Here is a 57,164-nt window from a genome sequence, read left to right as displayed (position 1 = left end):
CTGTCCTACCTCATGGCCCTTGCCGACGACGATGACAGCATCACCCGGCTGCGCCCACGTCACGACCTCATCGATGGCCTCGGCGCGGGAGCCAACTTCTCGAATATCGGCCGACGGGTTCGCCTCGCGGGCTCCCGCCAGCACGGCGGCGCGGATGGCGGCCGGGTCTTCGGTTCGGGGATTGTCGTCGGTGACGACGACAAGGTCGGCGCCCTTCGCGGCCGCCGCGCCCATAAGCGGACGCTTGGAAGAGTCACGGTCGCCACCTGCGCCAACGACGATGCCGATGCGGCCCGCGCTGCCGTCCGACTGCGTACGCAGGGTGTCCAGCACGGCCGCGATTGCAGCCGGCTTGTGTGCGTAGTCAACCACGGCGACAAAGTCTTGGCCGCGGTCGATGCGCTCCATGCGGCCTGGGACCGCCACCTTTTCGACTCCTTCGAGGAAAACTCGTGGCTCGACTCCCACAGCGGCGGCCATTCCCGTCGCGAGTGCCGCATTGGCAATGTTGAAGGTGCCCGGCATGGGCAGGCGGAATTCATAAGTACCGGCCTGCTCACCAGAGGCGACCTTGAGTTCCACCTGCTGTGCACCGGTGACCTCGGTGCTGAGCTGGCGGCCAGTGATATCAGCCTCGCGAGCCTCCGAACCCGTCGACACCTGAATCACCGGGCGTGCAGCTGCTCGCTGCGCCATGCGACGCCCCCATTCGTCATCGATGCAAATCACTGAGCGGTCGGCGGCTTGGGGGCCGTCGAAAAGCATGGCCTTGGCCTCGAAATAGTCCTCCATTGTCGGGTGGAAGTCCAGGTGGTCCTGGCTCAGGTTGGTAAATCCGCCCACGTTGAAGTGTGTGCCTTGAACTCGCCCCAAGGAAAGCGCGTGGGAGGACACCTCCATCACGACGTGCGTGACCCCCTCGGAAACCATTCGTGCAAAAAGCTCTTGCAAGGTCGGCGCTTCCGGAGTGGTCAAGGACGTAGGTACCGGCTCACGGTTGATGCGAGTGCCCGTCGTGCCGATGAGGCCGACCGAATAGCCCGCATGCAACAGCCCCGCCTCAAGGAGGTAACTCGTCGTAGTTTTACCGGAGGTGCCTGTCACGCCGAGGATGGTGAGCTTCTGCGTGGGATGACCATAAATCTCGGCAGAGACGGTACCGAGGATGGCGCGGATATCCTCCACCACGAGAATCGGCCGCGACTCCCCTGCTTCGACGAGAATGCGCTGGCCTTCGGCATCCGTAAGAATGGCAGCCGCCGCGGTATCTGCGGCAAACTTCGCGCCATGGACGCGTGTTCCAGGAAGCGCCGCGAACAGGCCGCCGGGCGGCAGCGTCGCAGAATTCAATCCACAGGCCCCCACAGTGATCGAGGTATCCCCGATCACCGTGCCCCCAGAAATCTCTGCTAGGCGCTCAAGGCTGGTGCTGCTTGTCACGATGCTTCCTCTTCTCTGTTGTTCTGTGCTCTAGGTGTATTTATCGGCGCTGTTGCTTTTACTCGGCACGCAAGGTCAGTTTCGGTGCTGGCGGAGAGGGCGGGATATTGTCGCGGTCTAGCAACCAGGATGCAATATCGCTGAATACGGGGGCCGCGGATTGACCGCCGGATCCGTCGTCGTTGACACCGGATTCAGGTTCATCAAGCATGACGGCGACGACGAAGCGGGGGTCGTCGGCAGGCGCAATGCCCGCGAACGTGATCCAGTACTTGGAGTTGGAATAGGCCCCAGTTTCCTCATCGACTTTCTGCGCGGTACCGGTCTTGCCGGAGAGCTGATAGCCCTCGATATTGGCGTTTCCGGCGGTACCGTTGTTAATGCCCTGCGGGTCATCCTGGAAAACGGCGCGGAACATATCCACGACTGTGCGCGCGGTTTCGGCGCTGACCACGCGGGTGGTCTCGGGCTCCTCCAGTTCTTCCTTCGTCCCGTCCGGCGCTGTAATCGAGTCAATGATGCGCGGCTCGATGCGCTCACCATCATTGGCCAGGGCCTGGTAAATAGATGCCAATTGCAAGGCTGTCCATGATTGGCCTTGGCCAATGGGCAGGTTAGCGAACGTTCCGCCCGACCACTGCGAGCGATCGGGAACAAGTCCCGGGGACTCGTTGGGCAGCTCGATGCCGGTAGTCTGGCCGAGGCCGAACTTCTTCAGGTAGTCGGCATACTTATCTTGGCCGAGTCGATCTGCCAACATCAGCGTTCCCACGTTCGATGACTTACCGAAGACGCCGGTCGTGGTGTAGGGCTCGACGCCGTGCGGCCAGGCATCGTTCACAGTCACGCCGGCCATGTCGATGGAACCGGGCACCTGCAGAACCTCATTAGGGTCAGTAAGCCCCTCTTCAATGGCTGCTGCGGCGGTGATGATCTTTGCCACCGAGCCTGGCTCGAAGGGGTGCGAGACAGCGAGGTTGTCGAAGGTCTTATCCTTGTCCAGCTGCTTTTCGATGTCCTTGTTCGGATCAACCGTTCCAGTATTTGCCATCGCCAAAACCTGGCCGGTAGCTGCGTCCAAGACGACTGCCTCGGCGCTCTTCGCCTTCGAGTTGGCCTTCGCCTTCTCCAGCTTTTGTTGCACGTAAGTCTGCAAGTCGAGGTCCAGCGTCAGCGTCACGTTCTTGCCGTCGGTGGTGGGCACCTGATCGCGGAGAGTACCTGGGATGACCTGGCCGCTGGCGGAAACGTCTTCCGTCGAGCTGCCATCGATTCCCGTGAGGGTGGTGTCTCCGGAAGCTTCGAAACCGAATTGTCCCTGGCCATCCATGGATACCTTGCCAATGACGTTCTCAGCGATCGATCCGTTGGGGTACTGGCGGATTTGCTGTTCATCGGCAGCCAGGCCGTGGTATTCCTCAGCGATGGCTACCGCGACATCCGGGTCGACGTTGCGCACGAGAACCTCGTACTGGGTATCGGCACGGAGCTTATCCATGATCTGATCCGAATCCACGTCGCCAGCGTCGATGCCCGCTTCCTTCAGCTTGTCCGGGATTCCCTTCGACATGTCGGTGAGCCTCTCTGTCACCTTGTCGTCGAGGTAGGTCTTCTTTGCGTCGGGCGCTAGGGACGCAAACTCGGCCTCGTCGGAGGCCTTCTGCTCTTCCTGTTCACGAAGCTCATCGCGCAGGCGGGTCGGTGACACAGTCAAGGACCGAGCGCGCATGGTGTAGGCCAAACGCTGGCCATCGCGAGCAAGAATCTCGCCACGCCCAGCGGTATCCACATAAACACGAGTTCGCTGTTCTGCGGCCTTCGCTGCCAAGTCTGGGCCCCACACGATCTGCACCCATGCGAGGCGCCCCATCCACGCCAGCATGACGACGAGTAGTACCGCCGCAATGACATGAACGCGACGGTGCATCGTCTTTTGCTGGCTCATAAACGGCTTGCCGGTACGCGGGTTTCGGGAACGGGTCGCGGGAACGACGCGGTCGGCGTCGTAACGCTGCCGTGGTTGGTGAGAGGTACCGCGCGGTTGGGCGGCACGGGCGGCGGAAACGCGCCTCGGGCGCCGGCCACCTGAGTGTGGTGGGGTCACACGTCACCTTTCTATCTGCAGCGAGGATGGTATTTGAACAGCTAAACATCGTGCCCCCACTGGTGCGGGGGTGGAGATGAACTCATCCCGAATTGTGCCCTATGATCGCCGCCCGTCCACGCAGGCACGCGCGGAGCGGGAAGGGATTCTACCCCCGAGCGGCGTAAGGAGCCTGAGCTGGGATGTCCGGCAGCTCTACGTTTCCTTCACCCGACTGACCTCCCTCGGAGTTGTCTCCCGAACGTGAATCATTCGGGGAAGAGCTCTCACGCTCGCCCTGCCTTCCGTTGAGATTCGGGCGGGCGTTCAGGTTGTCGGACATGTTGGCGGTCGCGTTCGGGTCACTGGAAGCCTGTCCCGGGCGGACCGGCTCGCCGTTGACATCGATGACCGATTCCATATCCGGAGTTGCCTCACGCTTTTGTTCCACGTTGCCGTCCGGACCGACTTCCACAACGCCCGGCTGGACCGGGATACCCATCTTGGCTTCGTGGGCACGGCGGGCAACATCGGAGGCGGAGCGAACATTTTCCAAGTCTCGGTTGAGAGTTTCTATCTGGTTATCCAGCGTGGATTCCTGGGCGGTAAGCTCCTGAATCTTGAAAGTCTGGGACGTCGACAAGCCCGAAAGCCACATGGCCGCAGCCACACCAGCGATAAGTAGGCCGATGGCAATGAAGGACAGGCGGGCGAAAAGACCAGTGACCCGAGTGGGCTGCACAACACGGCGCCCACGATTACTCACTACCTGCTTCGACCCAAGGCGGTTTCCCCGCAGGCTGGTTGCACCCCGTCGTGAGGGCACTGTGCCGCGATGCGGAGTGCGGCTGGGCAGCGGCGTGGTACGGCGACCCCGCTCAAGCAGTGCGGTCCCCTGCCCCGAGACGTCGGCTCCAGTAGTGAAATCGCGGCTAGCGCCCATGGTGTGGGTCCTCTCGTGGTCGCGGCGGTCGGTTGCCTGTGCAGTGCGGTCTCTCAACGTCATGGCCTACCTCCCGGTTCATGAAAAGACGGGGTCCCTTCAAGACGCTCGAGAGCGCGCACCCGGACGGATGCCGCCCGCGGGTTCTCCGCAATCTCTTCCTTGCTCGCCTTCTCGGCCCCACGCGTCACAATGGAGTAGTGCGCCGCGGTGCCCGGGAGATCCATGGGCAGGCCCGCCGGTGTGGTCGAGGTGCTGAGTTTGGTGAAGGCATGCTTGACGATGCGATCTTCGAGCGACTGGTAGCTCATAAACACCGCGCGCCCACCAACGGACAGGGCATCCGTGATTACGGGGATAACCTGCTCAATCGCTTCAAGCTCGCGGTTGACCTCGACGCGCAAAGCCTGGAAGGTTCGCTTCGCAGGGTGGCCGCCGGTGCGGCGAGTTGCCGCCGGGATAGCGGCGTACAACAGCTCAACTAATCGCGCGGAATTGCTGAAAGGTTCCTTTTCCCTTTCCCTGAGCACAGCGGACGCAATCTTGCCGGCGAAGCGCTCATCACCATAAGTCTTGAGGATGCGGGCAAGCTCGCCGTGACTATACGTATTCAGAATGTCGGCGGCCGTCATTTCCTGGCGTGGGTCCATGCGCATATCCAGCGGCGCGTCGGTCTTGTACGCAAATCCGCGGTCGATCTGATCGAGCTGCATGGATGACACACCAAGATCAAACAGCGCCCCGGCAATGCCGTGCTCCCGCGCGATAGAAAAAATTTCGTGCTCGCCCTGCGCAATGGCGCTGCCCACCTCGTCGAAGCGCGCGTTGACGGCGACGAAGCGGTCAGCGAAGGGACTGAGACGGCGAGAAGCATTGCTCAAGGAGGCGGAGTCACGATCCACACCAATGATGCGTGCGGCGGGAAAGCAGTTGAGGAAGTACTCACTGTGGCCGCCGGCGCCGAGGGTGCCGTCGACAATCACTGCGTTCTCCCCTGCCGCTTCAACCGCTGGGGCAAGCAGCTGAGCCATGCGCGCACGCATGACGGGGACATGGCCATGGTTGTCATTCACGTCGTAGGTAATAGTGCCATTGCGGTCCACAGCTGCTGTCCCCCTTTCCGTTCAGGCGCCTGAGGCTGCTGTCTGATGTGGTCGATAAAAAATCGAGTGCGTATAGGGCCCTGTCCGAGGAAGGGTTCTGATGTCGGGGAAGTACACCAGCTCATCCTCCTCGGGCAGAGTCCGTACACGCACTCTCGGTGCACCGGGCTAGCCCTAAAGCAGTCCGGCAAGTACGTCATCGGCGTCTGCCGCCGAGTAAGCGTCTTCAGTTTGCGCCTGGTATTCAGCCCATGCGGCTGCGTCCCAGATTTCGAGGAAGTCGACCGAGCCCACAACCACGCATTCCTTCGTCAGGTTTGCGTACTCACGGTGGCCTGCAGACAGCGTGATACGCCCGTGCCCATCGGGACGCTGCTCGTCCGCACTCGCTGCCAAGTTACGGATGAACGCACGTGCGTCCGGGTTGGTACGAGACACAGCCGCAGCCTTCCTGGCTCGTGCCGCGAACTCCTCGCGCGGGTACACCGCAAGCGAGTGATCCTGCCCCTTGGTGACCATGAGGCCACCGGCCAGTTCTTCGCGAAACTTCGCTGGAAGCGTAAGCCGCCCTTTGTCATCGAGCTTGGGAGTGTAGGTGCCGAGAAACATCCCCGGGTCCACCTTCCTGTCACTCGAAAACTCCGGATTCCTCTCGCGACAAGAGAACAACTCTCCTCCGCTGCGCCCCACTCTACCCCACTTTCCCCCACCACCAACACCTTTAGCACCCCACCCTCCCGCGTGTCACAATAAATCCCCAGATAAAAGGATGTTTTTCCGGTGGGAAGTTTTCCCGGCGCCCCCTTGACATACCGCTAAAGTAGGGACCCTCCCCGGGCAATCACCCACGCAACTTCCACCCCTTAGAAACTAAATCTCCTCACCAGCCCCAGAATCCTGCAACTTTGCCCGCCCCACCCCCAACAAAACCGCCAGCGGCACCCAGGCTCCAGCCCCCAGCCCACACGAGTGGGTGAAAGTGGGGAATTGAGGGAAAGCGACCAAAAGCGCCGCCACCACCGCCTCCCTTTTTTAGAAACGCCGCGTTCCTATGATAGAAACAGTGTGTTGCCATCTTGAGAACCACGGGATGGCGCTCCATTAGTTTTCTTCACCCACTAGGAAGATCCCCTATGTATCTAGCTTGGCGCGAGATGCTCTTCGCGCGTACCCGATTCATCCTCATGGGCGTTGTCCTTGCCCTCATGTCCATGCTCGTCGTCATCATCTCCGGCCTCACAGCAGGTTTGGTCAACGACGGCGTCTCCGGACTAAAAGCAATGGATGCCGACGTCGTCGCTTTCGCCGACGGCACCCAGAAAGACTCAGCTTTCACCCGCTCGGTTGTCGATGCCTCTGATAGCGAGTCCTTCGCTCAGCACGACGGCGTGGAAGAAGCCGCTCCTCTTGGCCTGACCATCGCCAATGCCCATAACCAAAACGGCACGGCAGTGGACCTGACCCTGCTGGGAGTAGAACCGGACTCCTTCGTGGCACCGGCAGGTTTGCCCGCACTTGACACCAACCGGGTCGACGGCCAGCCCAGCAACACCAAGCACGACATCATCGTCTCCTCCACCCTGCACGATGAAGGCATCGAGGTCGGCGACACCATCACGCTCGATCGCTTGGATATCCCGCTGAATGTCGTTGGGTTTACCGATAACCAACGCACCTTCGGACACGTGGACGTGGCCTACCTTCCGCTCGACATCTGGCAAGAGATCCACGCTGGCGGTCGCCACGGCGAAGCCGTGAACCCAGACGCTTATGACGAAGCCTCCGTCATCGTCGCCCGCACGTCAGACAAGCCGGACACCGAGGCCCTCTCGGAACAGTCCGGCCTGGATGTTCGAACCCTCAAGGAAAGCTTCGACTCCTCCCCCGGCTACACCGCCGAGATGATGACCTTATCCATGATCACGTGGTTCCTGTACGTCATCGCCGCACTCGTGACCGGCGCCTTCTTCCTCGTGTGGACCATTCAGCGGGCCGGCAATATCGCCACCCTCCGCGCGATGGGCGCGACCAAGGGTTTCTTGTTGCGCGATAGCCTCGGCCAGGCAGTCGTCATCCTTGTCTTGTCCATCCTGGCGGGTGCGCTTGTCGCCGTCGGCCTGGGCAGCCTCCTGGAGCAGACTGCCATGCCTTATGCCACCGAATTCAGTTCCGTCATCAGTGGCGGACTCATCCTCTTCGTCGCTGGTCTGCTCGGCGCTTTCATCGCCGTTGTCCGTGTCACCCGAACCAACCCCCTCGCAGCCCTAGGAGAAAACCGATGAGCCCAGCTTTGGAACTAAAAGACGTCACCGTCAGCTACACCGATGGCGATTCGCAGGTTAAGGCACTCGATTCCGTCAACCTCAGCATCAATCCCGGCGAATTCGTTGCCGTGGTCGGACCATCAGGTTCCGGCAAGTCCACGCTGCTCGCTGTTGCGGGCGCATTGACGACGCCCGATTCCGGCCAGGTCCTCGTTGCGGGCGAGGACATCGTGCAGCTTGGCGACGCCCAACTGGCACAGATCCGCCGCAACCACATCGGCTTCGTCTTCCAGTCCACCGGAAACCTTCCTTCCGCGTTGACTGCGGAGGAACAGCTCGAGCTGGCCAGCAAAGTCATTGGTAAGACTGGGCGCTATTCCAGCACTCAACTCCTCGACAAGGTTGGCATGAAACATCGCGCCAAGCACCGCCCGGGCGGCTTGTCCGGCGGTGAACGGCAGCGCGTTGGCATCGCGCGTGCACTCGTTGGCAACCCCCAGGTGCTGCTTGTCGACGAACCCACCGCAGCCCTAGATCGTGCACGCTCCCAGGAGATCGTTGCGCTCTTGGCAAAGGAATGCCACGACTTTAACGTCGCGGGCGTCATGGTCACTCACGACTACGAGGTTCTCGATCACTGCGACAAGGTCTATGAGATGGTCGACGGCCGCTTAACACCGGCCACCGCATCCGCCCAGCGATAAGCAAAGAATGCGCAGCTTAACGTAGACTCACACGCATGCCAAAGATCACTGAAACGACAGTAGCCGAGCACCGCGCCGTCCAGCACCGTGCGGTGCTCGAGGCTGCCGAAAAGCTGATCATCACTAGCCATGGTGCAGTCCCCACCTTGGCCGAAGTTGCCGCAGAAGTCGGGCTTGCCCGCCCCAGCATCTATCGATACGTATCATCCCAGCACGATCTACTGGTACAGCTGCTTATTCAGGCGACCCAATCGTGGAATGAGCAACTCGAGGCCGCCATGAAGGTAGCCTCCCCGGAGCCTAAGAAGCGCATCCACGCCTATGTCGACGCCACGCTCGATCTCTTCATTCATAGTGCACACGGCCATTTAATGACCGCCGCACAGCACTTCCCCCAGGCCTTTGCTGACGAGGCAGTACAGAAGTCTCATGGCGGCTTCGCCTCCATCGTTGACGAGTTCTGCCCCGGCGTTTCCCCAGTAGATATCTCGTTGCTCAATGCGGCCATCGTCCGCGCCTCTGAGCTGGCGGACGGCTCACCGGAAAAGCTCAACAGCGCAACGCAAACCCTCTACGCAATGGCCGAAGCCATCCTACCCTAGGCCACCACATCAAAAGAGCCCTCCGCGGATTAAAGCGGAGGGCTATTCGGGACCAGCTTTGGGACCGGTTCTAGACGCTTAGCGACCTTCGAAACGACGACGGAAATTGTCTTCGAGGCGGTTTCCAACGTCGCTACCGCCCTTCTTGGATTGCTTGCCGCGACCCCGAGTGGACGACTGCGCACCGACTGCAACCAGAGAATCCTCCGAGTTCCCGCGCAGCATCCAGACGCCGGATCCAAACATGACTAGGAAGCCGAGGACCGAGAGGCTCACAAACCACAGGGATTGCTGGGCCAGCGCAATACCGCCCACCATCATGCAGAGACCGACAACAATCAGGGCAACTCCGCGGAGGGTGATAACGCCCGAGTTTGCGCCGAAAGAAGTTTCACCGGACACCGACGCACCAAAACCAGGATCATTGGCCAGCAACGACTGCTCAATTTCACGCAGCGCTTGCTGTTCGTGCTCAGAAAGGGCCACAGCGTCCTCCGTAGTGGGTTGGGTTTAGGTAGTGGAACTGGGAAATAGGATTACTACCTCTATAACGTCAAGGATAGCGAGATAGTTCCCGCAAAGACAGTCCACACGTTTTAAACGCACTACGCCCCACTACTGTGGCCCCGCGCTCCGCATTAAGCCGCGAGACCACCGAAGCCCAGCTCAGACTCAGTCGCATCCACATAGCGGGCGGCAAGCGCCACATAGCGATAGACCGTATCAGGATCAGGGACCGGATCCAGTCCGGATGCCACTCGCGAACGCACAAGCGAGTAGTCCTTAAACTCCGCTGCCCACTGCGCATCAGCCTGGCCGATGAGCGCCACTTGCTCCCAAGCGGAGGTGGGCAAGCGCCGACGACGTGACACCGTGGACGCCGCCACCCGAGCACCGGCAGCGCGCAGCGAGGCGCGATAGGCCATTTCCAAAGCGTCCGCGAAACGCCCCTCCGCCGCGCTCTGGCGCGCCTCCACCAACAAATCCAACGCTTGACCCACGAAACGATCGCGGCGTACGCACTGCAACGCCTCCCGGTTACGGCTCCGCGCCGCTGCTGTTGCTGAGATTACCTGTGCCATGACCTCTCCCCCTTGGGCTTCTTCCTGAGCTTGTCAATAGAGACTGTGTTGTTGATTTCCTGACGTTGTTTGTTGACGCGATTCACCTTAAAGCCACCTTCCTACATCCACCCCCAATTTTAGTCCACATGTTCGAATTTGACAATAGTTTTACCGAACTTCTCCACGTTTTTCGAACAGGCACATCAACTTTGCCTGCGAAGGGTTCGCCGCCTGCTTTCACATACCGCAAGAATCTGTTGTTATTAGACATGTGAGTTACACGCTGCGCCGCCTAAGCCCCCAAGAGTTCGCCATTGCCCTCCCGCACTTGGTGGATATCTACATTGCAGCGATGAACTACGACCCCTCAGTACGCAACAGCTCCATCATGCGGTGGCGCGGGGATCTCATACGCCCGGGGTTTTCCTGCGTGGCGGCCACCTCCGAAGACGGCATCACCGGATTTGCCTACGGCTTTCTAGGCTCTCCTGATACCTGGTGGGACAAGCAACTCCGCCGAGCGCTTTCCAACAGCGGCGGCGCAACCCCAGAGCAAGAAGAGGTTCTCCACAACTATTTTGAGTTGGCGGAAATCCACGTAGTGCCCGAGGCACAGGGCCACGGTCTGGGCCGTGCGCTGCTTGAAGCACTGGCCTGGAACCTCCCCGCCCGCTACATCCTGCTCTCCACACCTGAGGTTCCCAATGAAGCCAACTCCGCCTTCGGCCTCTACCGCACAATGGGCTTTAGTGACTTCCTTCGCCAGCTCCATTACCCCGCCGATTCACGCCCCTTCGCCATCCTGCAATCAGCTGTGCCGCTAGCACCAGCCGGTACCGCTTAACCTGGCGTCTAATCCGTGAGCCTGCCCAGGTAGAGTGGCAGGCGTGACTACTCCGCAAATACCTTCCCTGGACGATATCCCCGTAGCCGTACGCGAGGAGCTCGAGCTTTTCCTAGATAGTCAGCGCGACGCCATCGCGTCCATCGGTTCCCCGGTGACTAACGCGATCTCCTTTTTGGAATCCTTCGTGCTGGACGGCGGAAAACGTATCCGCCCTCTCTACGCGTGGGCAGGTTTTATCGGCGCACATGGGCTCGAGGGCACGGAGTCCCCGCAGGCGATGCTCCGCGCAGCTTCTTCCCTAGAATTCATCCAGGCTTGCGCCCTCATCCACGATGACATCGTGGATGCTTCCGATACCCGGCGCGGCAATCCCACCGTCCACCGTGGCGTAGCCGCTCGCCATCGGGAGCTCGGGCTAAGCGGTGACGCTGACTTCTTCGGGCAGTCTCTCGCCATCCTTGTGGGCGACATGGCCTTGGTCTGGGCCGAGGACATGCTCCAGGATTCCGGCCTGAGCCCCGAGGCGCTCGCGCGCGCTCGGGCGCCGTGGCGGGCGATGCGCCGCGAGGTTATTGGCGGGCAAATGCTGGATATTTGCCTCGAAGCGGAAGGCTCCGAGGATGCAACGTTGGCGGACTCAGTAAACCGTTTCAAGACCGCTGCGTACACCATCGAGCGCCCGTTGCATTTGGGCGCAGCCGTAGCGGGAGCACCCGAAAAGCTTGTTGCCGCTTTCCGCGGCTATGGACAAGACATCGGGGTCGCATTCCAGCTCCGCGATGATTTGTTGGGGGTCTTTGGTGACCCAGCAATTACTGGCAAGCCCGCCGGTGATGATCTGCGCGAGGGCAAGCGCACGGTCCTCTTGTCATTGGCTCTGCAACGTGCGGATGCCACTGATCCCGCTGCTGCCGCGGAGCTTCGCCGCCTCATCGGCCAAACGGAGGATCCCGCAGATATCGCCCGCATGGCCCAGATCATTGCCGATTCCGGGGCACCGGATGTCGTCGAGCAGCGCATCAGCGATCTCACGCGCTCGGGCCTTGCCCACCTTCATAATGCCCAGGTCGCCCCCGAAGTCACGGCAACGCTGGAAGAGCTCGCCCACAAATCCACCGCACGCCGGATGTAGCATGGCCCGCTCCGCATCCGCGCGCGTATCCCTGCGCATTCCCAACCCGCTTCCTCTGGGCATCGTCTCCGCGGTGATCCTTGCTCTCGCCTCCTTCTCTGGTGGCGCAACCCGGAACCGAGGGGGCTTTCTTGAGGCACTCAACATCGGATTTCTCGCGTATGGCCACGGCCGCAACATCGGCATAGTCCTCTATTGGGTTGGCCTCTTTGGATTGGTCGCCGCGTGGGTCCTGGCTGGGCGTTATCTCATCGCCCCACAGCTCAAGAACCCGCAACCCGACGGCGCGCTGTCTGACATCCGCCGAATGCTGATGTGCTGGGTTGCCCCGCTGTTGTGCGCGGCCCCACTGGCTTCGCGGGACGTGTACTCCTATCTCATGCAGGGAGCCATGGTGCGCGATGGTTTCGATCCTTATGTCGAAGGCGCGGCTGTTAACCCCGGCCCCTTCCTGCTGGAAGTCTCACACGACTGGCGAAACACCACTACGCCTTATGGTCCGCTGCACTTGTGGATGGGCAACGGGGTAACCAACCTCGTGGGGGACAATGTCGCCGCGGGCATCATCGTCTATAAGGCGATATCGGTCCTCGGCTTTGCCGCCATCGCTTGGTCGATTCCACGCCTTGCACGCAGCATCGGGGGCGATCCGGCGCTAGCACTGTGGTTGGGTCTAGCGAATCCAGTGATTCTATTGCACCTCATCGGCGGCATGCACAATGAATCGGTCATGGTGGGCTTGGTATCGCTGGGATTGCTCGCCGCGGTTCACAACAAGTTTCATCTCAGCCTCCTTCTTGTCGGCGTAGCGGTGTCGCTCAAAGCCACAGCTGTATTCGCCGCACCGTTTATCGTGTGGCTCATGCTGCACCACTGGGCGCCGAAAGGCACCACGCCACTCAAGCGCTTCGGGGTCTTTCTCCTGTCCGGCGTCGTTGCCGTAGCGGAGGTCGCGCTGGCGGTGGCGGTGATTACGTGGGCGTCGGGAAGCTCGTGGGGCTGGTTGTCACAAATCAGCGGCAATTCCAAGGTGATCAATCCCCTGGCCGGCCCTACCTTGCTCGCCGACATTCTGGTACCGCTCATCCAGGTCTTCTCCCCCGATACCACCTATAACGGGGTGCTCAGCGTGTTGCGTTCAATTGCGATGATCCTCATGCTCCTCGGCCTCGTCGTCGTGTGGTGGTGGGGGCGAACAGGCGTGCGCCGCGCGATTGCCGCTACGGCTGCGGCCTACCAGGTGGCGTTCGTCTTCAACTCTGTGACGCTTCCCTGGTATTACGCCTCCGTGCTCACGCTCATGGGAACCTTCCGTCCACCGCTGCCTTTGATCAAACTAACCACCGGCGTGGCCCTCTTTATCGGAGTGGCCTTCGCTGGCGACGGAAACCACCAGCTCTATAACTGGTTCTGGGACATCGCCATGGTGGTCGTGGCGTGGTCAGCAACGCAGTGGATTTTCGATGGCGTTCCACGCACCACCGCGGCCATGGATGAGGCTGATACTCCTAAAACGCCGAAGCCTGCGCGCGCCGAATAACCTCGCGCGCAAGGTGCCCGTGGAGCGCGTCAATGGGGCGGCCTGGCAAGGACTCATCTTCGGTAAACAGGTGTGCCAAAATTTCATTGTCGCCCCAGCCGTTATCGGAGAGGACCGTAATCACTCCGGACACGTGCTTGGAAATGACGCCCTTGGAATTGAAGAATGCCTCTGGAACGAGGCGCTCCCCCTCGGCGTTTCGCCACACGATGAATTTACGCGCGTTGAGCAGGTCGAAGACGCGAGTGATGGGGAGATCGAGCTTTTCAGCAACCTCAGCAAGCGTCAGCAGCTTTTCCCCGGCGAGGAGCTGCGGTAGTTCCGGGTGGGGATTCTCGAAGTTGTTTTCAGAATTAGTCACGGACACAACTGTAGCCGGATCACACTTTGGGGCGCTGATCGGCCATACTGGAATCCATGACAAGGCTGAACGTGGGCGATATTCTTGAAGGACGCTACCGCATCGATCAGCCGATCGCTCGCGGCGGCATGTCCACTGTGTATCGCTGTGTCGACATGCGCTTGGGCCGCGCAGTGGCCGCCAAGGTCATGGATGAGCGATATCACGATGACCCTGTCTTCGTCACCCGCTTCGAGCGCGAGGCCCGCGCCATGGCACAGCTCAGCCACCCCAACCTCGTCGCCGTGCATGATTTCTCCGCGGATGGGTTGCCCATCTATCTCATCATGGAGCTCATCACCGGCGGCACCTTGCGCGAGCTCCTTGCTGAACGCGGCCCCATGCCGCCGCATGCCGCAGCCGGCGTCATGCACTCCGTGCTGGCCGGGCTCACCGAGGTCCACCACGCCGGCCTCGTGCACCGAGATATCAAGCCGGACAACGTTCTCATCACGGACAACCACCGCGTTAAGGTCGGCGATTTCGGCTTGGTGCGCTCCGCCAAAGCGGAGCACGATAGCTCGGGTCAAATCGTCGGCACCGTCAGCTACCTCTCCCCCGAGCAGGTTACGGGTGCGGATATCACCCCGGCTTCCGATGTCTACTCGGCCGGAATTGTCCTGTTTGAGCTCCTTACCGGCACGGTCCCCTTCCACGGCGAGACCCCACTGGCCCACGCCACAGCGCGCGTGCACGCGGATGTGGTGGCGCCGTCCTCACGCATCGAGGGGGTGCCCATGCTTTTCGACGCCCTCGTGGCCACCGCCACCGCGCGCCAGCCGGCCGAAAGGTTTGCGGATGCCGGCGAATTCCTCGATGCGCTGGATGATGTATCCCGTGAACTGCAGCTCCCGCAATTCACCGTCCCCGTCCCGCGGAACTCGGCTGCTGCACGAACAGCCGCTGTGCCCACGGATTTTTCGGGGGCAGGCAATACCCGGGTCTTCGAAGCTACGTCCACGATCCCGGCGCCTCAAGCGCCCACGCGGGAAACCCGTGTAGAGCCTCGAAACGATGTTTTTCTCCCGCCGGCCGCACCGGTAAATCCTCCGGCACCGTCCCCTGCGGTAGCAGAACCTTCTGCGCCGCTTCCCCCGGCCGGTGCCGAGGAGGAGCCAGAAGAGCGCCCCTTGAGCAACCGCAGCGCGATTGCCCTCGTTGGCTTCCTCGTCCTCGTCGGCCTCGCCACCTTGGCTGTCGCCGTGGCGGCCTGGTGGTTTGGCTCCGGAGAATACGGCACGTGGCCGATTCTCTGGAGGCCATATTAGCCTGCGCAACTTCTAGTTGCGCAGCATCTCCGCGATAAGGAAGGACAGCTCCAGCGATTGCTGCGTGTTCAGGCGCGGATCCACGGCGGACTCGTAGCGGCCCGGCAGATCCACGTCCGTGATGTCCTCAGCGCCGCCGAGGCACTCGGTGACGTCCTCGCCGGTGAACTCTAGGTGGACACCACCAGGGTGAGTACCCAGTTCACGGTGCACCTCGAAGAAGCCCTGGACCTCGTCGACGATCTTGTCGAAGTGGCGGGTCTTGTAGCCATTCGATGCCGTGAAGGTATTCCCGTGCATCGGATCGGACTGCCACACAACCTTGTGGCCGGAGTCCTCCACGGCCTTGATGATCGGCGGCAGGACGGAACGCACCTTATCGTGGCCCATGCGGGCGATCATGGTTAGGCGGCCAGGCTCACGGTTCGGATCCAGACGCTCTGCGTACTGCACAGCCTGCTCCGGAGTTACTCCTGGGCCAAGCTTGATGCCCACGGGGTTGCCGATGATGGAGGCGAAAGCGACGTGGAAATCGTCGAGGCCGCGGGTGCGCTCGCCGATCCACAGCTGGTGAGCGGACAGGTCGTAGAGCTTGGTCTCGCCGTTAGTGTCCAAGCCCAAGCGCAGCATGGAACGCTCATAGTCACGCAGCAGGGCTTCATGGGAGCAGTAGATCTGTGCCGAACGCAGGGTCTCGTCTGAGACTCCGCAGGCGTTCATGAAGGCCAGGCCGTTCTCAATTTCATTCGCCAGGGCCTGGTAGCGAGCGCCTGCCGGAGAGTTGGCCACAAACTCGCGATTCCACTCGTGGAGTCGGTAAAGGTCAGCAGTACCGGATTGGGTCAGTGCGCGGACCAGGTTCATGGCCGCCGAGGAGTTCGCATAGGCACGGATCATGCGGGCGGGATCGTGGCGGCGGGATTCCTCGTTGGCTTCTACGCCGTTGACGATGTCACCGCGGTAGTTGTACAAGCCGTTTGCGTCCAGATCAGAGGAGCGCGGCTTCGCGTACTGGCCGGCGATGCGACCGAGCTTAACCACCGGGGTGGACGCGCCATACGTCAAAACTACGGCCATTTGAAGCAGCGTCTTGATGTTGCCGCGGATGTGCGGCTCCGTATTGGACTCGAAGGTTTCCGCGCAGTCGCCTCCCTGGAGGAGGAAGGCGTTGCCCAGGGCGACGTCGGCAAGCTTGCGCTTGAGGTCCTCAATCTCTGGAGCCACGACGATAGGTGGGACGGATTCCAGGATCTTGCGCACGTTATCGGCTTGCAGCTGATCCCAGCTGGGTTGCTGCTTTGCCTCGCGGGCAATCGCATCTTGAAACTTCTCGTTGATCCCCTCCGGCAGCGGTGGCAGATCAGGGAGCACTTCTTTGGGAATATCTACTGTCCAACTCACACCCAGTATTTAACCATCTTGGGTCTATCGCGCGTTAGTTAATGGCATTTCGGCCACGGTATTAATTCACGCTTTATTAACGCGGTTGCCCCTAGTCAACGGCAAGTGCTGTTCACAAACCCGAAATTTGGCCAGATTATGGCGGGCGTCGACCAACGCGTCATGGTTGCCGTTCGGGACTGGAGGCAGCTTGGGGCGGCCGGCGAATTCCCAATACTGCTTAAGCTCCCGGGTATAGCGCGGCAGGCCCTTGGGCAGACTCGCCATATCGCCCCAGAGTTGCGCAACAACCACGTGGTCATAAGCGCCCACCCAGGCCCACAACTCGATGGGAGTGGAGTGCCGGCCGAGGAATTTCAGGAGATCTTCGCGGATGGTTTCGCGCGATTTCCAGACCGGATCTGCTGGACTCGGCAGCTTATCCAAAACATTCTCACGCACCCATGCGTTTGCCTTGGCCGGATCAAAATCTGTCGATACCGCGTAGTATTCGCTACCGTCTTCCCCGACAATTCCGATGGAGACCAATTCAATGGTCGATCCGTCCTCGATAAATTCGGTGTCGTAGAAGTAGCGCACGCCCCGTATCCTAGTCTCCCGCCCACATAGGCCTGCCCACTGGGGTCTATACTCAACTGCGTGAAGAAAGCTCTCTCCTCCCCTCTTCTCCCCTTGTTCATAGCAGGGCTGGCCTCCCTAGCGTGGATTATCCAGCTTCCGGCATTATTCAGCAGCGGCAGCATTGCACCTTATTACCACATTGACCTCGATGTCTATCGCGAGGGAGGACGCGCGCTTCTACGCGGAGAGAATCTTTACGCACAGAGCTATGTGCTCGACAACGGTTTTTCGCTGCCTTTTACCTACCCGCCTTTTGCTGCAGCGCTTTTCGCCATGGTGTCATGGCTCCCGTTGTGGCCGCTGTCCGTTCTTCTTACCGCAGCATCGCTCGGGGCGCTGTGGGTTTGCCTGTATGCCGTGATTTCTCGGAGCTGTGCTACTGAGCGACCTGGTTGGTGGTCCTCGTGGGCATTGTGCGCCTGCATGCTGATGGAACCGGTTACTGAGACGCTCAGCTTCGGCCAAGTGAACCTTTTGTTGACCGCGGCGGTCGTTGTAGATTGCTTACTGCTGAGCCCACGAAGCTCGTGGCGTGGTGTGCTTACGGGCATTGCAATAGCCATCAAGCTCACCCCAGCGGTGTTCCTCGCCGTGTTTTTCGTTCGCCGCGACTGGCGCGCTCTTGCCACGGCGTTGGTCTCCTTTGTCGCATGTGGTGTAGTGGGGCACCTCGCCTCCCCAGCGAGCTCCGCGGTGTATTGGACCGATACCCTTCGTGATTCCTCGCGCATCGGCGGGCTGGCCTACTCCGGCAACCAATCACTCCGCGGCCTGCTAAGCCGCATTGTCCCCGAGCAAGCATCGGCTCTTTGGATTCTCGGATGCATCGCCATCGTCGCGCTTCTGTGGTGGCTTATGGAGCATACATCATCGCAGGTCGAGCTCGTGCTGCTCGCTTCCTCGGCGGCGCTGCTGTGCTCCCCGGTCTCGTGGTCTCACCATTTCACGTGGCTCTGCTTGGCAGCGGTATATCTGACCGCCCGCCGACACTGGTTCCTAGCTGCCCTCACATGGCTGACGTTGCTGGCCCGCGGCCACTGGCTCGTCCCGCACAATGAGCAGCTGGAGCTGACGTGGTCGTGGTGGCAGCAGATTCCGGGCAACGACTATTTCTTGCTCGTCGTGTTTCTTGTCGCGGTGAGCTGCTGGCTCAGGCTCGTGCCTACAGACGACGGTTCCGTTTTTCGCCGACCCGCACCGATTGGCGGCGGTTTAAGCGTCCAGCCCACGACGGGCACCTTGCCCAAAGCCCACAGTGCTAGCGACGCGACTGCGCAATAAAGAACGCACATGCTAAGCCAGAACCACGTGTTTTCCAGCGGCCACTGGCCCGCCAGGCTAACCTCCCGAGGATGGAGCGCCATGGGGTAGCCATAAAGAACGGTGAGACCGATGGGATGCCCTAGATAGATAGGCAGCGTGTGGGCACCGATGAAACGCAGACCAGTGGACAAGGCCGGAATATAGGACACCGCCACCGCCACCGCGATTCCCACTGGCACCTCGAAGAACTGCTCTACCATGCGAACGAGGATGTGAACGTCATCCCGCACCAGCGCCTCCGTACCAGGCAACAACCACGTGACGTCAACTTCTCCGGAGAAGTTATCCCACGCGCGGCGAGTAAAAAAGCCGATGGCGTAGGCCACTGTCATCCCGGAATACGCCCAAAAACTGCGGTGATCCCATATGCCCTTAAACGGTGCCTCGATAGCTGCAGCGAAGTCGGAAATGGCATCACGGAAATAGGCAGCGCCAACAAAGACCGGGAGAAACATGATGGCCTTCGCAATCGAGGTGTATTGCGCCTGCCAAGCGATGAACAGAATCGGACTAAAGCTCAGCGCCATCGCTGCCCACCCGGGGAGCTTGCGTACGCACCACAAGAAGATGTTGAACAGAATCAGCGAATGCAAAAACCATGCCATGGAATGGCCCACGAGCAGGCTAGCTGTCATTTGGTCAACATCGAAGATGGGATCTCCAAAGACCCAGTGGTACTCCACGCGTTTGGTTTGTTGCTCAACGAGCATCCAGACCACATAGGGAACGAGGAAGTACCACAGGCGGCGTGTGAAAAGCTCCGCGAAGCTAAAGCGAAAAACCTTCTGGGCAAAAAAGCCGCTCACCAAGAAGAACAGAGGTAAGCGAAGCGGATCCAGCCAGACGTTAAAGGCCGCCAGCCACGTCTCCCCTGATTCAGGAACGGTGAGCGTGATGTGCAGTAGCACGACGCCCAGGATGGAGATTCCTTTCGCTACATCGGGCCACGCCAGGCGTTTGGTTAAAGAAGAAGACACTGACTACCGTGCCTCCGAACCGGGCTCGGCCCCTTCCGGGTAGCCGTGTCCAGCTTGCAGGGATGCCTTCACATCGGAGGCGTACACGTCGACATAGGGTTTACCTGCCAACTCAGCCAGCTGCTTCATCACGTAGTCCGTGAAGGCGCGCACGGTAGCGTGGTCCTGTGGATCAAGGTTGCGCTCGGCAGCCCACGCCTGGGGATCGATGGGCTCCCCCACGCGCATGCCGACGCGAACCGGGCGCGGGATCCATGAACCGATCGGGTTTGCCTTCCGGGTATTAATCATGGCGATGGGAATTACCTGCTCACCAGTAGTCAACGCGATGCGCGCCATGCCGGTGCGCCCCTTGTAAATGCGTCCATCGGGCGAACGAGTTCCCTCCGGGTAGATTCCAAAGAGATCCCCGCGGCCGATAATGCGTTGCGCGCTCGCTAGCATGGCGTCGCTCGCGTCTTTATTGACGCGGTCAATCGGTACCTGCCCCACGGAGCTAAAGAACCACTTTTGCAGGCCGCCAACGAAACCGGGGGTGGTGAAATACTCGCTCTTAGCCAGAAAAGTAATCTGCCGCGGGCATAACAGGGGGAAGTAGAAAGAATCCATGACGGCTTGGTGAGAGGATGCCAAGATAGCCGAACCGGATTCCGGGATGCGATCCATTCCTTCGGACCATGGGCGGTTCCATACTCGAAGGGCCGGGCCAAAAAAAATGTGCTTAAAGGCCCAGTACCACTTGTTTCGCATCGCTTATAGTCCTATCTGTTTATGCCGAACAGGCCACGCTGTCCGGTGAAAGAAAAATGTGCGGTGTTAACCTCGGTGCTCCTGGCCGGCGAGATCAGCGACACCAATCATACCCGCCGCGGAACCCAGTTTCGCGGTTGCGACTCGGGCCAGAGGCCTGTGACCGGCCCCGACAATCTGGCTAGCCATGGCTTCCCGTGCCCGATCTAGGTACAGATCCGCGTCCTTGGATACCCCACCGCCGATGACGATCAGCTCGGGGTCAAGGACATCCGCCACCATGGATAGTCCCTGCCCCAACCACTGTCCGAAGTTATCCATGACAGCCAAACCTAGGGGATCTCCCCGGCGAGCGGCCGCGGTGATCTCCTCGCCGGAGGGATTCTCCGGGAGGGTTGTTTCAAAGTCACCGCGCAGATCCGCGCAGGTGTCCGGCAGAGCGGTTCCGGACGCGTAGCGTTCGAGGCAGCCGCGCTTTCCGCACGAGCATTGGCGTCCGCCCGGTGAAACAACGAGGTGCCCAAACTCAGGGGCAGTGCCGAAAGCTCCGCGGTAGATCGTGCCGTCATTAAATAGCGTAGCTCCAATGCCGGTACCGACGGCAAAGAAAACCCATTCCTTCGCCCCGCGTCCTGCACCAAAGCGCCACTCCCCCCACGCGGCCGAGTTGGCGTCGTGCTCAAGCCGGACAGGAACGTCCAAGCGCTTGCTCAAGATTTCACGCACTGGGGCGTCCCGCCACGGCAAATGCGGAGCAAAACGCACAATTTCGCATTCGGGATCCAAGAACCCTGCGAGGGCAAGCCCAACGGCATCAATGTCATGAGAAGCTGCGAGGCTGTCGACGCAACGCACGATGTCATCTTCGAGCTCTCGCGCTTCCACGGCCGTAGGCACGCTCATCGAATCCACAATCTCTCCGGCGGGATCAATCACCGCGGCGCGCAGGTTTGTTCCACCAATATCGAACCCGATGGTGAGGCCACTGCGGCCGCCTTCAGCGGAGGGAGTGTGTTCAAGCATGACTAGTAGGATATACCCCGGCTTGCCCTCGATCACATTCGAGAATCTCGCGCAATCGTGCGCCCATGATTTCCCACGTCCAGCGCTCCTCCACGTGGCGGCGCCCGGCTGCCCCCATACGGTGGGCCCGGGGGGCATCGCCAAGCAACGTGCACAGCGCCTCCTCAAGCTCCGGCACCGAAGACCCGCGCACAACGAGCCCTGTCTCCGGAGTCACCGTCTCCGGCGCTCCGCCGGAATCTCCAGCAACCACTGGCAGCCCCGCCGCCTGCGCCTCAAGGTAAACAATGCCGAGTCCCTCGACGTCGAGTCCGCCACCTCGTGTGCGTGCAGGCATGGCGAATACATCGGCCGCATGGAGGGCCAAACGCAATTCCGCCGTATCCCGCGCCTCCTGAATCACGGCGTCTGGGCAGTACAGATGCGCAAGTTCACGCAAGGTCGGCTCGTAGCGGCCGCGTCCGATAATGAGTAATTGCGCATCTGGAATTCGCCCACGCACCGCTGGCATAGCGCGCAAGAGTTGATCCTGACCTTTACGCGGGACCAGACGGGAGATGCAGACAATTACTGGGCCGGGGCCCAACCCGAAATGCGCACGGGCCGCCTGCTTCTCTGCTGCGGTAGCTGGCGTGAAATCCTCCAGGTTGACCGCCGAGGGCAAATGAACCCACCGCGCACCCGAGCCGAACGCGGGCTCCAACCTGTTGCGCGTGTAGTCCGAGATATACGTGAGGACATCCGAAGACTTGCCGATCCTGCGCAAGGCTTGCCGTGCCCCAGGAAGCATGGACCACCCCACCTCATGCCCGTGCGTTGTGGCTACGATGCGGCGCGCGCCCGCTGCACGCGCTGCCGGCGCCATGAGCGCGAGTGGGGCCGCAGCACCAAACCACACGGCCTTGATATCGTGTTCTCGGATGAGGCGCTGCATCTGGCGGGCCGTAGCAGGCGTTGGCAGCATGATGGAGCGCGGCCAGCGGACCACGGTATAGGGCAGCGTCGAGTCATACTCCGCAGCGGCGTCCCCGTCTTGAGTCGAGGCGAAAACCACGACATCCTGCGGGTTGAGGGTCGCCAGAAAATCTCGAAGATAGGACTGGATCCCGCCGATGGTGGGCGGGAAGTCATTGGTGACGAGGAGTGTGCGCGCCATGTCCTAATAGCGTACGGCACCTTCCACCGGCATGGAATTCAGCGGCACCACGGCCACGGGGACGCCATAGGTGGAGGCATGAACAATCTGGCCATCACCGATATACATTCCCACGTGGGTAACGCCGGGGTAATAGCCCACAATATCGCCGGGCTGGAGTTGGTCCAGCGGCACCGGCGTACCACCGGCGAGCTGCGCCTGCGAGGTGCGCGGAATGCTCTTGCCCATCTGCTGATAGCTCCACACCATCAGGCCAGAACAGTCAAAAACATCAGGACCCGTTGCGCCCCAGCCATACGGGGCGCCAATACGGCTGAGAGCGGCTTCCACAGCGGCAGACCCGGAGCCATCGGCCAGCGCAGCCAAGTCAAGGTCGGAGGATCCACCGAAGTGCTGGACCCATGCCTCACGCGCTTCTGGGCTTAAGCCATCAACGGTGGCCTCAAGTTCCTTCTGTTGTTCTTCCAGCTCGGCCTTTTCTTTCAGCACCGAGTCACGCTTTACCTGCAGCTCGTCACGCTTATGGCGTGCCTCCTCGGCGGCATCAACCGCCTCTTGATGCGCGTTGTCGGCCGCTGCGGAAGCCGCGACCATTGCGTCTTCCTCACGCTTCGCGGCCTTGGATAGGGCACCTAGATAGCCCATCCGTTCTACCGCACTGGCCACGTCATTTGCATTGAGGGCGGCGGAGACCGACGTTGCAGCGGCATTCCTACGATAGCGCTTCTGCGCTAGAGCATCGATGCGTTCCTGTTGTTCGGCCACAGCGGCTGAGGCATCTTCGGAAGTACGCTGCGCTTCCTCGGCCTTTAATTCCAGCTCGCCGATCTCTTTCTCCGACTCAGCGAGCTCATCCTCGAGCCCCTTGACTTCCTCACCCTTGGCAGACACGCGCTGGGCGACGTCCGCCATGCGCTCAATGAGGCCGGGCAGGTCTTCAGGATCCTCCGCTTGCGGAGCGCCTTCCTGCTGCTGCTCCGGAGAAACCTCCTGGGACACAGCCGACGGTGAAAGGACGGCAACTGGAACCGTGCTCAAGGCAAGTGCAGCGACCGCACACGCAAGGCCACGACGCGACATGGATACCCCCGAAACTTAGAGAAGGTTAATAGATAACTGAATTATACCCTCAGTCGAGCAAAAACATAACGTCTACAAGAATAGCCGAACCCCTTCCCCACCCTCACCATCAACATGGCAAGAGCGGCGGAAGGGGTTAGGACGATTACCGAGTGCGCTTAGAAGCGAACTGCGGAGTGAATCGGCATGTAGTTCAGGGAACGCTCACCCACCGGGGTACCGGAGTTCAGAGCGTCAATGATGGTGCCATGGCCGGTGTAGATGCCAACGTGAGATGCACCAGAGTAGTACACGATGATGTCACCCGGCTGCAGCGCATCGAGGGACACCGGGGTGCCGGCAGATGCCTGCGCCTGGGACGTACGCGGGATGGACACGCCAGCCTGCTGGTAAGCCCAGGAGGTCAGGCCAGAGCAATCGAAGGCGCTCGGGCCGTTAGCGCCGTAGACGTACGGGGAACCGATGGCGGAACGAGCGGCTTCAAGAACCTTCTCGCCCACGGACTGGGTCGGCGCCGGGGCCGGTGTCGCCGGGGACTCAACAGCAGCGGCGTAGCCGCCACCCTGGTTTGCCTTGAAGGCAGGGATGTAGCGATCAACGTTGGGCAGCTGCTGAATGTTAGGAACATTCTCCAGGCCGGCGACCTCAAAGCGGATGTCGGTGTCCGGAACAACGACCTCGGCAGCGTTGGCGGCAGCCGGTACGGTAACAGCTGCGGTTGCTGCGATAGCAGCGGTAGATGCGATGCGACGGGTGTTCACGTTGCCCTGACGACGGTGCTTAGCCACGAATTTAAACTCCAAATCTTCCTATGCGCCTACTTCGCCCGCCAAGACGGCGAATCATTCATTCACCTTCTTGATGACGCGGGCAAAAGCTCTGACCCAAGGGGCGGGCCTAGCGTTCGACGATGACCCATTCCTGTAGAGCCATCTCCGCTCGGCCCCCGGTTTTAGGAGGGGCCAGACGCGGCGCTTAAATCTTCAGTTCGTATTGAGCACCGGTGATGTGTACACCGTGTCGGTAACTCAATGTCTCGAATAGGTTACGAAATCATCACAAGCGATGTCGAGTCAGAAACGCAAAACCGGCTTCGTTACCGTCCTGTTATCAAACGGAAACCTAAAAGACATCCCCCGCGCAGCCCCGACTCCAATACACACTACCCGCCAGAAGATACGGGCAACAACCTGCCACAACAGGGTCGCCAGCCAACGCGAGACCGCTAGACCAATAGCGCATGACCGGAATCAGAATCCGCCATAAAATTAGTGATGTAACCTTCGTCACACACCGGTAATGCCGGGCATCAAATGCCCCAACCTACCCACAGTGCACTCCTAAAACACCACCAAAGAATCAAGAAATGCTGTGGATTTTTAGCAGATTCCTCCACCGACCCCCAGTACTATTCCTCACCCCACCAGAGATCAGCCACCTTGCGTGACATTAAGGAGCAAAGTTGACTCACCGTTAACGGAAAGTTAACTGCAGCCGCTCTACCCAACCATGGCAGAGCCATGAAGCGCTTATCCGAGTCAGGGCCCACCAGTGCGCCCTGAAGCCCGCCACAGCGCTACGAAGCGGATACAGAAACGCTGAGAGCCCGTGCTCCTTTCCTCGTATTGGGAAGGAACACGGGCTCTTGTGAGCGTGTTTCAGCGAGTGAAGGCGCTAGATGCGGCCGTTCTCCTCGTCTTCGCGGCGATTAGCCTCGTTGAGCTGACGGAACATCTCCGCTTCCTCAGCGTGGTTCTCGTGGCGAATCTCATTGACGCGGGAGACGATGGACGGGTCATCGGAAGAGAAGATGCCCTGCGTCTCGGAGTCAGCCAGACCAAGCTGGTTGAGCTGCTTCGGAACCGCGGCACCGGAGTACTCGAGCGGAATCGGGTGGCCATGGTCATCCACCGGGCCAAGCGGCTGGTGGACCTCAATGAAGGCACCATTCGGCAGCTGCTTAATAACGCCAGTCTCAATACCGTGCTCCAGGACCTCACGGTCGGAGCGCTGCAGACCAACGCAGATGCGGTAGGTCATGAAGTAAGCGATCGGCGGCAGGACGATGAGGCCGATACGGCCAACCCAGGTCATCGCGTTCAGGGAGATCTGGAAGAAGTGAGCCACGTGGTCGTTACCACCGGACAGCGTCACCAGAAGGAAGAACGTGATGGCAGCCGCGCCGATAGCGGAGCGAACCGGGACATCGCGCGGGCGCTGCAAGAGATTGTGGTGGGCGTCGTCACCAGTCAGCTTCTTTTCGATGAACGGGTAAGCAAACAGCAACACAACCATCAAGCCACAGAGCAGTGCAACCCAGAAGGCGGACGGAATCGTGTAGTTGCCGATGTAAAGCTCCCATGCCGGCATGACACGAGCAACACCGTCAGTCCACAGCATGTAAATATCCGGCTGGGAACCAGCGGAAACCTGAGACGGGTTGTACGGGCCAAGGTTCCAGATGGAGTTAATCGTCATCAGACCGGAGATGAGTGCCAGCACGCCGGCAACCATCATGCCCATGCCAATGGCCTTGGTGGCGAAGACCGGCATAATGCGGACGCCAACAACATTGTTCTCAGCGCGGCCCGGTCCAGGGAACTGGGTGTGCTTCTGGAACCAGACCATGATGAGGTGAGCTGCAATCAGGCCCAGAATGATGCCCGGGATAACCAGCACGTGCAGGATGTAGAAACGATCCAGCATCAGGTCGGACGGGAAGTCGCCACCGAAGATGGCCCAGTGCAGCCAGGTGCCGATGATCGGCAGGCCCAGGATAATGGCGGACATGATTCGCAGACCGACACCGGAGAGGAGGTCGTCCGGAAGGGAGTAACCGAGGAAGCCCTCGATCATGCCCAAGAGAATCAAGGCGCAACCGATAATCCAGTTAGCCTCACGCGGGCGACGGAACGCACCGGTGAAGAAGATGCGAAGCATGTGGGCAATCATGGACATCATGAACATGAGTGCTGCCCAGTGGTGCATCTGGCGCACGAACAGACCACCGCGGACCTCGAAGGAGAGGTCAAGCGCAGTTGCATAGGCGCGCGACATCTCCACACCGTTGAGCGGGGTGTAAGCGCCGTCGTAAATGACCTTCGTAATGGAAGGATCGAAGAACAGCGCCAAGTAGATGCCGGTCAGCACCAAGATGATGAAGCTGTACAGTGCCATCTCACCGAGCATGAAGGACCAGTGAGTGGGAAAGACTTTGTTGAGCTGGGTACGCAGGACGCCGGCAGCGGAGTACCGCTCGTCCATGTTGTTACCCATCTGTGCAAGTTTGTTACTCATTATGACTTACGCTCCCAGAATGCAGGTCCGACGGGCTCGATGAAGTTGCCCTTAGCAATGAGGTAGCCCTCTTCGTCCACGTCAATCGGCAGCTGCGGAAGTGCACGGGCGGCAGGACCGAAGACCGGCTTGCCGTAGTGCAGAGCGTCGAACTGCGACTGGTGGCACGGGCAGAGAATGCGGTTGGTCTGAGCCTCGTACAACGAGGTCGGGCAACCAATGTGGGTACAAATCTTGGAGTAGGCGTAGTAATCGCCGTAGTGGAAGTCCTCCTGGCCCTTGCGCTCGATGGCCTTCTTGGCGTCATCGTTGCGCAGGCGGATGAGCATCACGGCGTTACGGTTGCCATGGATGGAGTGCATGTGGTTCTCGTAGACGTCCTTGTCCTCGGAGTACTCAGCACCATCGTTGACATCCTCAGCAGCCAGCGGGAAAACGGTCTCCATGCCGCCGGCCGCAAGGTCCTCCGGACGTACACGAACCAGGCGGGTAACACCGCGGGTGGTGTAGTGAGTGCCGGATTCGCCTTCATGCTTCTCGGCAATAGTACCGGTGTCGCGAGCAAGGTAGAGCTTGACGCCCTTTTCATGCATGGTCCAACCGGAGGTCCACAACGTGCCGTCGCCGGCATAGTTCAGATCGTGGCGCTTCTTCCACGGGTTATTGATGGCGCCACCCAGCGGCGCAATAACCGTCAGGCCGAACAGAACGCCGGCGCCGCCGAGCAGACCCTTGATGGTGGAACGGCGACCCAGCGTCGACGTGTTCCAAGAATCATTAAGCAGCGCGGTCAGCGTGCGGCGGTCAACCTCTTCGGAAGGACCGTCGTGGCGACGCTGGACTGAGATCTCCTCCGGGAGAATCTTCTTGACGTACTGAACAATGGCGAAGCCCAGGCCCAGAATGCACAGGCCGGAAGTCAGGCCCAGCAGCGGGGTGTAGAGGGTGTGCCACCACAGGCCGTCCTCTCCCAGCATCTTGTACTGCCACGGCCAGAAAAGGTAAACGCCAAGGAAGGCGATGCCCATCAGTACAGAAACGATGAGCCAGAAGGTGACATTGCCGGCGGCGCGCTTCTCAGCGGGGTCGCCCTCGACCGGGAAGCGTTCCTTGCGGAATGCGACGGTGACGTCGTCAAGCTCGGTGCCGAGTGCTGCGAGCTCGTCGTTGCTCATAGCATCGAGCTCTTTGCGAGAGTAATTCTTCTTTACGTTGCTCATGAGCGAGATCCAATCCACATAGCGGCAACGCACAGAAGGCTGATGCCGATGATCCACATTGCCAGGCCCTCAGCCACTGGGCCGAGACCGCCGAGCGACCAGCCGGCCGGGGACGGGGTTTCCTTTGCAGACTTGAGGTAGGCGATGATGTCCTTCTTCTCGTCTGCGGTCAGCTGACGGTCAGAGAACTTCGGCATGTTCTGCGGGCCGGTCAGCATTGCCTGGTAGATCTCCTGCTCGTTGGCCGGAGCCAGCGGCGGGGCAAACTTACCGGAGGACAGCGCGCCGCCCTTGCCGGTGAAGTTGTGGCAGGACGCGCAGTTCATGCGGAAGAGCTCAGAACCCTTAGCTACGTCCTCTGCCTGAATCTGCCCGTTGTAGTTAGCGCCGCGCAGGGATTCCTGCGCAACGGAGCCGTCCTCGTTGTAGACGATATCGGCACCGCCACCGTTGGCAGCAACATAAGCGGCAAGCGCCAGGGTTTGCTGCTCGGTGTAGCGCGGAGTCTTGCGCTCAGCCTGAGCGTCGTTAGACATCATCGGCATGCGGCCGGAGTGAACCTGGAAGTACACGGAGCCGGCACCAATGCCAACGAGGGACGGGCCGCGGTCCTGGATGCCCTGCAGGTTAGCGCCGTGGCAGGTAATACAAGCGACTTCGTAGATGTCCTTGCCCTCTTGAACGAGTGCCTGGTCATCCTTTGCGGCGGTAGCCACCTGCGCGTCAGGGGTCAAGGCAGAAGCCAAGACGCCAGCGCCGGTAAGGCCGATGCTCAGCGCAAAGACGCCAGCCAGCGTGCGCTTCGCCTTGCGGCGACGGCGGGTCTTCTTAGCCGCGGCAGTGGTGTCTTCCACTGCGGCGGGCTGCTGGATGTTATCCATCATTTTCCTTTAGATAACTCGTACATGGAAATGAATGGCTGTAGGCCGGTTGCTCCCCGGCGACTACGGCCTACTGAACTAGGTAGATGACTACGAACACGCCGATCCACACAACGTCAACGAAGTGCCAGTAGTAGGACACTGCCATTGCCGCGGTGGCCTGTGCAGGCGTGAACTTGGAGCGGGCGATGCGCGCCAAGATGATTCCGAAGGAAATCAGACCCGCAGTCACGTGAGCCGCGTGGAAGCCGGTCAGAATGTAGAAGACCGAACCGAACACGCTGGACTGAACAGTGACACCAGCCATGATCAACTCTGTCCACTCGAACGCCATGATGCCTAGGAAGACAACACCCAACGCGATGGTCACCGAGTACCAGAGTCGGAGCTTGTATACGTCACCCCTTTCTGCTGCAAACACGCCGAACTGAGAGGTCACGGAGGAAAGAACCAGGACTGTCGTAATGATGAAGCCCATCGGCACGTTGATGTGCGCGGTGTGCTCAGCCCAGTCACCCTCCTGGCCGTTCGCACGCGAGGTGAACCACATCGCGAACAGTCCAGCAAAGAACATCAATTCCTGAGACAGGAACACGATGGTGCCAACGCTGACCATGTTGGGTCGGTTCAGCGCGGCAACACGTGGTGCTGCCATACCTTGGTTAGAAACTACGCTCGTCACGCATAACAGTATGGCTGGTCTAGCCGCATAAGTCATCTCATTTCCCCCCGATTTTTTTGAGGCCAGAGCATAGACCTTCACTATCTTCAGCTCGTCCGGAGCCCCCAAATCATTCAGGAAATAGTTGGGAACTTTTCACCGCGCTTTACGACGCCCCATCCCTGCAGGTAGTGCAACGTACTAACGAAGACGGCAAGCATTCAAAGCACGTCAACTACCCGGAGCCCGTCCGCCAGAGCTACTTCCCCATGACGTGCCCTAATGAGATAAATCACACCCCCGCTCGGCCGCGTAAGTGCAGGACTGCAACTTTCGGATGACCCCCGTAAAAACGCACGTTAACGTGCTGGAATTCCTGCGGTCGCCCTGCCCTCAGCACTCCTGGTGCCCCAACCCCTCCCCCAGCCCGCCGACCTACACGAAGTTTTTTGGGGCCTCCGGGAACTTTTTGCAACGCTTCGCGACGCCTTGAAGATCGACAAGGCCCCCGCCACGTTGCGTGGCAGGGGCGTGAGAAGTCGTGGCGCTAAATCGCGCGGCAGATGTGGCTTTAGCCTTAGTGCTTTTCCTTCGGAATACCGTACTGCAGGGACAGGCCGGTAACGGACGTCACGAGCAGGACAGCACCCAGAATGATCATCCAGAAGTAGAGGTAGATGATACCAAGACCCAGCACCGCAATGGAGCCGGTCATGCACAGCGGCCAAATGGAGCTCGGAGAGAAGAAGCCGAGGATACCGGCTCCATCTTCAGTCTCCGCCTCCTCCCAATCTTCCGGAGTGACGTCAACGCGGTTATCGGTGAAGTGGAGGTAGCCGCCCAGCATGATGCAGAGCAGCATGGCAAGAACCATGCCGACGATGCCGACCCACTCGGTGCCGTATAGGTAGCCATCATCCTTGACGTAGTTAACACCAATGATGTAGACGATGAGCGACACGAAGAGGTAGGTCGCAATTGCGTAAAAGACCTTAGATGTTGCACGCATTGTGTATCAGTTCCTTTTCTTATGCCGCAGACGTGGTGTCAACGAAGTTGTCGGCATCGCGGGTATCGCGCAGCGAGTTGAACGGAGTGGTGGTAACTGCGTAAGGCTCTTCACCAATGTGCTCAAGGGCCTCGGCGTTGGTTGCCTGCGGATTCTCCTCGCGGAACTTGAGGTACTCGTTGAAGTCCGCGCGGTCAACGGTGCGGATCTCGAAGTTCATCATGGAGTGGTAGGTACCGCACATCTCAGCACAGCGGCCGACGAAGGCACCCTTTTCCTCAATCTTCTCAACCTGGAAGCGACGCTCCTGGGAGTTCTTCTCCGGGTGTGCGTAGGCATCGCGCTTAAACAGGAACTCCGGAACCCAGAATGCGTGGGAAACGTCGCCGGAGGCAAGACGGAACTCAATCGGAGTGTCTACCGGGAGAACCAGAACCGGAACCTCTTCGGTGGTACCGACGGTCTCAATCTTGTTGAAGTTGAGGTAGGAAATGTCACCCATGGACTTACCGTGAATCGGGTTGGGGTTCGCAGTACCCTCTGGATCCACAGCAGATTCCTCAGCGAGCTTCTGGCGCTCAGTATCGGCGCCATTGTAATTCTCGCCATCAACCTTGTTCTCGGCGTAACCAAACTTCCAGTTCCACTGGAAGGCAGTCACGTCAACGGTGACCTCAGGGTTCTTATCCAAGGCCGTAACCTTCTGCTGTGCCTGAACGGTGAAGAAGAACAGGCCCATAATGATAAGGATCGGAATGATGGTCAATGCCATCTCCAGCGGCACGTTGTACTGCAGCTGCTTCGGGAACTCGCCCTTGCCAGCCTTCTCGGCCTTCTTCGCGCTCCAACGGAAGATGGCAGTGAGGAAGAGACCCCACATAATAAAGCCGATAATCCATGCAGCAACCCAGACCCAGATCCAGAAGTTGTACATCGAGTGAGCCTCAGGGGTAACACCCTTCGGCCAACCCATACCTAGGAGATTTTCAACGGCCGTCGGCGCTGCGACGTCACAACCTGCCAGAGCTAGACCGCCCAGAGCGATAACGCCCGCCAGGCCTGCCTTACGGCCGAGGTTGCGTTGCTTACGCTGTCCCACGTGTGTTCTGCCTTTCTGTGCACACAAACTTCTCGAATACTCACAGAGCATTCCTACCCAATCAGGATAGAGGATCATGCCTGAATTTCAGACCTTTTCGCTGGACTGATCAGGTGCTAGTTCCGCTCTATAAATAGTGAACGTACGGGATGTTACCGGCCCACCTGCGCAAGGTCACACCAGCTACCCCACCCTCCCCCTTCCGCCTATGACTCAATTCACAAGGCATACTGCTGTACATCATCCGAAAGTTCGCACCCTAACGGGGAACGCGGCGCGGGGTTCGCAGATCGCCCAACTCCAGCCGTAAAGTGTGTCGAGGATAGACCTTGATATATAAGGAGAAGCAAGTTTATGTGCGGACTCTGCGCGCTGCTCAGCGCCGATCGCAACGCCGCCCAACACGTGGAGGCACTCGAGCAGTCCCTCCAGTGCATGCGCCATCGCGGCCCCGACGCTGCTGGTACTTGGCATGACGATGATGCGGCTTTTGGTTTTAACCGCCTGTCCATCATCGACCTCGAGCACTCCCACCAGCCGCTGCGTTGGGGTCCCGAAGACAACCCGCAGCGCTACGCTCTCACCTTCAACGGCGAGATTTATAACTACGTCGAGCTGCGCGAAGAGCTCATCGCCGCCGGCTACACCTTTAACACCGAGGGCGATGGTGAGCCCATCGTCGTCGGCTACCACCACTGGGGCAAGGACGTAGTAGAGCACCTACGCGGCATGTTTGGTTTCGTCATCTGGGACACCGAAACGCGCACGATGTTTGCCGCTCGAGACCAGTTCGGCATCAAGCCCCTCTATTACGCCACCACGGCTGCCGGCACGGTGTTCGCCTCCGAGATGAAGTGCATCCTCTCGATGGCCAATTCGCTAGGTCTAGATCTCAGCCTTGATAAGCACGCCATCGAGCACTACACCGACCTGCAGTACGTGCCGGAACCGGAATCCCTCCACGCCAATATTCGCCGCGTCGAGTCGGGTTGCACCGTCACTCTTCGTCCCGGCGAAAAAGTCGTGTCCGAGCGCTACTTCAAGCCTCGCTTCCCCATTCAGCCCGTTAAGCAGGGCGAAGAGCAAAAGCTCTTCGACAAGATTGCACGGGCGTTGGAGGATAGCGTCGAGAAGCACATGCGTGCCGATGTAACCGTAGGTTCCTTCCTGTCCGGCGGCATTGACTCCACTGCCATTGCGGCCTTGGCCAAGCGCCACAATCCGAACCTGCTCACCTTCACTACCGGCTTCGAGCGGGAAGGCTATTCCGAGGTGGATGTCGCCGCCGAGTCTGCCGAGGCAATCGGTGTGGAGCACATCGTCAAAATTGTCTCCCCCGAGGAGTACGCCGACGCCGTCCCAAAGATCATGTGGTACCTGGACAATCCCGTTGCGGATCCTTCCCTCGTGCCGCTGTACTTCGTTGCCCAGGAGGCCCGCAAACACGTCAAGGTGGTACTTTCCGGCGAAGGCGCAGACGAGCTCTTTGGTGGCTACACCATTTACAAGGAACCGCTCTCGCTGGCTCCGTTTGAGAAGATTCCTTCCCCACTGCGCCGCGGCTTGGGCAAGCTCTCGCAGGTGCTCCCCGAAGGAATGAAGGGCAAGTCCCTGCTCAACCGCGGTTCCATGACCATGGAGGAGCGCTACTACGGAAATGCTCGTTCCTTCAACTTCGAGCAGCTCCAGCGCGTCCTGCCCTGGGCTAAACAGGAATGGGACCACCGCGAGGTCACCGCGCCGATTTATGCGCAGTCTCAAGACTTCGACCCCGTAGCCCGCATGCAGCACCTCGACCTGTTTACGTGGATGCGCGGCGATATCCTGGTCAAGGCCGACAAGATGAACATGGCCAACTCGCTCGAGCTGCGCGTCCCCTTCCTTGACAAGGAAGTGTTTAAGGTCGCGGAGACCATCCCCTATGACCTCAAGATTTCGCACGGCACCACCAAGTACGCGCTGCGCAAGGCCATGGAGCAGATCGTCCCGCCGCACGTGCTGCACCGCAAGAAGCTGGGCTTCCCGGTTCCCATGCGCCACTGGCTGGCAGGCGATGAACTCTACGGTTGGGCCCAGGATCAGATCACGGAATCTCAGACCGAGGACATCTTCAACAAGAAGGAAGTCCTGGAGATGCTCAAGGAGCATCGCGACGGAGTATCCGATCACTCGCGCCGCCTGTGGACGGTTCTGTCCTTCATGATCTGGCACGGCATCTTCGTGGAAGAGCGCATCGACCCCAAGATTGAGCAGCGCGATTATCCCGTGAAGCTCTAGAGTCACCCACCCTCTTCTGTCCAACTTCCAGAAGTAGGAAACGGTACCGGGAACCCGGTACCGAGAAGATTGAAGAATAAAAAGCGAAGCCCTCGCCACGTGGCGAGGGCTTCGGCATATCGTCTATGTGACTTTAATTGAAGGAGTCACCGCAAGCGCAGGAACCGCCAGCGTTGGGGTTATCGATGGTAAAACCTTGTGCCTCAATGGTGTCGGAGAAGTCAATCTTGGCACCGGTGAGGTACGGGATGGACATCTTGTCTACGACGAGGTTGACGCCGCCGATGGTGTCTACCTTGTCACCATCCAGAGTGCGGTCATCGAAGTAGAGCTGGTAGCGCAGGCCAGCACAGCCACCCGGCTGGACGGCGATGCGCAGCGAGAGATCATCGCGGCCTTCCTGCTCAAGCAAAGACTTTGCCTTGGCAGCAGCGGCCTCGGTCAGGATAACTCCGGTTGCAGACGCGGGAGCGGTCATGGTTTCTCCTCTTATATATACGGAATTTTCTGGAGCCCACCCTACCCCCTCACAGGAGAGGAAGAAAGGATGCCTCGCAGTCGAACAGTGTCGTGCTCTCTTTCCTCAACGCCGGCTCCCGCGGGCCTATTCCCAGTATGTCCGTGCGACCTTGTACGCTAAACAGCGTGAAACTTCCGTGGCAAAAAGATGACAAGACCTCTTCACCCGCCGAACAAACCCCGGCGCCGGAAGAGCAACCCGCCGCCGAGAAACCGCACCGCAAGGGCTACACGCCGCCGAAGGGCCGCCCTACGCCCAAGCGCGATGCGCAGGAAATCGCCCGCGGCGTCAAGCGCGATCCCCGAGGAATGTCGGAGGCGCAGCGCTACCAGCACCGCAAGGAGCTCAAGGCTTCCATGTCCAAGCAGGAGTGGAAGGAATACAAGCGCAAAGAGCGCCAAGAGTCCCGCGAGCGCAACAAGGTGGCACAGGAGCGCATGGCCGCTGGCGACGAACGCTACCTGCTCGCCCGCGATAAGGGCGAGGTCCGCCGCTACGTGCGTGATTGGGTAGATTCCCGCCGCTTCATCAACGAGTGGGTCATGCCCTTTATGATCGTGCTGCTGGTGCTTATGTTCGTCAGCAGCCGGGACCCGCGCCTGTCCCAGATCGTTTCTATCGGCGCCATGGCGGTCATCGTGGTCTTCGCGGTCGAGGGCTTCTGGCTCGCGCGCAAGTGCAATAACGCCGTACGTCTCAAGTTCCCCGGCACCACCGAGGCCGGTTTTGGCCTAGGCTTCTACGCGTACTCCCGCGCCTCCCAGCCGCGTAAGTGGCGCACCCCGCGCCCGCAGGTGGAGCGCGGAGCCACCGTCTAGACCGGAGGACACATGCCTGAATTCACCGCCGTTCCCCAGCTGCGCCCTGCAACCGCAGCACAACCAAACCGCGTGGCAGAGATTGCCGCGTGGTTGGCGGCAGCCCAGGATTCTCAGCAGGCTAAGCCACTTCAGCGCCCTCGCGCCATTGTCTTTCTCAGCAATCCCGCTATCGCGGTGGACACGACCGATGCCGGCGCGCTCACGCAACACTCCCCTGCTGATGAGGAACGGTGGCGCGAGAACCTCTTCAGCGCTGCGCAGCGCGCAGGGGCAGGCATAGACTTCGTCGAGTGCACCAGCGCAGAGTCCGCCAGCGCTAAGCCTGGCGCCACTTCCGCCGCCATGACCCCTGTGGAGTTCGAATCCTTCATCGATGTGGGCATGGCCACCGCAGATCGCGAGATCGATTCCGGTTCGGATCTACTCATAGCGTCGGCTCGTGGCATCGATGACGCGACCGTCGCCGCAAGCCTTATGGGCCGGATTACCCACACCGAACCGGTGGCCATCGTGGGGACGAATACGCTCGCAAGCGGTATTACGGATGCGCAGTGGAAGACCCGCGTGAGCATTGTGCGGGACTCCATGTTCCGCGCCCGCAACCTGGAGGGCTGGGAAGTTGTGCAGACCATCGGCACCCCGAGTGTGGCAGCACTAGTGGGTTTCATCGCCCAAGCCACGGCGCGGCGGACGCCGGTGCTTATCGACGGCCCCCTGGCCGCCACCGCCGCCGTCCTCGCCGAGCGCAGTGCCCCCGGCGTGAAAGGCTGGCTGCGCGCGGGAAGCACGACCCCCGAACCGGCGTATGCCCTCGCCCTCAAGGAGCTCGGGATTGAACCGCTGCTCGATTTAAACCTGAGCGAAGGTTTCCCCCTCGGCGCGCTCGCGGCCCTGCCGCTGGTGCAGCTGGCCGCCGAGCTTGCCTAAGCGAATTGCGCTCTAAGCCTCCACCAGCGTGTGCAGCCAGCCGTGGGTATCCTCAACGGACCCGCGCTGGATGCCGGTGAGGCGCTCACGCAAAGCCATCGTCGTGGCCCCTGCCTCATCGTTGTTGATGTGGAAGTCAGTATCGGTGCCCATGACGTGGCCCACCGGGGTAATGACGGCAGCGGTACCGCAGGCAAAGGCCTCCACCATCGCACCGGAGGCAACGTCGTGCTCCCACTCCTTGTAGGTGATGCGACGCTCTTCGACCTTCAAGCCCATATCTTCGGCCACCTGCAGCAGGGACTTGCGGGTAATGCCCGGAAGCAGCGATCCCGACAACGCCGGGGTTACCAGAGTCTGGTTGCCCTCTTCGCCGTAGACGAAGGCCAAGTTCATGCCGCCCATCTCCTCGATGTAGGTGCGGTCGATGGCATCCAACCACACCACCTGGTCGCAGCCCTTTTCCGCTGCCTGCGCCTGAGCGAGCAGGGAGGCCGCGTAGTTGCCGGCGAACTTGGCCGCACCCGTGCCGCCGGGGGCGGCGCGAACATAGTCGGTGGACAGCCAGACGGACACCGGCTTGATACCACCGGAGAAGTACGCGCCGGCCGGGGAGGCGATGACAACATAGCGGTAGGAGTGCGCCGGGTGCACGCCCAGGGACACATCGGTAGCGATCATGAAGGGGCGGAAGTACAGAGCTGCTTCGCCACCGGCTTCGGGGACCCAGGCCTGGTCGACGTCGACAAGCTGGCGCAGGGACTCAATGAACTCTTCTTCCGGGAGCTGCGGCATGGCCATGCGCTCCGCGGAAGCTTGCAGACGCTGCGCGTTCTGCTCCGGGCGGAAAGTGGCGATGCTGCCATCGGGCTGGCGGTAGGCCTTGATGCCCTCGAAGATAGCCTGGCCGTAATGGAAGACGGTGGACGCCGGATCCATACTGAACGGCGCGTAGGGGCGCACCTGCGCGTCATGCCATCCTTTGTCCTCGGTCCAGTCAATCGTCACCATATGGTCGGTGAAATATTTGCCAAAGCCCGGTTTCGCCAAAATCTCCTGCAGGCGCTCCGGGGAGGTGGGGTTTTCAGTTCGCGTCACGGTGTAATTCAACATGTTTCATAGCGTACTCCCCCAACACCTATAGATATGCAGAAATGCCCTGGCGGCGTAGTCACCCCTTGAGCGCATCGCCCCTGACGCGTTCCACATCATGGACACGGGTAGGGTGTGAGGAGTATCCCATTGTCACTTTTCTCAAGGAGGACATCGTGGCTTCTACCACGTTCGAATTGCCCGCACGCGGCTCTTTCCCCACCGTTGAGCTGGCCAAGAAGGCCCCCAAGCAGGCGGACGCCCTGTTGATCGCAACCTTTGCTGGCGAGGATGGGCTCGAGGTGCCGGGTACCTCCCTGCTCGGCTCCTCGGCGCTGCGCTCAACGTATGAGGCGCTCACCGCAGTGGGGGCGACGGGCAAGGCTGGGGAAATCGTGAAGGTCCCCGCCCCGCAGAAGGCGGGCGCTGCACAGGTCATCGCGTTGGGTTTGGGCGGCGTCGAGGAACTCGACGATGAAGCATTGCGCCGCGCCGCGGGCAGCGCCGCCCGTGCCACCACTGGCGTCGGCACCATCGTGACCACCCTCGCGGACTTCGGTGTGAGCGCCGCCGTCGAAGGCCTCATCCTTGGCGGCTACGCCTACCGCGGCATCCGCTCCACCGAGCTCACGGAAAAGGAACAGCCGGCAACCTTCGTCGTTGTGGCTGATAAGTCCGCCTCCGAGGAGTTCGAGGCCGCTCGCACCGTGGCAGAGTCTGTTTTGTTCACCCGTGACTTGGTGAATACCCCGGCGAACGAGCTCTACCCGGAGTCCTACGCCGCCATCATTTCCAGCCAGGCCAAGGAAGCCGGGCTTGACGTCGAGGTGCTCGATGAAAAGCAGCTGGCAAAGCAGGGCTTCGGTGGCATCTTGGCTGTGGGTAAGGGCTCGGCCCGCCCGCCGCGCCTGGTGCGCCTGAGCTGGAAGCCCAAGAAGGCCAAGAAGCACGTGGCTCTTGTGGGCAAGGGCATCACCTTCGATACCGGCGGTATTTCCTTGAAGCCGGGCAACGGTATGTGGGACATGATCTCGGACATGGGTGGCTCGGCTGCCATGGCTGCCACCATTATCGCGGCTGCCAAGTTAAAGCTGCCGGTCCAGATCACCGCTACCCTGCCGCTGGCTGAGAACATGCCGGGCTCTGGCGCCACCCGCCCGGGCGATGTCATTACCCACTACGGTGGCCTGACCTCCGAAGTTCTCAACACCGACGCCGAGGGCCGCCTCGTGCTTTCCGACGCCATTGCGCGCGCCAGCGAGGACAAGCCCGACTACCTCATCGAGACCGCTACTCTTACCGGCGCACAGATCGTGGCGCTGGGCTCTCGCACCGCGGGCGTTATGGGCTCCGAGGTCTTCCGCGATCGCATCGCCGAAATCGGCCGCGAGGTGGGCGAAAACGCGTGGGCCATGCCGCTGCTGGAGGAGCACGACGAGGAGATTAAGTCCCAGGCCGCGGACATCCGCAACATCAACGCCAAGCGTGAAGGCGGCATGGAGTTCGCCGGCACCTACCTCAAGCAGTTCGTAGGCGAAGGCATCGAGTGGGCGCACATCGATATCGCCGGCCCCTCTTGGAACGGTTCCGCTCCGCGCGGCTACACCCCGAAGCGCGCCACCGGTGTGCCGGTGCGCACCGTGGTGGCAACCCTGCGCGAGATTGCCGAAGCCTAGATCAGAGCGGCTTCGACTAGGCCCGTCGTGTGAGCGGCTTCAGGCCGCTCACACCTCTTCGCCGGCGATGACGTAGTCCTCCTTGTCCGCCAGCGGGAGGACGGTGCCGTCGGACATCGCGCGGTCGGTGACGACCCCGTTATCGTCGACAAGCGCCACCTCGTTGCCGCCCTCACGCAGCCGGCGCAGGCCTTCCTTGAGCATGCGCCGGCCCACCGTGTGCAGGCCGGAAACCTGTGAGAAGTCCAGCGCTAGGCGCTTGCCAGAGAATTGGCGCTCCTCCAGCTCGTGGAGGATGGCTTCCGTAGCGGTGAAATTGATGTGGCCCTGCAGTCGGATGATGGCCGTCTCATCATCTTCATCAACACTGCGTACCGGATGCACGCCGAAGCGGTTCTCCGTGGACATCAGGTGCAGGCCCATGTCCGAGGAAAGCTCGCGGAAAATCGCGGTGCCACGCACGCTATTTCCCTGCTCGTCGAGGCGCGGCGAGAACGTCGCCACACCGATCTGCCCCGGCAGCGTACCAATGAGCCCGCCGGCCACACCCGACTTAGCGGGGATTCCCACTTCCGCCATCCACCGCCCCGCGCCGTCATACATGCCACACGAACTCATCACTGCCAAGGTCATGCGGCACACATCGGCGTCCAGAATCTTCTCCCCCGTCACCGGCTGGCGCCCACCATTGGCCAAAGTCGCGGTCATGACGGCGAGGTCGCGCACGTCGACCGACAGCGCGCACTGCGAGGTGTAGGACAGAACTGCGTCGTGGGCATCGTCCTGAATGATTTCATAGGAGCGCAGCATGTGCGCGAGCGAAAGGTTTCGTTCGGCGTGCTCGAGCTCGGAGTCACACAGGCGCTTATCGACGTCTACCTCGCGCCCCGCCAGCTTTGAAATGAAAGAACGAATCTTCTCCACGCGGTCCTCCACGCTGGAGTCCACACCGTTGATGAGCTGGTTGACCACAATGGCACCGGCGTTGATCATCGGGTTCACTGGGCGGTGATCCTTTGCCAGGGAGAGCTCGTTAAAGGCCTGGCCGGAGGGCTCTAGGCCGACGACCTCACGAACCTCATCGAGCCCCAGTTCCTGCAGCGCCAGCGCGTAGACGAAGGGCTTGGAGATGGACTGGATGGTAAAGCGGTTCTCCGCATCGCCAGCACTGTACAGGTGCCCCGTCACAGAGCACAGGGCTACGCCGAGTTGGTCAGGGTTTGCACTGGCCAGCTCTGGGATATAGTCCGCGACCTCGCCAGAATCGTGGTCGTGAACACGGTCGAGGATTTTTTGTAGATAAAAAGGAATCGGTGATTTCATCGGTATCCAGCCTATAGAATTACCGCGTATGAAGCCTGCACTCATCATCGTTGACGTCCAACATGACTTCTGCCCTGGCGGCGCACTTGCCACCGAAAAAGGCAACGAGGTGGCCGACCGCATCGGCGCCCTTCAGCCTAGCTATGACACCGTCGTGGCTACCCAGGACTGGCACATCGATCCGGGCAGCCACTTTTCCGAATCGCCCGACTTCGTCGATTCCTGGCCAGTGCACTGCGTTGCTGATTCCTTTGGTGCCGCCATGCACGAATCCATCGGCGCCGCCCAAGCCTACTTCCGCAAAGGCGAATACACCGCTGCTTATTCCGGGTTCGAAGGCGCGGCCGATGGTGTGTCATTGGCAGACTGGTTGCGCGAGCGCAACATCACCGCCGTGGACATCGTTGGCATCGCCACCGATCACTGCGTGCGGGCCACGGCGCTCGACGCAGTTAAGGAAGGCTTCGCCGTCCGCGTTCTGGCACACTACTGCGCGCCTGTCGATGAGTCCCGTGGCGCCGCCGCGCTTGCCGAGCTCGCGGATGCGGGCGCAACCATCGTGAAGGACTAGTCCTTATTCTGCTGCTGGCGCTGCTCAAAGCGCTCGCGACGTTCACGTTGCTCTTCCCTCTTGCGCAGGATGCGTTCGCGTTCAATGCGCTCGCGCATGCGCTGCGGATAGCCGGTCTCCTCGACGTCATAGACATCGCATCGAAGCAGCTTGGCTACCGCATCGATCCCTTTCGGCCCGCCGATACGGCGGCGGATGAAGGCGCCGTTCTCATCAACTACGACCACGGACATCTCGTTGACCACGGTTTCCGGCTCAACGAAGGCCTCGATATATGCGCGTCCCTGTGCCCAGGTTTGAAGCTCCCGGGCGTCTTCTGCGCGAATCGTCTCCCCCGGTGCGCGGGGCGGGCGCAGCTGGGACTTAGAGCTGTTGCGGCGGAAGGGGTTGAACATGGCTCTTTAGCCTACCGGAGGCATCCTTGAGCCCCTTCGTGCGGAGGATGCCCTAATTCACCCCACCCGTGCGCGCCTTTTATAAACACGCTGTAGAATCGAACACTAGCGTTTCAATAATTCCAACTTTCGAGGAGTCTTAATACTTATGGCACACTCTGTTGTGATGCCCGAACTGGGCGAATCTGTAACCGAAGGCACGATTACCCAGTGGCTGAAGTCCGTCGGCGACACCGTTGAGGTCGACGAGCCTTTGCTCGAGGTCTCCACCGACAAGGTCGACACCGAAATCCCGTCCCCGGTCGCCGGCACCATCCTCGAAATCAAGGCAGAGGAAGATGACACCGTAGACGTGGGCGAGGTCATCGCCATCATCGGTGACGAAGGCGAATCCGCACCGGCTGCTGAGGAGTCTGAGGATTCCTCCGAGAAGGCTGATGAGACTCCGGACAAGCCTGCTGAGGACGCTGAGTCCGAGGCCTCTGCTGCTTCTGGTGACGCCACCGACGTAGAGATGCCGGAACTCGGTGAGTCCGTCACCGAGGGCACCATCACCCAGTGGCTGAAGTCCGTCGGCGACACCGTCGAGGTCGACGAACCACTCCTCGAGGTCTCCACCGATAAGGTCGACACCGAAATCCCGTCCCCAGTCGCCGGCACCCTCGTTGAAATCCTCGCCGAGGAAGACGACACCGTCGACGTCGGCGCCGTCATCGCCCGCATCGGCGACGGCTCCGCCGCCGCTTCCGAGAAGCCTGCCGCCAAGGAAGAAAAGGCAGAGCCGAAGGCAGAAGAAAAGAAGGAAGAGCCCAAGGCAGAAGAAAAGTCCGAGACTCCTGCTGCTTCTGGTGACGCCACCGACGTAGAGATGCCGGAACTCGGTGAGTCCGTCACCGAGGGCACCATCACCCAGTGGCTGAAGTCCGTCGGCGACACCGTCGAGGTCGACGAACCACTCCTCGAGGTCTCCACCGATAAGGTCGACACCGAAATCCCGTCCCCAGTCGCCGGCACCCTCGTTGAAATCCTCGCCGAGGAAGACGACACCGTCGACGTCGGCGCCGTCATCGCCCGCATCGGCGACGGCTCCGCCGCCCCGGCCAAGGAAGAAAAGGCCGAGAAGAAGGAAGAGCCGAAGGCAGAGGAAAAGGCCGACAAGAAGTCCGAGGCCAAGGCTGAGAAGAAGGACGAGAAGCCGGCCGCGTCCGCTGAGCCGAAGGCTTCCGAGACCTCCACCAAGGTCAACAACGGTGACAACGTCCCGTACGTCACCCCGCTGGTACGCAAGCTGGCTGAGAAGCACGGCGTGGATCTCTCCACCGTCTCTGGCACCGGTGTTGGCGGCCGCATCCGCAAGCAGGATGTGCTGGCCGCTGCTGGCGAGGGTGAGGCACCGGCTTCCTCCGCTAAGGCAGCTTCCAGCAGCCCGCGTGCTCGCTGGTCCACCAAGTCCGTGGATCCGGAGAAGCAGGAGCTCATCGGCACCACCAAGAAGGTCAACCGTATCCGCGAGATCACGGCGTCCAAGATGGTTGAGGCCCTCCAGATCTCCGCTCAGCTGACCCACGTCCAGGAAGTCGATATGACCGCCATCTGGGATATGCGCAAGCAGTCCAAGCAGGCGTTCATTGACAAGTACGAGGCCAACCTCTCCTTCCTGCCGTTCATCGTGAAGGCAACCGTTGAGGCACTGGTGTCCCACCCGAACGTCAACGCTTCCTACAACCCGGAGACCAAGGAGATGACCTACCACGCTGACGTCAACGTGGCCATCGCCGTAGACACCCCGAAGGGCCTGCTCACCCCGGTCATCCACAAGGCTCAGGAGCTGACGCTGCCGGAGATCGCTCAGAAGATCGCCGAGCTGGCTGACAAGGCACGCAACAACAAGCTCAAGCCGAATGATCTGACCGGTGCAACCTTCACCGTGACCAACATTGGCTCCGAGGGCGCCCTGCTGGATACCCCGATTCTGGTTCCGCCGCAGGCCGGCATCCTGGGTACCGCCGCTATTACCAAGCGTGCGGTTGTCGTGACCGAGGACGGCCAGGACGCCATCGCTATCCGCCAGATGTGCTACCTGCCGTTCACCTACGACCACCAGGTGGTCGACGGTGCCGACGCTGGTCGCTTCATCACGACCATCAAGGACCGCCTCGAAACCGCGGACTTCGAAGCTGACCTTGACCTTTAAGCCTTAGAGCTAAGCCCTAGGCTTGCTCCCCCGCCACTGCGGCCGGGGGAGCTTCGTCGTTTTCGCCCTGCTTTCCTCCATCCCACAAACACAGCTCGGTGACATCGCTCAGAGGAACCGCTACCCCTCCAAAACTGACGAAGTTTCCTTCAGATCCTCAGAGATCGGCGCCAACTTTGTCAGTTAGGCGCGTTTTCTTTATCCGTCTTGCCACCAAGACCCGACAACTGTGACTCAGCACACTAGACTGAGCCGCATGGTTTCTCAGAAGTGGTTTCGCGTCGCACTCGGTATGTTCCTCGTCGCCTGCGGCGCCAATCTCTTCGCTCCCATGGTCGTGGTCTACCAAACCACCACCTCCCTCGGGGTTCTGCAAACAACCTTCCTTTTTGGCATCTACGCCCTCGGCATCATGGTCGCCCTATTCATCGGTGGTCCGCTTTCGGATTCGCTAGGGCGCCGCGCCATCATGCGCCCAGCTGTCCTCACCACCACCGCCGGTTCCCTCGTTTTCCTCACCGGCGCAGGCGGCGCCTTCCTCCCCTTGTTGATCGGCCGCCTGTGCGCCGGTGCCGCCGTGGGCCTCGCCATGTCTTCCGGCGCGGCCTGGATCAAGGAGCTCAGCACACATCTGAGCGTTGGAGCCAAGCGTTCCTCCATAGCCCTGTCGGCCGGTTTCGCATCAGCACCCGGCGTGGCTGGTATCGCCGCCGAGTTCCTCCCCTGGCCCACCGTTGTTCCTTATCTTTTGCACATCGGCCTAGCACTCATCGTGGTCCCACTCGTGTGGACGGTGCCGGAACAGCAATCTGCACAGTCAGCTTCGAGGCGCCGTTCATTTGTCCCGACCAGCCTGATTACTCCCCACTACTTACCGGTGGTGGCCTACGCACCATGGGTCTTCGGCTCCGCCACCACCGCCTTTGTGTTCCTGCCCGCGCAGCTCAGCGAGCACCTACGCCACCCCGTTCTTGTCGCCGGCCTGTGCGCGCTTCTCACCATGGGCAGCGGCGTGGTTATCCAGCAACTGGCTGGCCGCATCCGCGTGACCTCGTTCCACGGCATGGCGCTGGCCGCAGTAGGAATGGCACTGTGCCTCGCTGTCCTCGCTGCGGCTCATCATGGTTGGGCAGTTTTTCTCCTGCTTATCGCGGCCATCATCATGGGCAGCTCCTATGGAATCGGCATGCTCAGCGGACTCGCGGAGACCCAAGCCATCGCCGACGCAGAGGAGCTCGGTGCAGCGACGGGGGTGTTTTATTCACTGACCTATCTGGGTTTCTTTGCCCCCTTCATCCTGTCACTTTTGGGCCCTGCTGTTGGCTATTCCACGGCCTTCGTCATCGGCCTCACCGTCGCGGTAGCGACCGCCGTAGCGCTGCGCCTCCATGTCAGGGGTAACCGGGGCTAATGTCATGGCCTACGCCTTATACTTGGGGGCAGTTTAGGTCACACAATCTAACGCCACAAAGGAGATAAAACACATGGATTTCATCTCTCGCCACCTCGGGCCTGATGCGGCCGAGCGTGAGACGATGCTCAAGGCAGTGGGCTACGACAGCGTGGAGGCACTCGTCGACGCCGCCCTGCCCACCTCCATCCGCGCCACCGAGGCGCTGAACCTCCCGGAGGCTTTGAGCGAAGATGACGCGCAGGCGAAGCTGCGCGAGTACGCCTCCCAGAACGTCGTGCTGAAGTCCTTTTACGGCCAGGGTTATTCCGATACCCTCACCCCGGCGGTCATCCGCCGCGGGCTGCTGGAGGATGCCGGCTGGTACACCGCATACACGCCCTACCAGCCGGAGATTTCGCAGGGCCGTCTCGAAGCCTTGCTCAATTTCCAGACCATGATTGAGTCCCTGACCGGTCTTCCCATCGCGAACGCCTCGCTTCTCGACGAAGCCTCCGCCACCGCCGAAGCCGTCGGCCTCATGGCCCGCGCGGTGAAGAAGGGCCGCCGCGTGCTGCTCGATTCCCGCCTGCACCCGCAGGTTCTCGCCGTCGCTGCCGAGCGCGCCCGAGCCATCGAGCTCGAGGTCGAGATTGCTGATGTCCGCGATGGCATCGTCGGCGAAGACCTCGTCGGCGCCGTTCTGGCCTACACCGGAACCGAGGGCGATATCGTCGACCCCCGCGCCGCCATCGAAGAGCTCCACACCCGCGGCGCTCTTGCCGCCGTCGTGGCTGACCCCCTGTCGCTGCTTCTCTTGGAAGCCCCCGGTGAGATGGGCGCGGACGTGGTCCTCGGCTCCTCGCAGCGCTTCGGCGTGCCGCTCTTCTTCGGCGGCCCGCACGCGGCCTTCATGTCCGTCACGGACAAGCTCAAGCGCCAGCTGCCGGGCCGCATCGTGGGTGTGTCGAAGGACGCCGCCGGCCGCCCCGCCTACCGCCTCGCATTGCAGACTCGTGAGCAGCACATCCGCCGCGAGCGCGCGACCTCCAACATCTGCACCGCCCAGGCTCTGTTAGCCAACGTGGCCTCCATGTACGCGGTGTACCACGGTCCTGAGGGCCTCAAGGCCATCGCGCAACGCGTCCACGACCGCGCTTCTGCTTTCGCTGCGGCCGTCACCGACGCGGGCAAGGAGATTGTCTCCCGCGACTTCTTCGACACCGTGACCGTGACCGGCGTGGATGCCGCCGCCATCAAGACCCAGCTTCAGGAGCAGGGTTACCTGGTGCGCGCCATCGGCTCGGACAAAGTCTCGGTCTCCTTCGGCGAGTCCGCCACCAGCGAGGATGTCAACATCCTCGCCGCCGCCTTCGGCGCCGAGTCCTCCGCTAACTCCGAGCCAGCCGCGTCTGGCTCCTTCGAGATTCCGTCCTCCGTCCAGCGCGCCGAGGCCCCGCTGCGGCACGAGATCTTCAACTCCATCCACTCCGAGACCCAGATGCTGCGCTACCTGCGCACCTTGGCGGATAAGGACCTGGCCCTGGACCGCACGATGATCCCTCTGGGTTCGTGCACGATGAAGCTCAACCCCACCGCCGCGATGGAGCCCATCTCCTGGCCGGAATTCGCCGGCATCCACCCGTATGCCCCGGAGGAGACCACCGCGGGCTGGCGCGCGCTGATCGACGAACTCGAGTCCTGGCTCGCCGAGATTACCGGCTACGCCCAGGTCTCCATCCAGCCCAACGCCGGCTCCCAGGGCGAGCTGGCCGGCCTTCTGGCCATTCGCCGCTACCACGTGGCCAACGGCGATCACGGCCGCGATGTCATCCTCATCCCGGCCTCCGCGCACGGCACCAATGCGGCCTCAGCCACCTTGGCCAACCTGCGCGTCGTCGTGGTCAAGACCGCCGACGATGGCTCGATTGACCTCGCCGACCTCGACGCCAAGATTGAGCAGCATGGCGAGCACATCGCCGGCATCATGATTACCTACCCCTCCACCCACGGCGTCTTCGACCCCGAGGTGCGCGAGGTCTGCGACAAGGTTCACGCGGCCGGCGGCCAGGTCTACATCGACGGTGCCAACATGAACGCGCTAGCCGGTTGGGCCCGTCCGGGTGCCTTCGGCGGCGATGTGTCCCACCTGAACCTACACAAGACCCTCACCATCCCGCACGGCGGCGGTGGCCCGGGTGTGGGCCCGGTGGGCGTCGCCAAGCACTTGGTGCCCTTCCTGCCGGCCGATGCCAATGATCCCAAGCTGGATCCCTCGCAACCGACTGCGGAGACCACCGGCGTGCCGTCCACCGCATCGCGCTACGGTTCCGCCGGCGTGCTGCCAATTTCCTGGTCCTACCTGGCCATGATTGGTGCACAGGGTCTGACCGACGCCACGAGCCACGCCATCCTCGGCGCAAACTACCTGGCACAGAGCCTGAAGGATTCCTTCCCAGTGCTTTACACGGGCAATGCCGGCCTGGTGGCTCACGAATGCATCTTTGACCTGCGCGAGCTGACCGACGCCTCCGGCGTCACCGCCGCCGACGTGGCCAAGCGCCTCGTGGACTACGGCTTCCACGCGCCGACCCTCTCCTTCCCAGTGGCCGGCACCCTTATGGTGGAGCCCACCGAGTCCGAGGACCTGGGTGAGCTGAACCGCTTCATCGAAGCCATGCGCTCCATCCGTGCCGAAATCCAGGAGATCATCGACGGCCAGGTGGCCTACGAGGACTCCGTCATCCACCACGCACCGTTCAACGCCGAATCCGTCGCGGCCGACGAGTGGGACTTCTCCTTCACCCGCCAGCAGGCCGCCTACCCGGTAACTTCGCTGCGCGCCAACAAGTACTTCCCGCCGGTGCGCCGCATCGACGAGGCTTATGGTGACCGCAATCTGGTGTGCACCTGCCCGCCGCCAGAGGCTTTTGACTACTCCGACGAGAACCAGGAGGTTTAATCAATGACTGACTACCTGCACTCCCCGCTGCATGCTGAGCATGAGAAGCTCGGCGCCACTTTCACGCCCTTCGGGCCGTGGGAGATGCCGCTGAAGTATGACAATGAGCTTGAGGAGCACCGCGCAGTGCGCAATGCTGCGGGCCTCTTCGACCTGTCCCACATGGGTGAAATCTGGGTCAACGGCCCGGACGCCGCCGAGTTCCTGTCCTACTGCTTCATCTCCAACCTGGTTCCCCTCAAGGTGGGCAAGGCAAAGTACTCCATGATCTGCGCCGAGGATGGCGGCATCATGGATGATCTCATCACCTACCGCTTGGAGGAGACCAAGTTCCTCGTCGTGCCGAATGCCGGCAACGCCGATACCGTGTGGGAGGCTCTCAACGAGCGCGCCGAGGGCTTCGACGTAGACCTGAAGAACGAGTCCCGCGATGTGGCCATGATTGCTGTCCAGGGCCCGAAGGCGCTGGAGATCCTCGTCCCGCTGGTGGAGGACACCAAGCAACAGGCAGTGATGGACCTTCCCTACTACGCCGCCATGACCGGCAAGGTGGCGCGCAAGTACGCTTTCATCTGCCGTACCGGCTACACCGGCGAGGACGGCTTCGAGCTCATCGTCTACAACTCCGATGCCCCAGAACTGTGGGAGGAGCTGCTCAAGGCCGGCGAGGAGTACGGCATCAAGCCCTGCGGCCTGGCCGCGCGCGACTCCCTGCGCTTGGAAGCTGGCATGCCGCTTTACGGCAACGAGCTCACCCGTGATATCACTCCGGTGGAGGCCGGCATGTCACGCGCCTTTGCCAAGAAGGAGCAGGACTTCGTGGGTGCAAAGGTACTGCGCCAGCGCGCCGAAGAAGGCCCGCAGGCCGTTATTACCGGCCTGGTCTCCTCGCAGCGCCGCGCCGCGCGCGCCGGAGCGGAGGTCTTCGTTGGTGAGAACAAGGTAGGCACGGTGACCTCCGGCCAGCCCTCCCCCACCCTGGGCCACCCTGTCGCGCTCGCGCTCATCGATACCGCCGCAGGCTTGGAGGCCGGCGACGCCGTGGAGATCGACATCCGCGGCAAGCGCTACCCCTTCGAAGTGTCCGCGCTGCCCTTCTACAAGCGCGAGAAGTAAACTCCACTACTGAATCCATCTACCGAAAGGACATCCCTTCTCATGGCTAATCTTCCTTCCGATTTTTCCTACTCCGAGGACCACGAGTGGATTAACGCAGCTGCTGATTCCGTCGTCGGTTCCACCGTCCGCGTCGGCATCACCTCCGTGGCCACCGACCGCCTGGGTGAGGTTGTCTTCGCCGAGCTGCCTGCTGTGGGTGACACCGTTGAGCACGGCGAGACCTGCGGCGAGGTGGAGTCCACCAAGTCCGTGTCTGACCTGTACTCCCCGGTCACCGGCACCGTCACCGCCGTCAACGAGGATGTGCACGATGACTACGCCGTCATCAACAACGATCCCTTCGGTGAGGGCTGGCTCTTCGAGGTCGAGGTCACCGAAGCCGGCGAGCTGATGACTGCTGAGGAGTACGCCTCCGCCAACGGCGTGGCCTAAATCTGCGCTTGAACAGCGCGCATTCAGCCCCTGTCTGGCTGAATCTTCGCGGGGACTAGCATGGGTATCCATGACTGCTCCCCGCGAACCTTTCTTTCCCGCCAACCGCTCTATTCGCGCTTCCGACGAGCCACTGGAGATCCGCCGCTTGGGCCGCATGGGCTACCAAGAGGCCTGGGATCTCCAGGCCGAGCTCGCCGCAGCGCGGGCGGCAGGCACGCAGGGTGATGTCATCCTCGTGGTTGAGCACCCCAACGTCTATACCGCCGGCAAGCGCACGCAGCCGGAGGATATGCCCGATAACGGCCTGCCGGTCATTGACGTCGACCGCGGCGGGCGTATCACCTGGCACGGCGAGGGCCAGCTGGTTGTCTACCCCATCATTAAGCTGGCGGAGCCGGTCGACGTCGTTGACTACGTCCGCCGCCTTGAGGAAGCCATCATCCAGGCCGTCCGCGAACTCGGTGTGAGCACCGCCGGGCGCATCGATGGCCGCTCGGGCGTGTGGGTTCCGTCCACCACCCGCGCCGCCGATCCGGCCGCCCCGAAGCGCGACCGCAAGCTGGGTGCGCTAGGCATCCGCGTTACCCGCGGCGTAACCATGCACGGCCTCGCCCTCAATTGCACCAATACCCTGGAGTACTACGAGCACATCGTAGCCTGCGGCATCGACGATGCCGACGTGTCAACCCTCTCGCTGGAGCTTGGCCGCGAGGTCACCATTCAGGAAGCGGAAGCGCCGCTTCTCGACGCCCTCCTCAAAGCCCTCTCAGGTGAACTCACCGTGGCCGACCACACCTTCGCCTCGGCGCCTGATCCCATCAAGGTGGCCAACGAGAAGGCACGCCAAGCCCGCAAAGCAGCAGAGGGAAAGTAGAAGATACCCTCGGTGGAATAAACCCGGCTCTCGCAGGACTTGTATTAGGAAGAGCTAACTCTAACGCGTAAAGTGAGGTTCCGTGACTGTTAAGCCTGAAGGACGCAAGATGCTCCGCATTGAGAAGAAAAATGCGGAGTCGCCCATCGAACAGAAGCCACGCTGGATCCGCAACCAGGTTCGCACCGGACCGGGTTATGAGGACATGAAATCCCGCGTATCCGGAGCTTCCCTACACACCGTGTGTCAGGAGGCCGGCTGCCCCAATATTCACGAGTGCTGGGAATCGCGTGAGGCTACCTTCCTCATCGGCGGTGACAAGTGCACCCGCCGCTGCGATTTCTGCGATATCGCCACCGGCAAGCCGGAGGAATTGGACCGCGACGAGCCGCGCCGCGTGGCCGAGAACATCCAGGAGATGGATCTCAACTACACCACCATCACCGGCGTGACCCGCGATGATCTTCCCGACGAGGGCGCCTGGCTCTACGCCGAGGTTGTGCGCAAGATTCATGAGCTCAACCCGCACACCGGCGTGGAGAACCTCACCCCGGACTTCTCCGGTAAGCCGGATTTGCTCCAAGAGGTTTTTGAAGCCCGCCCCGAAGTCTTCGCCCACAACCTGGAGACGGTGCCGCGCATCTTCAAGCGCATCCGCCCGGCCTTCCGCTATGAGCGTTCACTCGACGTCATCCGCCAGGCTCACGAGTTTGGTTTGATCACCAAGTCCAACCTCATCCTGGGCATGGGTGAAACCGCCGAGGAGATCGAGGAAGCCCTTCGCGATCTCCGCGAGGTCGGCTGCGACATCATCACGATTACCCAGTACCTGCGCCCCGGTCCGCGCTTCCACCCCATCGAGCGTTGGGTGCGCCCAGAGGAGTTCGTGGAGCACTCCAAGCTGGCCAAGGAACTGGGCTTCGGCGGCGTCATGTCCGGCCCGCTGGTGCGCTCCTCCTACCGCGCTGGCCGCCTTTACGTGCAGGCTATGGAGGCCCGCGGTCTCGAGCTGCCGGAAAACCTGAAGCACTTGGCGGAGACTTCCCAGGGTGCTACTGCCCAGGAGGCCTCCACGCTTCTGGAGAAGTACGGCCCCTCCGAGGAGACTCCGGTGACCACGCGCATGGTTAAGACCCCGGCTGGTGCAGCGAACCCGAACTCTGCGGCGTCCACTATTCGCTAGTTCGATTCTCTTTTTGACCCTCTGACCTCTAAAGTAGGAGCCATGGCTAACGACGACAAGGCATCGCTGAAGGAAGCGAAGAAGCAGGAGCGCGCAGCAAAGCGCGCCCAGCGCAAGCAGAACTGGTCACAGATGTGGCAAGCGTTCAACATGCAGCGCAAGCAGGACAAGGCGCTCATCCCCATCATGCTGGCTGCATTCTTGGGCATGGGCTTGCTCTTCTTCCTTATCGGCACGCTCTTCAACGGCCAGTGGTTCATGCTCATCCTGGGCTTGGGCATCGGCGCCATCCTGGCCATGTTCCTGTTTACCCGCCGACTCGAGCGCGATATGTACAAGAAGGTGGAGGATCAGCCTGGCGCCGCCGGCTGGGCCTTGGAGCAGCAGCTGCGCAACACCGTCGGTGTGGTGTGGAAGGTCAAGACTGGTGTGGCCGCTACCCGCCAGCAGGACCTTATCCACCGCGTTATCGGCAACTCGGGCGTCATCTTCGTCGTCGAGGGCGACCGCAAGCGCGTCGGCCCTACTCTTAACCGCTTGAAGAAGCGCGTGGACCGTATGGCCGGCGGCGTGCCGGTGTACGAGGTCTTCGTGGGCAATGGCGAGGACGAGGTTCCCGTGTCTAAGCTGCGCAGCCACATTATGAAGCTGCCGCGCAACTACAACAAGAACGAAACCTACGACAACATTCGCCGCATCGAGGCTATGGATGATCTGCCAGGCACCACCCCGGGTCTGCCCAAGGGCCCGATGCCCCGCCAGGCTCAGAACATGGCGGGCATGAACCGCCGTATGCGCCGTATGCAGGAGCGCAAGGGCGGCAAATAAGCCACTAGCTCCAAGCACATCAAGGGTCCCTTCCGAGAGTTCGGAAGGGACCTTTTACGTTGCCTTCGAAGCCCCCGGCCTTGTTGCCTCACGCACCCCAGCAGCTTTATTGCTGGTCCCAACAGCCTTAGGCCATGATGACGGCGGTGCCGGTGGCGCGGTCGTGGAGGCCGCGGCCGTCGGCGTCGACCATCGCTGCGGGAAACAGCACGGCGGTCAGCAAAGTACGGACCACCGCACGCCACAGGCCGACGGAAGTGCCTGGCACGTCGAGGCGCGCCACGCCCATACCGAGCAACGCCATGCCCGGGGTGCGGGCGAACAGCCACCCGCACACGATGCCCATGACTACCCACACTGCATAACCCAGGAAGGCGGGACCGCCCAGATTGTCGGTGAAGAGCTCGAGAACGTTGGCAATGATCATGGCCAAAATCCAGTCAATTAACACGCCGAACGTACGCCGCATTACCGATGCCAGGGCACCTGGCCCTTCCTTGGGCAAGCCCAATGCCTGCCCAGGCCACTGCCCCGACCCGATGCCATCGTTGTTATCTGCCATGCCCACCAATCTAGCCGCCGTCCATCCCGAGCAGAAATTTTGCCTTCAGGTGCCCACGCGTCCCAGTGATGCAGCCAATACCTGTAAACTAGTCGGGAGTACTACACGTCAACCAACAGGAGACCACCGTGTCCTTTGAGACAATCCAGGACGTCATCACATTCATCAAGGAAGAGGACGTCAAGTTCGTTGACATCCGGTTTACGGACGTCCCCGGCACCGAGCACCACTTCTCTATTCCGGCCGAGGAATTTACTGAAGACGCAGCCGCCGACGGCCTCGCCTTCGATGGCTCTTCCATCCGCGGATTCACCACCATCGATGAGTCCGATATGACGCTGTTGCCGGATCCGAAGACTGCCTTCGTGGACCCCTTCCGCACCGCGAAGACCCTGAACATCAAGTTCTTCGTCCACGACCCGTTCACCCTGGAGCCCTTTAGCCGCGACCCGCGCAACATCGCGCGCAAGGCCGAGGAATACCTCTCCTCCACCGGCATCGCGGATACCTGTAACTTCGGCGCTGAAGCTGAGTTCTACATCTTTGACTCCGTTCGCTACGGCACCGATGTCCACAACGGCTTCTACGAGGTTGATACCGACGAGGGCTGGTGGAACCGCGGCTCTGAGACCAACTTCGACGGCACCCCGAACACCGGTTTCAAGACTCGCGTGAAGGGCGGCTACTTCCCGACGGCACCCGTCGACAAGCACGGCGAGGTCCGCGATGCCATGGTGGAGCAGCTGCAGAAGGCTGGTTTCACCATCGAGCGTTTCCACCACGAGGTGGGCAGCGGCCAGAACGAGATTAACTACCGCTTCAACTCCCTGCTGCACGCGGCGGATGATATTCAGACCTTCAAGTACATCATCAAAAACACCGCGGAACAGTTCGGCAAGACCGTAACCTTTATGCCCAAGCCGCTGGCGGGCGATAATGGTTCCGGTATGCACGCCCACATGTCCCTGTGGCAGGACGGCAAGCCGCTCTTCCACGATGAGGCTGGCTACGCCGGTTTGTCCGACATGGCTCGCTACTACATCGGCGGCATCCTGGCCCACGCACCGGCTGTGCTGGCGTTCACGAACCCCACCCTGAACTCCTACCACCGCCTGGTTCCGGGCTTCGAGGCGCCGATTAACCTGGTGTACTCGCAGCGCAACCGCTCGGCTGCCATCCGCATCCCGATCACCGGCTCCAACCCGAAGGCCAAGCGCATCGAGTTCCGCGCTCCGGATCCGTCGGGCAACCCCTACTTCGGTTTCGCTGCCATGATGATGGCGGGCCTCGACGGCATCAAGAACCGCATCGAGCCGCACGCTCCGGTGGACAAGGACCTCTACGAGCTGCCGCCGGCAGAGGCCGCCTCCATCCCGCAGGCACCGACCTCCCTGGAGGCCTCCATCGCAGCACTCGAGGAAGACAACGACTTCCTCACCGAGGGCGATGTCTTCTCCGAGGACCTCATCGAGACCTACATCAACTACAAGCGCGAGAACGAGATTGCGCCGGTCCGCCTGCGTCCGACTCCGCAGGAATTTGAGATGTACTACGACTGCTAGAGCCTAGCTCTGAGCCTGCTCTGAATCCGATCCGGGCCCTGACGATTCGCATGAACCGTCGGGGCCCGTCGTCGTATCACGCAGTGAGCATCGCTGCCGACGGTGAAGTCAACCGCCCACGCACATCCTGTGTGCCCTCCCCTACTGCCGAGCGCAACAGGGTGCAATCTCACGGCCCAATTATGCGGATCAATGGGGCCGAAATGCAGTGGGATGGCTACCATTCCAGCTGTGACTGACAGATTCCGCCAACTGCCACCGCCCGGGCCCGCATGGGGCGGCAGCCTCATGGGAACCTCCATCGTCTCCCGGCTGCTCGTTGAGGAGGGCATGCTGACAGGCTCCGCCGTCTTCGCAGCGCTATCCTGCATTATTCTCCTCGTGCTGACGGTTGGCTTTGCGCTATACCGTCAGCCCAGCTTCGCGCGAACCTCGATGGCTGAATGGTCGATGTACTTCATCGGCATCCTGGCTCTTGGCGCAGCGCTGTCCGGGTTGACGGATATCGGAACCTTCCGCTTAGTGGGCTTCTGGATCGGCGGACCCGTCACCGTCATCACGTGGGCTATTCAGCTCACCCGCTTCGACGGCCAGCCGCGCTTTACCTGGGGCCTGCCGCTGGTCGGTCCCATGATTTCATCCTCCGTGGCTGGCTTCCTTGCCCTCGACTACGGGCATGCCTACCACGTCATGGGCACCATTCTTTTCATCATGTCGATCTCTACCGCGGTCCCCATCTTCATCCGCGTTTACTGGGCCGCTTGGCACGGCAAGGTCAATCTCTCCGGAGCCAACTCAGCTACCGCCTGGGTTCCGCTGGGCGTGGTGGGCCAATCCACCACCGCGATGCAGATCCTCTACCCCGGTCATGTTTCCGTCTATTATGGGCTGACCGCCATGGTCATCGCCGTCCCCCTCGCGCTCTATGCCATGATCACCTTCTACCCCAATGTGGCTCGCTGGGTGGACTACTCGCCCGCATGGTGGGCCTGCACCTTCCCGCCCGGGACAGTCAGCATGGGCGGGCACCAGGTAGCCCTAGTGAATGGCTCGGAGCTTCTCGACGTCATCGCGCTCAGCATCCCGTTGCTCCTCATCGCGCACTGGTCTGCCTGCTCCTGCCGCTTCGTTAGCTGGCTCATCGAAGGCCGGCGCGCACAGCGAAGCGGGGCCAGCCCAGTCTCGGACTAGCCCCGCCACGCGAAAATCTGGATGCTTAGGAAACCTTAGTTCTCGGCCTTCTCAAACTGAATGACCTGGCCCTGGCTGCCCAGCGCAAAGGTGTTGCCCTCTACGGGGAAGACAACTGGCTTGGCGGAGAGGATGGCGTTGAGTGCATCGGCATCAGCCATCTCATCCGGGGCGCAGGCACGCATCGTGGAGTTAAGGTTCTCCGCCACGATGGCATCGGTCTGATCAAGCTTGTAGCTGCCGCCGCCAGAGTTGCAGCCGTCATCGTAGGTTAGAGTTCCGTCCTCGTTGAAGGTCACGGAAATCGCCGGGTTCTTCTTGGCGGTGAAGGTGCCGTTGAGGACCTTCTGGGCCTCATCAGCCGGCAGCTTCTCCTGCAGACCGTCGATGTCCTCGTACTTCTCAATCAAGCCAGTCTCTTGCGGAGCTTCCGGCTTCGTGGAGGAGGAGAAGGAGTCACCGAACAGGCGCGAGCTCAGCTCCTGAATCTGGCTGGACTTCACGGAGTCAGCGGAGGATGGTTCCTGCGCACCGGCAGTACCGGCACCCAGGACGCCGCCCGCGAGGGCGACGAACGCAGTTGCAGTGGTTACTTTCTTCAGTGTGCGTGAAATCATGACCCCGAAGCTATCGAGCACCGCCGGCAACATCAACCCATTTCATGCGTTTCTGATGATACTTTGCGGTAACTCCAACGATTCCCAGCCCACGGACAAACCTCAAAGAAAAGACCTCCGAACTGGGATTTTAGTTGCGCTTAACGTAGCCCATCCGCGGACGGAAGCCCTGCGGGTGTTTCATCTGCGCCACGGCATCCCCGATGATCATGCGGTGGCGCGCGCTGACAGACGTCGGCATCTGCGCCACCGAGAACCACTGCGCGGCAAGGTTCTCTTCGTCGGAGACGACCGGCTCCGCATCATCCGGAACGGAGACACGGATGGAAGTATCCATATAGATGCACTTATCCCCATTGGGACAGACCACTGGGCCCACCTGACCGACGCCGAGGAGCGCTTCGATACGACCGTCGAGCCCCACCTCTTCCTTGAGCTCACGCAACGCGGTCGTCGTGACTTCCTCGCCAGGCTCACAAATACCGGAAATGGGAGCCCACGTGCCATTATCGGCTCGCTGGGCCAGCAGCACTGAAGGCAGCTCCCATATCGCAGAACCGGTAGGAACCGCCCGCACAATAACCGCGGTCACGCTGGGAAGGAAGAGCTGCTCGTGACCGATTCTCTCACGCAGGGACACAATAAAATCAGGAGTCGGCATGGGTTTAATCTTAGCGCCTAAACCCGCTCCAGAATCTCCGGCAGGAGTGCCTCGATGTCGGAGGCAGCGGTAAAGGACATCTCCGCCTCAGACCCG

At 61.1% G+C, this 57,164-nt stretch carries 52 protein-coding genes and 1 pseudogene (2 of these 53 cut by a window edge); 23 read left to right on the top strand and 30 right to left on the bottom strand.

The genetic code is table 11. From position 1 onward, the window contains the following. From HMPREF2912_RS03485 to mraZ, 5 genes are all read right to left on the bottom strand, one after another. Positions 1-1,440: the 5' portion of a UDP-N-acetylmuramoyl-L-alanyl-D-glutamate--2,6-diaminopimelate ligase gene (locus tag HMPREF2912_RS03485; RefSeq protein ID WP_070683242.1), read on the bottom strand. Its footprint begins 114 nt before the window's first position; only the first 1,440 of its 1,554 coding nucleotides appear in the window; the start codon lies at positions 1,438-1,440; its stop codon lies beyond the left edge, outside the window. 58 nt (positions 1,441-1,498) lie between these two features. Further along, complete coding sequence (locus tag HMPREF2912_RS03480) at positions 1,499-3,367, bottom strand: peptidoglycan D,D-transpeptidase FtsI family protein (RefSeq protein WP_070683240.1); 1,869 nt, start codon at positions 3,365-3,367, stop codon at positions 1,499-1,501. A 325-nt stretch (positions 3,368-3,692) separates the two neighbouring features. After that, positions 3,693-4,529, bottom strand: a complete 837-nt coding sequence (locus HMPREF2912_RS03475) for a cell division protein FtsL (RefSeq protein WP_070623239.1) — start codon at positions 4,527-4,529, stop codon at positions 3,693-3,695. After that, on the bottom strand, positions 4,526-5,569 hold the full coding sequence (rsmH, locus tag HMPREF2912_RS03470) for a 16S rRNA (cytosine(1402)-N(4))-methyltransferase RsmH (protein ID WP_070519847.1): 1,044 nt from the start codon (positions 5,567-5,569) through the stop codon (positions 4,526-4,528). The genes HMPREF2912_RS03475 and rsmH overlap by 4 nt, the downstream gene beginning before the upstream one ends. 174 nt (positions 5,570-5,743) lie before the next feature. Then, entirely contained in the window at positions 5,744-6,178 is a 435-nt protein-coding gene (gene mraZ, locus HMPREF2912_RS03465; protein WP_010190539.1) for a division/cell wall cluster transcriptional repressor MraZ, read from the bottom strand. 524 nt (positions 6,179-6,702) lie between these two features. Here mraZ and HMPREF2912_RS03460 point away from each other — a divergent pair. Genes HMPREF2912_RS03460 through HMPREF2912_RS03450 form a run of 3 tightly spaced genes read left to right on the top strand, consistent with a single transcriptional unit; the run spans position 6,703 to position 9,139 of the window. Beyond that, positions 6,703-7,851 carry an ABC transporter permease gene (locus tag HMPREF2912_RS03460; RefSeq protein WP_070519845.1) on the top strand — a complete coding sequence of 383 codons (1,149 nt, stop codon included), beginning with the start codon at positions 6,703-6,705 and terminating at the stop codon, positions 7,849-7,851. Beyond that, positions 7,848-8,537, top strand: a complete 690-nt coding sequence (locus HMPREF2912_RS03455; RefSeq protein ID WP_070519843.1) for an ABC transporter ATP-binding protein — start codon at positions 7,848-7,850, stop codon at positions 8,535-8,537. The genes HMPREF2912_RS03460 and HMPREF2912_RS03455 overlap by 4 nt, the downstream gene beginning before the upstream one ends. 35 nt (positions 8,538-8,572) lie before the next feature. Continuing rightward, entirely contained in the window at positions 8,573-9,139 is a 567-nt protein-coding gene (locus HMPREF2912_RS03450) for a TetR/AcrR family transcriptional regulator (RefSeq protein ID WP_070519840.1), read from the top strand. A 78-nt stretch (positions 9,140-9,217) separates the two neighbouring features. Here HMPREF2912_RS03450 and HMPREF2912_RS03445 read toward each other — a convergent pair whose 3' ends face one another. Continuing rightward, a complete protein-coding gene (locus tag HMPREF2912_RS03445; RefSeq protein ID WP_070519838.1) occupies positions 9,218-9,625 on the bottom strand; it encodes a DUF3040 domain-containing protein in 408 nt (135 codons plus the stop codon). A gap of 152 nt (positions 9,626-9,777) precedes the next feature. Beyond that, positions 9,778-10,221, bottom strand: coding sequence for an SAV_6107 family HEPN domain-containing protein (locus HMPREF2912_RS03440; RefSeq protein WP_070683239.1), 444 nt, complete (start codon positions 10,219-10,221; stop codon positions 9,778-9,780). A 253-nt stretch (positions 10,222-10,474) separates the two neighbouring features. On the opposite strand from HMPREF2912_RS03440, the gene HMPREF2912_RS03435 reads away from it, so the two are divergent. From HMPREF2912_RS03435 to HMPREF2912_RS03425, 3 genes are read left to right on the top strand one after another with little or no spacing between them, the layout of a single operon-like run. Further along, positions 10,475-11,047 (top strand): GNAT family N-acetyltransferase, encoded by a 573-nt coding sequence (locus HMPREF2912_RS03435; RefSeq protein WP_070683238.1) that lies wholly within the window; start codon positions 10,475-10,477, stop codon positions 11,045-11,047. Between the two features lie 43 nt (positions 11,048-11,090). After that, complete coding sequence (locus tag HMPREF2912_RS03430) at positions 11,091-12,182, top strand: polyprenyl synthetase family protein (protein WP_070683237.1); 1,092 nt, start codon at positions 11,091-11,093, stop codon at positions 12,180-12,182. Position 12,183: 1 nt separating this feature from the next. Continuing rightward, positions 12,184-13,722 (top strand): alpha-(1->6)-mannopyranosyltransferase A, encoded by a 1,539-nt coding sequence (locus HMPREF2912_RS03425; RefSeq protein ID WP_070683235.1) that lies wholly within the window; start codon positions 12,184-12,186, stop codon positions 13,720-13,722. On the opposite strand, the gene HMPREF2912_RS03420 is transcribed toward HMPREF2912_RS03425, so the two are convergent. Continuing rightward, the gene (locus HMPREF2912_RS03420; RefSeq protein ID WP_070519830.1) at positions 13,691-14,089 is read right to left on the bottom strand and encodes an Rv2175c family DNA-binding protein; all 399 of its coding nucleotides are present in this window, start codon (positions 14,087-14,089) and stop codon (positions 13,691-13,693) included. The two genes, HMPREF2912_RS03425 and HMPREF2912_RS03420, sit on opposite strands and share 32 nt — an antisense overlap. 50 nt (positions 14,090-14,139) lie before the next feature. On the opposite strand from HMPREF2912_RS03420, the gene HMPREF2912_RS03415 reads away from it, so the two are divergent. After that, positions 14,140-15,390, top strand: a complete 1,251-nt coding sequence (locus HMPREF2912_RS03415) for a protein kinase domain-containing protein (protein WP_070519828.1) — start codon at positions 14,140-14,142, stop codon at positions 15,388-15,390. A 12-nt stretch (positions 15,391-15,402) separates the two neighbouring features. Here the strand turns inward: HMPREF2912_RS03415 and HMPREF2912_RS03410 are convergent, their stop codons facing one another. Then, a complete protein-coding gene (locus HMPREF2912_RS03410; RefSeq protein WP_070519826.1) occupies positions 15,403-16,791 on the bottom strand; it encodes a class II 3-deoxy-7-phosphoheptulonate synthase in 1,389 nt (462 codons plus the stop codon). A gap of 66 nt (positions 16,792-16,857) precedes the next feature. Then, positions 16,858-17,370: a polyadenylate-specific 3'-exoribonuclease AS gene (locus HMPREF2912_RS03405; RefSeq protein WP_070519824.1), complete on the bottom strand. Its 513-nt coding sequence runs from the start codon at positions 17,368-17,370 to the stop codon at positions 16,858-16,860. A 60-nt stretch (positions 17,371-17,430) separates the two neighbouring features. Between HMPREF2912_RS03405 and HMPREF2912_RS13390 the strand changes: the two genes are divergently transcribed. Next, entirely contained in the window at positions 17,431-18,693 is a 1,263-nt protein-coding gene (locus tag HMPREF2912_RS13390; protein ID WP_369815733.1) for a glycosyltransferase 87 family protein, read from the top strand. Between the two features lie 35 nt (positions 18,694-18,728). On the opposite strand, the pseudogene HMPREF2912_RS03400 reads toward HMPREF2912_RS13390, so the two are convergent. From HMPREF2912_RS03400 to HMPREF2912_RS03345, 12 genes and pseudogenes are all read right to left on the bottom strand, one after another. Next, positions 18,729-19,643: pseudogene (locus HMPREF2912_RS03400) on the bottom strand (hypothetical protein); the annotation flags it as partial. Between the two features lie 72 nt (positions 19,644-19,715). Then, positions 19,716-20,462: a lysophospholipid acyltransferase family protein gene (locus HMPREF2912_RS03395; protein WP_070565436.1), complete on the bottom strand. Its 747-nt coding sequence runs from the start codon at positions 20,460-20,462 to the stop codon at positions 19,716-19,718. 66 nt (positions 20,463-20,528) lie between these two features. Then, positions 20,529-21,485, bottom strand: coding sequence for an ROK family protein (locus HMPREF2912_RS03390; RefSeq protein ID WP_070565434.1), 957 nt, complete (start codon positions 21,483-21,485; stop codon positions 20,529-20,531). After that, positions 21,478-22,641 (bottom strand): glycosyltransferase family 4 protein, encoded by a 1,164-nt coding sequence (locus HMPREF2912_RS03385; protein ID WP_070565432.1) that lies wholly within the window; start codon positions 22,639-22,641, stop codon positions 21,478-21,480. The genes HMPREF2912_RS03390 and HMPREF2912_RS03385 overlap by 8 nt, the downstream gene beginning before the upstream one ends. A gap of 3 nt (positions 22,642-22,644) precedes the next feature. Continuing rightward, entirely contained in the window at positions 22,645-23,721 is a 1,077-nt protein-coding gene (locus HMPREF2912_RS03380; protein WP_070683229.1) for a C40 family peptidase, read from the bottom strand. A 158-nt stretch (positions 23,722-23,879) separates the two neighbouring features. Then, positions 23,880-24,509 carry a C40 family peptidase gene (locus tag HMPREF2912_RS03375; RefSeq protein WP_070520146.1) on the bottom strand — a complete coding sequence of 210 codons (630 nt, stop codon included), beginning with the start codon at positions 24,507-24,509 and terminating at the stop codon, positions 23,880-23,882. Positions 24,510-25,395: 886 nt separating this feature from the next. Then, on the bottom strand, positions 25,396-27,018 hold the full coding sequence (locus HMPREF2912_RS03370; RefSeq protein WP_070561948.1) for a cytochrome bc1 complex cytochrome b subunit: 1,623 nt from the start codon (positions 27,016-27,018) through the stop codon (positions 25,396-25,398). Next, positions 27,018-28,238, bottom strand: a complete 1,221-nt coding sequence (locus tag HMPREF2912_RS03365; RefSeq protein WP_070519809.1) for a cytochrome bc1 complex Rieske iron-sulfur subunit — start codon at positions 28,236-28,238, stop codon at positions 27,018-27,020. The genes HMPREF2912_RS03370 and HMPREF2912_RS03365 overlap by 1 nt, the downstream gene beginning before the upstream one ends. Next, the gene (locus tag HMPREF2912_RS03360) at positions 28,235-29,122 is read right to left on the bottom strand and encodes a cytochrome bc1 complex diheme cytochrome c subunit (RefSeq protein WP_070519807.1); all 888 of its coding nucleotides are present in this window, start codon (positions 29,120-29,122) and stop codon (positions 28,235-28,237) included. The genes HMPREF2912_RS03365 and HMPREF2912_RS03360 overlap by 4 nt, the downstream gene beginning before the upstream one ends. A gap of 67 nt (positions 29,123-29,189) precedes the next feature. Continuing rightward, on the bottom strand, positions 29,190-29,801 hold the full coding sequence (locus tag HMPREF2912_RS03355; RefSeq protein WP_369815732.1) for an aa3-type cytochrome oxidase subunit III: 612 nt from the start codon (positions 29,799-29,801) through the stop codon (positions 29,190-29,192). A 556-nt stretch (positions 29,802-30,357) separates the two neighbouring features. After that, the gene (locus HMPREF2912_RS03350; protein ID WP_070533361.1) at positions 30,358-30,789 is read right to left on the bottom strand and encodes an aa3-type cytochrome oxidase subunit IV; all 432 of its coding nucleotides are present in this window, start codon (positions 30,787-30,789) and stop codon (positions 30,358-30,360) included. 19 nt (positions 30,790-30,808) lie between these two features. Beyond that, complete coding sequence (locus tag HMPREF2912_RS03345; RefSeq protein WP_070533363.1) at positions 30,809-31,888, bottom strand: aa3-type cytochrome oxidase subunit II; 1,080 nt, start codon at positions 31,886-31,888, stop codon at positions 30,809-30,811. A gap of 354 nt (positions 31,889-32,242) precedes the next feature. On the opposite strand from HMPREF2912_RS03345, the gene asnB reads away from it, so the two are divergent. Then, positions 32,243-34,165 (top strand): asparagine synthase (glutamine-hydrolyzing), encoded by a 1,923-nt coding sequence (asnB, locus tag HMPREF2912_RS03340; protein WP_070683227.1) that lies wholly within the window; start codon positions 32,243-32,245, stop codon positions 34,163-34,165. A 133-nt stretch (positions 34,166-34,298) separates the two neighbouring features. Here asnB and HMPREF2912_RS03335 read toward each other — a convergent pair whose 3' ends face one another. Further along, positions 34,299-34,643, bottom strand: coding sequence for a HesB/IscA family protein (locus tag HMPREF2912_RS03335; RefSeq protein WP_070512402.1), 345 nt, complete (start codon positions 34,641-34,643; stop codon positions 34,299-34,301). A gap of 167 nt (positions 34,644-34,810) precedes the next feature. Here HMPREF2912_RS03335 and HMPREF2912_RS03330 point away from each other — a divergent pair, with 167 nt between their 5' ends. Both HMPREF2912_RS03330 and HMPREF2912_RS03325 read left to right on the top strand, forming a co-directional pair. Further along, complete coding sequence (locus tag HMPREF2912_RS03330; protein WP_070683226.1) at positions 34,811-35,503, top strand: DUF3043 domain-containing protein; 693 nt, start codon at positions 34,811-34,813, stop codon at positions 35,501-35,503. Positions 35,504-35,515: 12 nt separating this feature from the next. Further along, positions 35,516-36,433 carry a nicotinate-nucleotide--dimethylbenzimidazole phosphoribosyltransferase gene (locus HMPREF2912_RS03325; RefSeq protein ID WP_070683225.1) on the top strand — a complete coding sequence of 306 codons (918 nt, stop codon included), beginning with the start codon at positions 35,516-35,518 and terminating at the stop codon, positions 36,431-36,433. A gap of 12 nt (positions 36,434-36,445) precedes the next feature. Here HMPREF2912_RS03325 and HMPREF2912_RS03320 read toward each other — a convergent pair whose 3' ends face one another. Continuing rightward, complete coding sequence (locus HMPREF2912_RS03320) at positions 36,446-37,546, bottom strand: branched-chain amino acid aminotransferase (protein WP_070683222.1); 1,101 nt, start codon at positions 37,544-37,546, stop codon at positions 36,446-36,448. Positions 37,547-37,701: 155 nt separating this feature from the next. Here HMPREF2912_RS03320 and HMPREF2912_RS03315 point away from each other — a divergent pair, with 155 nt between their 5' ends. Then, positions 37,702-39,201, top strand: a complete 1,500-nt coding sequence (locus HMPREF2912_RS03315) for a leucyl aminopeptidase (RefSeq protein WP_070683218.1) — start codon at positions 37,702-37,704, stop codon at positions 39,199-39,201. 48 nt (positions 39,202-39,249) lie between these two features. Here the strand turns inward: HMPREF2912_RS03315 and HMPREF2912_RS03310 are convergent, their stop codons facing one another. After that, positions 39,250-40,524 (bottom strand): glutaminase, encoded by a 1,275-nt coding sequence (locus HMPREF2912_RS03310; RefSeq protein WP_070683215.1) that lies wholly within the window; start codon positions 40,522-40,524, stop codon positions 39,250-39,252. 28 nt (positions 40,525-40,552) lie between these two features. Here HMPREF2912_RS03310 and HMPREF2912_RS03305 point away from each other — a divergent pair, with 28 nt between their 5' ends. Continuing rightward, complete coding sequence (locus HMPREF2912_RS03305) at positions 40,553-41,095, top strand: isochorismatase family protein (RefSeq protein WP_070533375.1); 543 nt, start codon at positions 40,553-40,555, stop codon at positions 41,093-41,095. Here HMPREF2912_RS03305 and HMPREF2912_RS03300 read toward each other — a convergent pair. Then, positions 41,092-41,490, bottom strand: coding sequence for an oxidoreductase (locus HMPREF2912_RS03300; protein ID WP_070519782.1), 399 nt, complete (start codon positions 41,488-41,490; stop codon positions 41,092-41,094). The two genes, HMPREF2912_RS03305 and HMPREF2912_RS03300, sit on opposite strands and share 4 nt — an antisense overlap. Before the next feature lie 148 nt (positions 41,491-41,638). On the opposite strand from HMPREF2912_RS03300, the gene sucB reads away from it, so the two are divergent. The 8 genes from sucB to HMPREF2912_RS03260 all read left to right on the top strand — a co-directional run bounded on the left by sucB (position 41,639) and on the right by HMPREF2912_RS03260 (position 52,475). Beyond that, positions 41,639-43,684, top strand: a complete 2,046-nt coding sequence (gene sucB, locus HMPREF2912_RS03295; protein WP_070683213.1) for a 2-oxoglutarate dehydrogenase, E2 component, dihydrolipoamide succinyltransferase — start codon at positions 41,639-41,641, stop codon at positions 43,682-43,684. 256 nt (positions 43,685-43,940) lie between these two features. Continuing rightward, positions 43,941-45,095 (top strand): MFS transporter, encoded by a 1,155-nt coding sequence (locus HMPREF2912_RS03290; RefSeq protein ID WP_070683211.1) that lies wholly within the window; start codon positions 43,941-43,943, stop codon positions 45,093-45,095. 73 nt (positions 45,096-45,168) lie between these two features. Continuing rightward, entirely contained in the window at positions 45,169-48,036 is a 2,868-nt protein-coding gene (gene gcvP / locus HMPREF2912_RS03285) for an aminomethyl-transferring glycine dehydrogenase (protein WP_070683210.1), read from the top strand. 3 nt (positions 48,037-48,039) lie between these two features. Next, a complete protein-coding gene (gene gcvT / locus HMPREF2912_RS03280; RefSeq protein ID WP_070596482.1) occupies positions 48,040-49,152 on the top strand; it encodes a glycine cleavage system aminomethyltransferase GcvT in 1,113 nt (370 codons plus the stop codon). A 42-nt stretch (positions 49,153-49,194) separates the two neighbouring features. Next, a complete protein-coding gene (gene gcvH, locus HMPREF2912_RS03275) occupies positions 49,195-49,587 on the top strand; it encodes a glycine cleavage system protein GcvH (RefSeq protein ID WP_070683208.1) in 393 nt (130 codons plus the stop codon). A 70-nt stretch (positions 49,588-49,657) separates the two neighbouring features. Beyond that, complete coding sequence (lipB, locus tag HMPREF2912_RS03270; RefSeq protein ID WP_070596484.1) at positions 49,658-50,464, top strand: lipoyl(octanoyl) transferase LipB; 807 nt, start codon at positions 49,658-49,660, stop codon at positions 50,462-50,464. Between the two features lie 109 nt (positions 50,465-50,573). Beyond that, positions 50,574-51,647 carry a lipoyl synthase gene (gene lipA / locus HMPREF2912_RS03265; RefSeq protein ID WP_039676162.1) on the top strand — a complete coding sequence of 358 codons (1,074 nt, stop codon included), beginning with the start codon at positions 50,574-50,576 and terminating at the stop codon, positions 51,645-51,647. Between the two features lie 42 nt (positions 51,648-51,689). Next, complete coding sequence (locus HMPREF2912_RS03260; protein WP_070596486.1) at positions 51,690-52,475, top strand: DUF4191 domain-containing protein; 786 nt, start codon at positions 51,690-51,692, stop codon at positions 52,473-52,475. Positions 52,476-52,602: 127 nt separating this feature from the next. Here the strand turns inward: HMPREF2912_RS03260 and HMPREF2912_RS03255 are convergent, their stop codons facing one another. Then, complete coding sequence (locus HMPREF2912_RS03255; protein WP_070520142.1) at positions 52,603-53,037, bottom strand: RDD family protein; 435 nt, start codon at positions 53,035-53,037, stop codon at positions 52,603-52,605. 128 nt (positions 53,038-53,165) lie between these two features. Here HMPREF2912_RS03255 and glnA point away from each other — a divergent pair, with 128 nt between their 5' ends. Together glnA and HMPREF2912_RS03245 are read left to right on the top strand one after the other, a co-directional pair. Then, positions 53,166-54,599 carry a type I glutamate--ammonia ligase gene (gene glnA / locus HMPREF2912_RS03250; protein ID WP_070530146.1) on the top strand — a complete coding sequence of 478 codons (1,434 nt, stop codon included), beginning with the start codon at positions 53,166-53,168 and terminating at the stop codon, positions 54,597-54,599. A gap of 222 nt (positions 54,600-54,821) precedes the next feature. Then, on the top strand, positions 54,822-55,790 hold the full coding sequence (locus tag HMPREF2912_RS03245) for a TDT family transporter (protein WP_083312482.1): 969 nt from the start codon (positions 54,822-54,824) through the stop codon (positions 55,788-55,790). Between the two features lie 35 nt (positions 55,791-55,825). On the opposite strand, the gene HMPREF2912_RS03240 is transcribed toward HMPREF2912_RS03245, so the two are convergent. The 3 genes from HMPREF2912_RS03240 to HMPREF2912_RS03230 all read right to left on the bottom strand — a co-directional run. Continuing rightward, positions 55,826-56,407, bottom strand: coding sequence for an META domain-containing protein (locus HMPREF2912_RS03240; protein WP_246816457.1), 582 nt, complete (start codon positions 56,405-56,407; stop codon positions 55,826-55,828). Between the two features lie 130 nt (positions 56,408-56,537). Then, positions 56,538-57,068, bottom strand: coding sequence for an NUDIX hydrolase (locus tag HMPREF2912_RS03235; protein WP_070683203.1), 531 nt, complete (start codon positions 57,066-57,068; stop codon positions 56,538-56,540). Positions 57,069-57,085: 17 nt separating this feature from the next. Next, on the bottom strand, positions 57,086-57,164 hold the 3' portion of the coding sequence (locus HMPREF2912_RS03230; protein ID WP_246816456.1) for a S1 family peptidase. 707 nt of this gene lie beyond the right edge of the window; 79 of the gene's 786 nt are visible here — the last part of the coding sequence; its start codon lies off the right edge, out of view — the gene reads right to left on this strand; its stop codon occupies positions 57,086-57,088.

Origin of the sequence: Corynebacterium sp. HMSC056E09 (assembly GCF_001813425.1) — a bacterium.
GTDB lineage: Bacteria > Actinomycetota > Actinomycetes > Mycobacteriales > Mycobacteriaceae > Corynebacterium > Corynebacterium hesseae.
The sequence above is the reverse complement of the archived record's forward strand: the minus strand, read 5'-3'. Positions and strand labels throughout refer to the sequence as shown.

Coding starts and splice junctions, on each gene's coding strand:
- HMPREF2912_RS03480 (WP_070683240.1), bottom strand. CDS start 3,367: ATGCACCGTCGCGTTCATGTCATTGCGGCGGTACTACTCGTCGTCATG.
- HMPREF2912_RS03475 (WP_070623239.1), bottom strand. CDS start 4,529: ATGACGTTGAGAGACCGCACTGCACAGGCAACCGACCGCCGCGACCAC.
- mraZ (WP_010190539.1), bottom strand. CDS start 6,178: ATGTTTCTCGGCACCTACACTCCCAAGCTCGATGACAAAGGGCGGCTT.
- HMPREF2912_RS03460 (WP_070519845.1), top strand. CDS start 6,703: ATGTATCTAGCTTGGCGCGAGATGCTCTTCGCGCGTACCCGATTCATC.
- HMPREF2912_RS03455 (WP_070519843.1), top strand. CDS start 7,848: ATGAGCCCAGCTTTGGAACTAAAAGACGTCACCGTCAGCTACACCGAT.
- HMPREF2912_RS03450 (WP_070519840.1), top strand. CDS start 8,573: ATGCCAAAGATCACTGAAACGACAGTAGCCGAGCACCGCGCCGTCCAG.
- HMPREF2912_RS03440 (WP_070683239.1), bottom strand. CDS start 10,221: ATGGCACAGGTAATCTCAGCAACAGCAGCGGCGCGGAGCCGTAACCGG.
- HMPREF2912_RS03425 (WP_070683235.1), top strand. CDS start 12,184: ATGGCCCGCTCCGCATCCGCGCGCGTATCCCTGCGCATTCCCAACCCG.
- HMPREF2912_RS03415 (WP_070519828.1), top strand. CDS start 14,140: ATGACAAGGCTGAACGTGGGCGATATTCTTGAAGGACGCTACCGCATC.
- HMPREF2912_RS03395 (WP_070565436.1), bottom strand. CDS start 20,462: ATGCGAAACAAGTGGTACTGGGCCTTTAAGCACATTTTTTTTGGCCCG.
- HMPREF2912_RS03390 (WP_070565434.1), bottom strand. CDS start 21,485: ATGCTTGAACACACTCCCTCCGCTGAAGGCGGCCGCAGTGGCCTCACC.
- HMPREF2912_RS03385 (WP_070565432.1), bottom strand. CDS start 22,641: ATGGCGCGCACACTCCTCGTCACCAATGACTTCCCGCCCACCATCGGC.
- HMPREF2912_RS03380 (WP_070683229.1), bottom strand. CDS start 23,721: ATGTCGCGTCGTGGCCTTGCGTGTGCGGTCGCTGCACTTGCCTTGAGC.
- HMPREF2912_RS03370 (WP_070561948.1), bottom strand. CDS start 27,018: ATGAGTAACAAACTTGCACAGATGGGTAACAACATGGACGAGCGGTAC.
- HMPREF2912_RS03365 (WP_070519809.1), bottom strand. CDS start 28,238: ATGAGCAACGTAAAGAAGAATTACTCTCGCAAAGAGCTCGATGCTATG.
- HMPREF2912_RS03360 (WP_070519807.1), bottom strand. CDS start 29,122: ATGATGGATAACATCCAGCAGCCCGCCGCAGTGGAAGACACCACTGCC.
- HMPREF2912_RS03350 (WP_070533361.1), bottom strand. CDS start 30,789: ATGCGTGCAACATCTAAGGTCTTTTACGCAATTGCGACCTACCTCTTC.
- asnB (WP_070683227.1), top strand. CDS start 32,243: ATGTGCGGACTCTGCGCGCTGCTCAGCGCCGATCGCAACGCCGCCCAA.
- HMPREF2912_RS03335 (WP_070512402.1), bottom strand. CDS start 34,643: ATGACCGCTCCCGCGTCTGCAACCGGAGTTATCCTGACCGAGGCCGCT.
- HMPREF2912_RS03325 (WP_070683225.1), top strand. CDS start 35,516: ATGCCTGAATTCACCGCCGTTCCCCAGCTGCGCCCTGCAACCGCAGCA.
- HMPREF2912_RS03320 (WP_070683222.1), bottom strand. CDS start 37,546: ATGTTGAATTACACCGTGACGCGAACTGAAAACCCCACCTCCCCGGAG.
- HMPREF2912_RS03310 (WP_070683215.1), bottom strand. CDS start 40,524: ATGAAATCACCGATTCCTTTTTATCTACAAAAAATCCTCGACCGTGTT.
- HMPREF2912_RS03305 (WP_070533375.1), top strand. CDS start 40,553: ATGAAGCCTGCACTCATCATCGTTGACGTCCAACATGACTTCTGCCCT.
- HMPREF2912_RS03300 (WP_070519782.1), bottom strand. CDS start 41,490: ATGTTCAACCCCTTCCGCCGCAACAGCTCTAAGTCCCAGCTGCGCCCG.
- sucB (WP_070683213.1), top strand. CDS start 41,639: ATGGCACACTCTGTTGTGATGCCCGAACTGGGCGAATCTGTAACCGAA.
- HMPREF2912_RS03290 (WP_070683211.1), top strand. CDS start 43,941: ATGGTTTCTCAGAAGTGGTTTCGCGTCGCACTCGGTATGTTCCTCGTC.
- gcvP (WP_070683210.1), top strand. CDS start 45,169: ATGGATTTCATCTCTCGCCACCTCGGGCCTGATGCGGCCGAGCGTGAG.
- gcvT (WP_070596482.1), top strand. CDS start 48,040: ATGACTGACTACCTGCACTCCCCGCTGCATGCTGAGCATGAGAAGCTC.
- gcvH (WP_070683208.1), top strand. CDS start 49,195: ATGGCTAATCTTCCTTCCGATTTTTCCTACTCCGAGGACCACGAGTGG.
- lipB (WP_070596484.1), top strand. CDS start 49,658: ATGACTGCTCCCCGCGAACCTTTCTTTCCCGCCAACCGCTCTATTCGC.
- lipA (WP_039676162.1), top strand. CDS start 50,574: ATGCTCCGCATTGAGAAGAAAAATGCGGAGTCGCCCATCGAACAGAAG.
- HMPREF2912_RS03260 (WP_070596486.1), top strand. CDS start 51,690: ATGGCTAACGACGACAAGGCATCGCTGAAGGAAGCGAAGAAGCAGGAG.
- HMPREF2912_RS03255 (WP_070520142.1), bottom strand. CDS start 53,037: ATGGCAGATAACAACGATGGCATCGGGTCGGGGCAGTGGCCTGGGCAG.
- HMPREF2912_RS03240 (WP_246816457.1), bottom strand. CDS start 56,407: ATGATTTCACGCACACTGAAGAAAGTAACCACTGCAACTGCGTTCGTC.
- HMPREF2912_RS03235 (WP_070683203.1), bottom strand. CDS start 57,068: ATGCCGACTCCTGATTTTATTGTGTCCCTGCGTGAGAGAATCGGTCAC.